At 68.8% G+C, this 57,671-nt stretch carries 49 protein-coding genes, 1 tRNA gene and 1 pseudogene (2 of these 51 only partly in view); 35 read left to right on the top strand and 16 right to left on the bottom strand.

What is annotated here, in order from left to right; all coding sequences use genetic code 11:
• A protein-coding gene (locus BM362_RS14205; RefSeq protein ID WP_093573369.1) for a S8 family serine peptidase crosses the window boundary here: on the top strand, positions 1-221 show its 3' end. The gene continues 1,495 nt to the left of window position 1, outside the view; the window shows 221 of its 1,716 coding nt (coding positions 1,496-1,716); the start codon falls outside the window, past its left edge; it ends in the stop codon at positions 219-221.
• 41 nt (positions 222-262) lie between these two features.
• On the opposite strand, the pseudogene BM362_RS48880 reads toward BM362_RS14205, so the two are convergent.
• From BM362_RS48880 to BM362_RS14190, 3 genes and pseudogenes are all read right to left on the bottom strand, one after another.
• Positions 263-615, bottom strand: a pseudogene (locus BM362_RS48880) (alpha/beta hydrolase).
• An 809-nt stretch (positions 616-1,424) separates the two neighbouring features.
• Positions 1,425-2,144: an ABC transporter permease gene (locus BM362_RS14195; protein WP_067575655.1), complete on the bottom strand. Its 720-nt coding sequence runs from the start codon at positions 2,142-2,144 to the stop codon at positions 1,425-1,427.
• Between the two features lie 14 nt (positions 2,145-2,158).
• On the bottom strand, positions 2,159-3,043 hold the full coding sequence (locus BM362_RS14190; RefSeq protein ID WP_067575656.1) for an ABC transporter ATP-binding protein: 885 nt from the start codon (positions 3,041-3,043) through the stop codon (positions 2,159-2,161).
• Positions 3,044-3,178: 135 nt separating this feature from the next.
• Between BM362_RS14190 and BM362_RS14185 the strand changes: the two genes are divergently transcribed.
• Together BM362_RS14185 and BM362_RS14180 are read left to right on the top strand one after the other, a co-directional pair.
• Entirely contained in the window at positions 3,179-4,315 is a 1,137-nt protein-coding gene (locus tag BM362_RS14185; protein ID WP_093573368.1) for a sensor histidine kinase, read from the top strand.
• A complete protein-coding gene (locus BM362_RS14180) occupies positions 4,312-4,914 on the top strand; it encodes a response regulator transcription factor (RefSeq protein WP_067575658.1) in 603 nt (200 codons plus the stop codon). Before BM362_RS14185 ends, BM362_RS14180 begins: the two co-directional genes overlap by 4 nt.
• 40 nt (positions 4,915-4,954) lie before the next feature.
• On the opposite strand, the gene BM362_RS14175 is transcribed toward BM362_RS14180, so the two are convergent.
• Positions 4,955-6,445, bottom strand: a complete 1,491-nt coding sequence (locus BM362_RS14175) for a S10 family peptidase (RefSeq protein WP_067575659.1) — start codon at positions 6,443-6,445, stop codon at positions 4,955-4,957.
• Positions 6,446-6,492: 47 nt separating this feature from the next.
• Between BM362_RS14175 and BM362_RS14170 the strand changes: the two genes are divergently transcribed.
• The 3 genes from BM362_RS14170 (at position 6,493) to BM362_RS14160 (ending at position 8,743) form a co-directional block, all read left to right on the top strand.
• A complete protein-coding gene (locus tag BM362_RS14170) occupies positions 6,493-7,176 on the top strand; it encodes a uracil-DNA glycosylase (protein ID WP_093573367.1) in 684 nt (227 codons plus the stop codon).
• 84 nt (positions 7,177-7,260) lie between these two features.
• Positions 7,261-8,589 carry an NAD(P)/FAD-dependent oxidoreductase gene (locus tag BM362_RS14165; RefSeq protein WP_067575663.1) on the top strand — a complete coding sequence of 443 codons (1,329 nt, stop codon included), beginning with the start codon at positions 7,261-7,263 and terminating at the stop codon, positions 8,587-8,589.
• An 80-nt stretch (positions 8,590-8,669) separates the two neighbouring features.
• A tRNA-Leu gene (locus BM362_RS14160) sits at positions 8,670-8,743 on the top strand.
• 250 nt (positions 8,744-8,993) lie between these two features.
• On the opposite strand, the gene BM362_RS50515 is transcribed toward BM362_RS14160, so the two are convergent.
• The 4 genes from BM362_RS50515 to BM362_RS14140 form a co-directional block, all read right to left on the bottom strand.
• Positions 8,994-9,395: an LppA family lipoprotein gene (locus BM362_RS50515; protein ID WP_167545287.1), complete on the bottom strand. Its 402-nt coding sequence runs from the start codon at positions 9,393-9,395 to the stop codon at positions 8,994-8,996.
• Between the two features lie 973 nt (positions 9,396-10,368).
• Complete coding sequence (locus BM362_RS14150; protein WP_093573365.1) at positions 10,369-12,069, bottom strand: GMC oxidoreductase; 1,701 nt, start codon at positions 12,067-12,069, stop codon at positions 10,369-10,371.
• 17 nt (positions 12,070-12,086) lie between these two features.
• On the bottom strand, positions 12,087-13,046 hold the full coding sequence (locus tag BM362_RS14145; protein ID WP_093573364.1) for an FAD-dependent oxidoreductase: 960 nt from the start codon (positions 13,044-13,046) through the stop codon (positions 12,087-12,089).
• 149 nt (positions 13,047-13,195) lie between these two features.
• Entirely contained in the window at positions 13,196-14,437 is a 1,242-nt protein-coding gene (locus BM362_RS14140) for a PucR family transcriptional regulator (RefSeq protein WP_244287142.1), read from the bottom strand.
• A gap of 127 nt (positions 14,438-14,564) precedes the next feature.
• Between BM362_RS14140 and BM362_RS14135 the strand changes: the two genes are divergently transcribed.
• The 7 genes from BM362_RS14135 to BM362_RS14105 all read left to right on the top strand — a co-directional run bounded on the left by BM362_RS14135 (position 14,565) and on the right by BM362_RS14105 (position 20,376).
• On the top strand, positions 14,565-15,974 hold the full coding sequence (locus BM362_RS14135) for a fatty acid desaturase (protein ID WP_093573362.1): 1,410 nt from the start codon (positions 14,565-14,567) through the stop codon (positions 15,972-15,974).
• Positions 15,968-16,162, top strand: a complete 195-nt coding sequence (locus BM362_RS14130) for a ferredoxin (protein ID WP_067575696.1) — start codon at positions 15,968-15,970, stop codon at positions 16,160-16,162. Before BM362_RS14135 ends, BM362_RS14130 begins: the two co-directional genes overlap by 7 nt.
• A 6-nt stretch (positions 16,163-16,168) precedes the next feature.
• The gene (locus BM362_RS14125) at positions 16,169-16,711 is read left to right on the top strand and encodes an RNA polymerase sigma factor (protein WP_067575698.1); all 543 of its coding nucleotides are present in this window, start codon (positions 16,169-16,171) and stop codon (positions 16,709-16,711) included.
• Between the two features lie 6 nt (positions 16,712-16,717).
• Positions 16,718-16,915 (top strand): hypothetical protein, encoded by a 198-nt coding sequence (locus tag BM362_RS14120; RefSeq protein ID WP_067575700.1) that lies wholly within the window; start codon positions 16,718-16,720, stop codon positions 16,913-16,915.
• 113 nt (positions 16,916-17,028) lie between these two features.
• Positions 17,029-18,285: a carboxylesterase family protein gene (locus tag BM362_RS14115; protein WP_093573361.1), complete on the top strand. Its 1,257-nt coding sequence runs from the start codon at positions 17,029-17,031 to the stop codon at positions 18,283-18,285.
• A complete protein-coding gene (locus tag BM362_RS14110) occupies positions 18,282-19,511 on the top strand; it encodes an MFS transporter (RefSeq protein ID WP_067575702.1) in 1,230 nt (409 codons plus the stop codon). Before BM362_RS14115 ends, BM362_RS14110 begins: the two co-directional genes overlap by 4 nt.
• Positions 19,486-20,376 (top strand): MBL fold metallo-hydrolase, encoded by an 891-nt coding sequence (locus tag BM362_RS14105; RefSeq protein ID WP_067575703.1) that lies wholly within the window; start codon positions 19,486-19,488, stop codon positions 20,374-20,376. The genes BM362_RS14110 and BM362_RS14105 overlap by 26 nt, the downstream gene beginning before the upstream one ends.
• A 47-nt stretch (positions 20,377-20,423) precedes the next feature.
• Here the strand turns inward: BM362_RS14105 and BM362_RS14100 are convergent, their stop codons facing one another.
• The gene (locus tag BM362_RS14100) at positions 20,424-20,807 is read right to left on the bottom strand and encodes a VOC family protein (protein ID WP_067575704.1); all 384 of its coding nucleotides are present in this window, start codon (positions 20,805-20,807) and stop codon (positions 20,424-20,426) included.
• Positions 20,808-20,959: 152 nt separating this feature from the next.
• Between BM362_RS14100 and BM362_RS14095 the strand changes: the two genes are divergently transcribed.
• From BM362_RS14095 to BM362_RS14035, 13 genes are all read left to right on the top strand, one after another.
• A complete protein-coding gene (locus tag BM362_RS14095) occupies positions 20,960-22,435 on the top strand; it encodes an amidohydrolase family protein (RefSeq protein WP_093573360.1) in 1,476 nt (491 codons plus the stop codon).
• Positions 22,432-23,589, top strand: coding sequence for a M20 family metallopeptidase (locus BM362_RS14090; protein ID WP_244287141.1), 1,158 nt, complete (start codon positions 22,432-22,434; stop codon positions 23,587-23,589). Before BM362_RS14095 ends, BM362_RS14090 begins: the two co-directional genes overlap by 4 nt.
• A 47-nt stretch (positions 23,590-23,636) precedes the next feature.
• Entirely contained in the window at positions 23,637-24,503 is an 867-nt protein-coding gene (locus BM362_RS14085; protein WP_093573359.1) for a GNAT family N-acetyltransferase, read from the top strand.
• A complete protein-coding gene (menC, locus tag BM362_RS14080) occupies positions 24,500-25,606 on the top strand; it encodes an o-succinylbenzoate synthase (protein WP_093573358.1) in 1,107 nt (368 codons plus the stop codon). The genes BM362_RS14085 and menC overlap by 4 nt, the downstream gene beginning before the upstream one ends.
• 77 nt (positions 25,607-25,683) lie before the next feature.
• On the top strand, positions 25,684-27,339 hold the full coding sequence (locus BM362_RS14075) for a PucR family transcriptional regulator (protein ID WP_093573357.1): 1,656 nt from the start codon (positions 25,684-25,686) through the stop codon (positions 27,337-27,339).
• Between the two features lie 186 nt (positions 27,340-27,525).
• Positions 27,526-28,413, top strand: coding sequence for a serine hydrolase (locus tag BM362_RS14070; RefSeq protein ID WP_067575723.1), 888 nt, complete (start codon positions 27,526-27,528; stop codon positions 28,411-28,413).
• 119 nt (positions 28,414-28,532) lie between these two features.
• The gene (locus tag BM362_RS14065) at positions 28,533-29,918 is read left to right on the top strand and encodes a serine hydrolase (RefSeq protein ID WP_093573356.1); all 1,386 of its coding nucleotides are present in this window, start codon (positions 28,533-28,535) and stop codon (positions 29,916-29,918) included.
• Positions 29,915-30,808, top strand: a complete 894-nt coding sequence (locus BM362_RS14060) for a serine hydrolase (protein WP_093573355.1) — start codon at positions 29,915-29,917, stop codon at positions 30,806-30,808. The genes BM362_RS14065 and BM362_RS14060 overlap by 4 nt, the downstream gene beginning before the upstream one ends.
• Before the next feature lie 10 nt (positions 30,809-30,818).
• Positions 30,819-32,411, top strand: coding sequence for an ABC transporter substrate-binding protein (locus BM362_RS14055; RefSeq protein WP_093573354.1), 1,593 nt, complete (start codon positions 30,819-30,821; stop codon positions 32,409-32,411).
• A complete protein-coding gene (locus BM362_RS14050) occupies positions 32,411-33,391 on the top strand; it encodes an ABC transporter permease (protein ID WP_093573353.1) in 981 nt (326 codons plus the stop codon). The genes BM362_RS14055 and BM362_RS14050 overlap by 1 nt, the downstream gene beginning before the upstream one ends.
• A 1-nt stretch (position 33,392) precedes the next feature.
• On the top strand, positions 33,393-35,300 hold the full coding sequence (locus tag BM362_RS14045; protein ID WP_093573352.1) for a dipeptide/oligopeptide/nickel ABC transporter permease/ATP-binding protein: 1,908 nt from the start codon (positions 33,393-33,395) through the stop codon (positions 35,298-35,300).
• A 106-nt stretch (positions 35,301-35,406) separates the two neighbouring features.
• Entirely contained in the window at positions 35,407-36,369 is a 963-nt protein-coding gene (locus BM362_RS14040) for an ABC transporter ATP-binding protein (RefSeq protein WP_093573351.1), read from the top strand.
• Between the two features lie 106 nt (positions 36,370-36,475).
• Positions 36,476-39,784 (top strand): serine hydrolase, encoded by a 3,309-nt coding sequence (locus BM362_RS14035; protein ID WP_093573350.1) that lies wholly within the window; start codon positions 36,476-36,478, stop codon positions 39,782-39,784.
• A 43-nt stretch (positions 39,785-39,827) separates the two neighbouring features.
• Here the strand turns inward: BM362_RS14035 and BM362_RS14030 are convergent, their stop codons facing one another.
• From BM362_RS14030 to BM362_RS14020, 3 genes are all read right to left on the bottom strand, one after another.
• Positions 39,828-40,028: a hypothetical protein gene (locus BM362_RS14030; protein WP_067575740.1), complete on the bottom strand. Its 201-nt coding sequence runs from the start codon at positions 40,026-40,028 to the stop codon at positions 39,828-39,830.
• 123 nt (positions 40,029-40,151) lie between these two features.
• Entirely contained in the window at positions 40,152-40,787 is a 636-nt protein-coding gene (locus BM362_RS14025) for a response regulator transcription factor (protein ID WP_093573349.1), read from the bottom strand.
• Positions 40,775-41,974 (bottom strand): sensor histidine kinase, encoded by a 1,200-nt coding sequence (locus BM362_RS14020; RefSeq protein WP_167545286.1) that lies wholly within the window; start codon positions 41,972-41,974, stop codon positions 40,775-40,777. The genes BM362_RS14025 and BM362_RS14020 overlap by 13 nt, the downstream gene beginning before the upstream one ends.
• A 147-nt stretch (positions 41,975-42,121) precedes the next feature.
• On the opposite strand from BM362_RS14020, the gene BM362_RS14015 reads away from it, so the two are divergent.
• From BM362_RS14015 to BM362_RS14005, 3 genes are read left to right on the top strand one after another with little or no spacing between them, the layout of a single operon-like run.
• Complete coding sequence (locus tag BM362_RS14015; RefSeq protein WP_067575744.1) at positions 42,122-42,862, top strand: ABC transporter ATP-binding protein; 741 nt, start codon at positions 42,122-42,124, stop codon at positions 42,860-42,862.
• 5 nt (positions 42,863-42,867) lie between these two features.
• The gene (locus BM362_RS14010) at positions 42,868-45,438 is read left to right on the top strand and encodes an FtsX-like permease family protein (RefSeq protein ID WP_093573456.1); all 2,571 of its coding nucleotides are present in this window, start codon (positions 42,868-42,870) and stop codon (positions 45,436-45,438) included.
• Positions 45,439-45,450: 12 nt separating this feature from the next.
• Positions 45,451-47,016: an amidase gene (locus BM362_RS14005; protein ID WP_093573347.1), complete on the top strand. Its 1,566-nt coding sequence runs from the start codon at positions 45,451-45,453 to the stop codon at positions 47,014-47,016.
• Positions 47,017-47,020: 4 nt separating this feature from the next.
• Here BM362_RS14005 and BM362_RS14000 read toward each other — a convergent pair whose 3' ends face one another.
• A complete protein-coding gene (locus BM362_RS14000; protein WP_067575759.1) occupies positions 47,021-47,527 on the bottom strand; it encodes an SgcJ/EcaC family oxidoreductase in 507 nt (168 codons plus the stop codon).
• A gap of 96 nt (positions 47,528-47,623) precedes the next feature.
• On the opposite strand from BM362_RS14000, the gene BM362_RS13995 reads away from it, so the two are divergent.
• Positions 47,624-48,247: a TetR/AcrR family transcriptional regulator gene (locus BM362_RS13995; RefSeq protein ID WP_093573346.1), complete on the top strand. Its 624-nt coding sequence runs from the start codon at positions 47,624-47,626 to the stop codon at positions 48,245-48,247.
• A gap of 824 nt (positions 48,248-49,071) precedes the next feature.
• Positions 49,072-49,935 carry a S1 family peptidase gene (locus BM362_RS13990; protein WP_167545285.1) on the top strand — a complete coding sequence of 288 codons (864 nt, stop codon included), beginning with the start codon at positions 49,072-49,074 and terminating at the stop codon, positions 49,933-49,935.
• 40 nt (positions 49,936-49,975) lie between these two features.
• Here the strand turns inward: BM362_RS13990 and BM362_RS13985 are convergent, their stop codons facing one another.
• Positions 49,976-50,716: an IclR family transcriptional regulator gene (locus BM362_RS13985; RefSeq protein ID WP_067575763.1), complete on the bottom strand. Its 741-nt coding sequence runs from the start codon at positions 50,714-50,716 to the stop codon at positions 49,976-49,978.
• 120 nt (positions 50,717-50,836) lie between these two features.
• Between BM362_RS13985 and BM362_RS13980 the strand changes: the two genes are divergently transcribed.
• The gene (locus BM362_RS13980; RefSeq protein WP_093573345.1) at positions 50,837-52,114 is read left to right on the top strand and encodes an MFS transporter; all 1,278 of its coding nucleotides are present in this window, start codon (positions 50,837-50,839) and stop codon (positions 52,112-52,114) included.
• Positions 52,111-53,004: a 2-hydroxyacid dehydrogenase gene (locus BM362_RS13975; protein ID WP_093573344.1), complete on the top strand. Its 894-nt coding sequence runs from the start codon at positions 52,111-52,113 to the stop codon at positions 53,002-53,004. The genes BM362_RS13980 and BM362_RS13975 overlap by 4 nt, the downstream gene beginning before the upstream one ends.
• Here the strand turns inward: BM362_RS13975 and BM362_RS13970 are convergent.
• A complete protein-coding gene (locus BM362_RS13970) occupies positions 52,997-53,815 on the bottom strand; it encodes a TIGR02569 family protein (RefSeq protein WP_093573343.1) in 819 nt (272 codons plus the stop codon). The two genes, BM362_RS13975 and BM362_RS13970, sit on opposite strands and share 8 nt — an antisense overlap.
• Before the next feature lie 294 nt (positions 53,816-54,109).
• Between BM362_RS13970 and BM362_RS13965 the strand changes: the two genes are divergently transcribed.
• Positions 54,110-55,243, top strand: coding sequence for a thioester domain-containing protein (locus BM362_RS13965; RefSeq protein ID WP_232791462.1), 1,134 nt, complete (start codon positions 54,110-54,112; stop codon positions 55,241-55,243).
• 353 nt (positions 55,244-55,596) lie between these two features.
• On the opposite strand, the gene BM362_RS13960 is transcribed toward BM362_RS13965, so the two are convergent.
• Positions 55,597-57,066 carry an LCP family protein gene (locus BM362_RS13960; RefSeq protein ID WP_093573342.1) on the bottom strand — a complete coding sequence of 490 codons (1,470 nt, stop codon included), beginning with the start codon at positions 57,064-57,066 and terminating at the stop codon, positions 55,597-55,599.
• 209 nt (positions 57,067-57,275) lie between these two features.
• Here BM362_RS13960 and BM362_RS13955 point away from each other — a divergent pair, with 209 nt between their 5' ends.
• Positions 57,276-57,671 carry the start of a glycosyltransferase gene (locus BM362_RS13955; RefSeq protein ID WP_093573341.1) on the top strand. The gene runs 615 nt beyond the window's last position, so the window shows 396 of its 1,011 coding nt (coding positions 1-396); its start codon is at positions 57,276-57,278; the stop codon falls past the right edge of the window.

Raw genomic sequence — 57,671 nt, 5'->3', positions numbered from 1 at the left:
ATTCCGCCTCGATGGATCCGGACTCGGTGCAGCGGGTGCTGGAGGGCACGGCCGCGCCGATCGCGTGCCCGATGCCGCAGACGGTCGACTACCTGAAGGAGGGCCGGGACGCTTCGTTCACCGCGACCTGTGTGGGCGACGCGTCGTTCAACGGGTTCTACGGACATGGTTCGGTGGACGCCTATTCCGCGGTGACGCGGGGTTCGGCGTTCCTGCGCTGAACGAGCGGCGGTGGGGCGGGTGCTCCGCCCCACCGCCGGTTTCAGTACTGCCGCGGGGTGAGCGACCGCGTGGTGTTCGCTTCGGCACCGCAGAATTTGTCGGTGTCCGGACGCGTTCCGTTCACCAGGAAATCAGTGACGGCGTTGAAACCGCAGCTGTTCAGATAAGGGAAGCCGGCACCGTGCCCGCCCTGGTCCACAGTGACCATTCGCGCCCGGCCGCCGAACTGCGCGCGGGTTTCGAGCGCGCCGACAGCGGGGTGGCCGGGTCGCGCAGGTTCTGGACCAGCAGCAGGTTCGACGGTCCCTGGTCGCTGAACTGCACCGGGGTTTCGAGCGGCTGCTTGGCCCAGTGCGCACAGGGCCAGACGTTCGCCGCCGCACCGCCGAGCATCGGGTACTTGACCCGGTCGTGCGTGACGTTGCGCTGATAGGTCGAAATCGACCGCGGCCAGGCATTGTCCCCGCACAGCACCGAAATCATGGTGGATCGCTGGCTCTGCTCCGAACTCCTGGCTGCCGGTCGCAGCGAACCGGCCGGGGCAGCCTGGTCGTTGAGAAGAGTGTGCCGTGTGGTCAGATACGGCAGCGCCGAAGCGGATTTGAGGCCACGCACTGCAGCGCGATCCCCTTGGCGAACGCGGAGGCGTCGTCGACGTCAGCCTCGTTGTGCGCGTACTTCGGGACGCTCGGCGGTCACCGGACTGCTGTGGGCGACGCCGCGGGGTCGAAGCCGATCAGGTCGTAGCGGGCGAGCGCGCTTGTCGGGATGCCTGCCCGGACCAGGTCCAGCGGGAACGTCAGGCCGGGGCCCGCCCGGGTTGAACAGCGGCACTCCGCGCCGGGCGGCCGGATCGATGCTCCGCGGCCGCGAGATCTCGATGCTGATCTTCTTGCCGTCCGGCTGCCGGTAGTCGAGCGAAGCGCACCGCAGCTGCGACGTCGGCCGGGCAGGCTCCCCAGTGCACCGCGGGCTTCGGCGGGGCCGCGTACGCCGGGGCGGCGGTCACCGTCAACGCGGCGGCCGCCAAGGCGACGAGTAGTTGTTTTCGCACGGTCTTCCATCCTTTGCCGAGATCAATCGAACTCAGGAAAATGACCGGAAAGTGCACGAAATCAAGCTGTGTTCGCGGAAACCGCGGTTCGGGCACCGGTCGGGTGGCCGCCGACGTTACTCTGATCTCCTCGGTGCCGGAAGGGGTTTCAGCGGCGCGGTTCCCAGCGGAATAGTCGCGTCGCCAGCGTAACGCTGAGAATCAGCCACGCCGCGATCGGGCCGAGCAGGACCAGTGAGTCGGTTGCCGAAGTTCCGCCGTTCCAGGAATTCAATACGAGTTCGGTGGCCGCGCCGCCGGGCAGAAGGCGTTTCAGCAGGGACAGCTGTTCGGTTCCGGTGATTCCGATCCAACTTGCGATCGCGAGGACGGCGATCGTGATCGGCAGGGTGGTGACCTGGGCATGTTCCGGCGAGTTCGTGAGTCCGGCGGTGGCCAGGCCGAGCGCGACCATCATGGCGATGGTGGCGACGACCGCGACAACCAGCAGCAGCGGGTTCTTCGGTGCGCCGGTGACCGCGCCGAGCACGGCGAGGATGACGCCGACCTGGATCGTGGTGATCGCGGTGATCGGCAGGAGCAGGCCGACGAGAATGCCGGGGTCGCTCGCCGCGGTGGAGCGCAGGCGTTTGAGGAAGAGGTTCTGCCGCCGGGCGGCGAGGGTGGTGACAGTGGTGGTGTACAGGCCGATCGCGGTAATGAAGAAAAGCGTCAGTGCCGCGATATAGCCGAGACTTCCGAGCTGTGCGAAGGTTTCGTGACGGGAAATGAAGAAAGCGCTGAATGCGACTGGCAGGATCAGCGAGGTGACCAGTACCAGGCGATTTCGGAAGAGCTGGATCAGTTCGCCGCGGGCGATCGAGAGCATGGGAAAGCCTTTCATTACGCGTTGCTGATGGCGCGGAAGACGTCGTCGAGGCGGGTCGGCCCGGCTTCCAGTTCGGCCAGTTCCACGGCGTAGTCCGCTGCCCAGGTGAGCAGGGTGTGCAGGTCTTTCTGGAGGCCGAAGGTCTCGATGAGGAACCGGTCGTCCTCTTCGCGGGTCGCTTGCAGCGGCGGCGCCGGGGCGTGCGGCGGAAGTCCGAAGCGGATGGTCGCGGGCAGCGTCCGGGTCAGCTCGGCGACGGTGCCTTCCCGGTTGAGCGTGCCTTGGTGCATCAGACCGATGCGATCGGCGCGCTGCTGCGCTTCCTCCAGGTAGTGCGTGGTCAGGACGATGGTGGTGCCGTCCTCGCGGAGCCGGTCCACCGCGTCCCACAGCGCGTCGCGCGACTGGATGTCCAGACCAGTGGTCGGTTCGTCGAGGAAGACCAGGTCAGGGGTCCCGTACACGGCGGTCGCGAAGTCGAGCCGGCGTTTCTCGCCGCCGGACAGCTGCGACACCCTGGTGGTGGCTTTGCGGGTGAGGTCGGTGATGCCGAGCAGCCGCTCGACATCGTCGTCGCGCTGGGTCAGGTTGCCGATCAGCCGGATCGATTCGCGCACGGTCAGGTCCGGCGAGAAGCCGCTTTCCTGCAGCATGATCCCCATCCGGGGACGCACGGAAGCGCGGTCGCGCGGGTCCTTTCCGAACACCCGCACGGTGCCCGAGCTGGGTTTCCGGTGGCCCTCGACGGTCTCCAGCGTCGAGGTCTTCCCGGCGCCGTTGGTGCCGAGCAGCGCGTACAGTTCGCCGCGGGCGACCTGGAACGACAGATCGCGCACGGCCTGGAAGTCGCCGTAGGTGAGGTTCAAGCGGTCGACTTCGATGACTGGGGTCGTGGACATGCTCCGATTCCAGCTGGATCCGCTGGTCGGCAGTAGTGCGGCCACGTCAGCCGAAGACATGACGCTGCGTCACTGGTGGGCTCTCGGCGGCTGCGGCATGCTGGGATCGAATTCCCTGGCCGAAGCTGGAGCACCATGACCGAGATCAGCCCGCCGCGGTCCCGCCGGATGTCGTGGTCCGGCGACGCGGTCCAGGACCGGCTGCGGCGGCTCAACCTCATCACGGTGATGCCGCCGCTGCTGGTCGTCGGTGTACTGCTGATCGTCCTCGGCAGCCGGACCTGGTGGCACGTCGTCATCCAGGTGATCGGGCTGCTGGCCGCGACCGCCACCGCCGAACGCTGGACCGCGGGCGACTTCGTCCGGGTCGCCCGCCCCTGCCTGGTGCTCACCGCGTTCGTCTGGTTCGCCGGTGCGCTGAGCAACAGCCCCATGGCGTTCTACGGGCTGAGCATGGTCGGTTCGTTCCTCATCCCGCCGCTGCCGCGGCACCGGTTCGCCGCGCTGGTCGGCTTCGGCGTGCTGACCAGCGTGATCGGCGCGGCCAATTTGCTGCCGCACCACGACCATCTCGGCGCGCGCGTGGTGGCCTACGTGGTGACCCCCGCGATCGGCTCGGCGCTGTCGACCTTGCTGATGTTCGCCAGCCAACGGCTCTACGACCTCGTGGCGGAGCTGGAACAGTCCCGGGGGAAAGAGGCAGAGCTGGCGGTGGTCCGCGAACGGGTCCGGTTCGCCAGCGAACTGCACGACATCCAGGGGCACACGCTGCACGTGGTGAAGCTGAAGGTCGCGCTCGCGGAGAAGCTGCTGCACCGGGATCTCGACCGCGCGCAAGAGGAGTTGCGCGAGGTGCACACCCTGGTCGGCGAGACCATCGTGCAGACCAAGGAACTCGCTTACGCGCAGCGGCGGCTCAATCTGTCCGCGGAGCTGGAGAACGCGAAGAACCTGTTCGAGGCGGCGGGGATCCACGTGCGCGTCGAGCGGCTCGCGGAGGCCGGTTCCGGTGTGGACGAACTGCTCGGCCAAGTGCTGCGCGAGACCACTACGAACATCCTCCGGCACGCGCAAGCCCGGCAGGTGCGGATCACGTTGGCCGAAAGCGGGATCAGCATCGTCAACGACGGAGCCTCCGACGGTGCTCCAGAACTGAGCGGACTGTCCGCGTTGGGCGCGCGGCTGGCGGACCAGGGCGGAGAATTGACGGTGGAGCAGAAGGACGGCCGGTTCGTGACGGCCGCGGCGTTCCCGGAGAAGGTGTCGCGATGACGACGGTGGTGCTTGCCGACGACGAAGCCCTGCTCCGCAAGGCGATGGCCGCGTTGCTGCCGATGGAGGACGAGATCACCGTGCTCGCCGAGGCGGAAGACGGCGAGGCGGCGGTGCGGGCCACTGTGGAGCATCGGCCGGACGTGCTGGTGATCGACCTGGAGATGCCCAATGTGGACGGACTGGGCGCGGTCGCGCGGATCCGGCGGGAGCGTCCGGAGCAGGTGATCCTGATGCTGACCCGGCACGCGCGGCCGGGCGTGCTGCGCAAGGCGTTGAAACTCGGCGTGCAGGGGTTCGTCAGCAAATCGGCGGAACCGGCGCACATCGCGGCGGTGATCCGGACGCTGGACGAGGGCAAACGCTGGATCGACCCGGACGTCTCGGCGCTCGCGGTGGTCGACGACTGCCCGTTGACCGTCCGGGAAATCGACGTACTGCGGGCGACGCGGGAGGGGTATTCGGTCGCCGACATCGCGGCGCAGCTGCATCTGGCGGAGGGGACTGTGCGGAATTATCTGTCGAATGCGATGCAGAAGACGCAGACGCGGACGCGGCACGAGGCGGCGCGGTATGCGCGGGAGCACGACTGGTTGTGAGTGCCTATCGCGGTTCTCACCGCGATAGGCACTCACGAGGTCAGCGGTTGGACGCCTTGTTCACGAACTTGCCCAGGTCCTTCGACTGCTGCACCCGCGACGGTTCGTGCACGTACATCATGTGCCCGGCCGGGTAGTAAGCCGTGTCGATGTTCTCCCGCAGCTCCTCCGGGATCTTCAGCTGCGAGAGCACGTACTCGGACGCGTAGTACGCCGTCGCGCCGTCGTAATGCCCGAAGGCGACGTGGACTTGCAGGTGCGGGTTGGCTCGCATCGCCGCGCTCAAGGTGTCTACAACGGACACTGAACGGCCCTCGAACTCCTTGTAGGACCAGGCCTTGAACACGTCGGTGGAAAGGATCTCGTACGGAAGATCGTTCTCGTAGCCGAGTTCGGCGCGCACGTAGTGGTTGAAGCCCGCCGAGTAGGCGCCGATGATCCGCGACACCGAGGGGTCGTCGCTCATGTGCTCGACGCCGCCGTCCGGTTCCCACGTGGTGAACCGGCCGTCCATCCGGCCGACGGTCTTGGCCTGGTCGCGCAGCAGTTCGGTGAAGAACCGGATGTGCTCGATCCGCAGGTTCACTCGGTCCACATAGGACTCGCTGAGCCCGGTGAGCGACGCCAGCGTCTGCACCGCCTCGGTACGGTCCTGAGTAGACAGCCGCGCGCCGCGGGAAAGCGCCCACGGCAGTTCCTTCGAGGCGAAGTCCTCGGCGTCGGCGAGCACGTCGTCGAGCGGACGGTCGCCGTGGCGGCCGTGGTAGTGCGCGATCGCCGCGTACGTGGGCAGGAACAGCGAGTACGGCAGGTCGTTGCCCTCGTGGAAACGCAGCGTGCCGAGGTCCAAAACGGACGAGATGAGCATCAGGCCGTTGAGGTACAGGCCGTAGCGCTCCTGCAAGTGCCCGGCCAGCGCGGCCGCGCGCAGCGTGCCGTACGACTCGCCGGCGAGGAACTTCGGCGACAGCCAGCGCTGGTTGCGCGAAACCCACAGCCGGATGATCTCCGCGACCGATTCGACGTCGCCCTGGAAACCGGTGTACGGCTGGGATTCGCCGCCGTCGGTCACCCGCGAGTAGCCGGTCTGGACCGGGTCGATGAACACCAGGTCGCTGTGCGCGAGCAGGCTGTCCGGGTTGTCCTCGAGCCCGTACGGCGGCGGCACCGGGTCGTTGACGTCGCCGGACAGCACCCGGCGCGGTCCGAGCAGGCCCATGTGGAGCCAGATGCTGGAGGAACCGGGGCCGCCGTTGAAGGCGAAGGTGACCGGTCGGGTGCCGGGGTCGGCGTCGTCGAGGGTGTAGGCGGTGAGGAAAACCTCGGCCTTGGCCTGGTGACCCTCGAACTTTCCGTCCTTTTTGACCTCTTGGCGGAGCACGATCCGGCCGGTCTGGGCGGTGTAGGCGAGCTTGCGCCGCTTGACGGTGAGGGTGTGCTGCGTCGTGACGAGGTCGTCGACGGGCTCGGTCGCCTTCGTCTCCTCGTCCTTGGTCTTCTCGGCGGTCTCGTCCGCGGTGGTATCGGCCATGGCCCCAACCTAGCTCGTGAGCGGCGATCACGAGCTAGGTTGGCTGGATGCGCACGTTCGCCGCTCTCGACTCCGCTCTGGTCGAATGCCGCGCGTGCCCGCGGCTGGTCGACTGGCGCGAAAGCGTGGCCGGGACGAAGGCGGCGTTCGCGGGCGAGCGGTATTGGGCGCGGCCGGTCCCCGGTTTCGGCGCGGAGGACGCCGCGCTGGCCGTGGTCGGGCTCGCGCCGTCCGCGCACGGGGCCAACCGCACCGGCCGGATGTTCACCGGCGATCCGTCCGGCGACTTCCTTTTCCGCGTGCTGTACGAGGTCGGTCTCGCGTCGCAGCCGGTGTCGACGGCCATCGGCGACGGGCTCACGCTGCGCGGCACCCGGCTCGTCTCGCCGGTCCGTTGCGCGCCGCCGGAGAACCGGCCGACCCCCGCCGAACGGGACACCTGCCGGCACTGGCTGGCCGACGAACTGGACCTGCTGCGGCCGACCCTGCGTTCGATCGTCGTGCTCGGCGCGTTCGGCTGGCAGGCGCTGCTGCCGGTGCTGTCCGCCGCGGGCTGGCCGGTGCCGAAACCGCGTCCGGCCTTCGCGCACGGCGCCCGGATGCAGGCCGGCGACCTCGCGGTGTTCGGCTGCTACCACGTGTCACCGCGCAATGTCCAGACCGGTCGTGTGACACAGCCCATGGTGGTGACCGCGTTCACCGCCGCGGCCTCGGCGGCCGGGCTCATCTGAATCGTGACAACCAGCGTGGCGATGCTGGTCACAGCGGGGTGGGGTACCCGAGCGGAGCCGCTTTGGAGGTGCGACTATAGGTACATGGCTGCTGCGAAGTCGGAACCGACTCGGATCCTCGTCCTCGGTGGTGGATACGTCGGCCTGTACACCGCGTACGGGCTTCAGAAGATGCTGCGTGCCAACGAGGCCTCCGTGACCGTCGTTGACCCGCAGCCGCACATGACCTATGCCCCGTTCCTGCCCGAGGCGGCGGCCGGCGCGATCGAGCCGCGGCACGTGGTCGTGCCGCTGCGCCGCGTGCTGAAGCGCTGCCACGTGCTGACCGCGCGGGTCACGAAGATCGAGAACGAGCGCAAGGCCGTCACGGTCGAGGCGGCCGACGGTCACATCGAGACGCTGAACTACGACGTGCTCGTGGTCGCGCTCGGTGCCGTCGCGCGGATCCTGCCGATCCCCGGTCTCGCCGAGCAGGGCATCGCCTTCAAGACCATCGGCGAAGCGATCTACCTGCGCAACCACATCATGACCAAGCTGGACGAGGCCGCCAGCACGCTCGACCCCGAGCTGCGCAAGCGCCTGCTCACGTTCACCGTGGTCGGCGGCGGGTTCGCGGGCATCGAGGCGCTGGCCGAGCTTGAGGACATGACCCGCTTCGCGGTCGAGAACTACTACCCGAACATCAAGCCGGCGGACATCCGCTGGGTGATGGTCGAGGCGGCCGGGCGGATCCTGCCCGAGGTGCGCGAGACGCTCGGCGTGTACACGGTGCAGCAGCTGGAGAAGCGCGGCATCGAGGTCTACCTGTCGACCGCGGCGAAGTCGTTCGAAGACGGCCACGTCGTGCTCTCGGACGGCACCGAGTTCGACACCGACACGATCATCTGGACCGCGGGCGTGAAGGCCAACCCGGTCCTCGCCGGCTCGGACCTGCCGCTCGACAAGCGCGGCCGCGTCGAGGCGACCGCCGCGATGCAGGTCGTCGGCCACCCGGACGTCTGGACCGCGGGCGACAACGCGGCCATCCCGGACCTGTCGCGCACCGAACAGGACCCGACGGCGACCTGCCCGCCGAACGCCCAGCACGCGGTCCGCCAGGCCCGCCTGCTGGCGAAGAACATCATCAAGGTGATCCGCGGCGGACAGCCGAAGGACTATTTCCACAAGAACCTGGGCGCGGTCGCGAGCCTCGGCCTGCACAAGGGCGTGGCGGACGCACTGAACCTGAAGATCAAGGGCTTCCCAGCGTGGCTGTTCCACCGCGCCTACCACCTCAAGGCGATGCCGACGTGGAACCGCAAGATCCGCATCCTGTTCGACTGGATGCTGGGCGGGCTGTTCCGGCGGGAGGTCATCTCGCTGGGGCAGATCAACAACCCGAAGGAAGAGTTCAACCGGGCCAGCAAGGGCTGAACGTCTTTTTGGTCAAGCCGGGTCGCCTTGGGGCGGCCCGGCTTTGCCGTGTCCGGCGGTGGGTTCGCTAGGGTGGGTGGGCCCCCGTAGCCCAATCGGCAGAGGCAGTCGACTTAAAATCGACCCAGTGCGGGTTCGAACCCCGTCGGGGGCACCGTTATCGCCGAGGTGCCTCGACGTCCCTCTGGGGATGGGCATCGGAGTAGTCGCTGAGTGACCTTCTCCGTAAGAGCCGCGGCACAGCCTGGCTTGGCAATACGCCTGCTGACCTGCGCCACCGCGAGACCGGCACCGTTCCGGTCAACGGTATTCGTTGCGGTGAAGACGCGGCTTGCCGGCACTGTTTGACAAAAGCGGGTGGTGTCCTGCTCTTGTGACTTGGGAAAACCGGCGGTGGGTTCGGCTCACGCCTGGTCAGGTTTGGGACCGCCGTGGTGGTGCGCTTCGGCCGTCAGGCGGCACCCGGTCTCCGCTCGTAAAGTGGTGTATTTGCCGGTGCCGAAGTGCGGGCCACGGCGTGGCTGCCAGGTTGGTTGGTGAAGGACCTTGGGCGTGGGGTTGAAGCCGTAACCTGCGGCAAGCTGGTCGGCCAGAGCCTGGGCGCGGGGCCAGTCGCTGTCGGGCAGGTTGCCGGGCGAATCCCAGTGGGAGGCAGGGCGCAGCTCGCGACCGTCGGCGTCGAGACCGGGGTAGTCGTTGCCGCAGGTTTCTCCGCTGAGTTCGCCTCCTTGTTCCCAAGTGCGGCCGAATTCGGCGGTGGGCCGCTCACGGGGTAGGTAGCTTGAGCCTGATCGATGTCGGGGCATTTCTGCCCGCCGCCGGCCATGGCGAGCGCGAGGGCCAGTGCCGTGAGGCGGGCGGCGGTCGGTGCAGGGGTGTAAGAGGGTTTTACCGTCCTCCGGGCAGCTGGTATTCCAGGAGGGTGCGGTTAGGGGTGGCGACAACGGCGGCGATGTTGTGCCGGGCCGCAGGTGCCCCTCCACGCTGGAGTGCCCGGAGCGGTGGGTCGTCCGCCGGGAATGAGCGGTCGGTGGACATGCGGTGGACGCCGGGCATCTGGGCCGGGTCCGAACCCGCCGGAGGTGGCGACCGGATCGCTGCTCGTTCTTGAGCACGTAAAACGGTGGACCCGGCGAAAGAACGGTGCCCGCTTCGCAGCGCCGCCAGGGCGATGGCGCAGGTCGATTCCATGAACAAGATCCAAGGCCCACCAGTCCAGTGCCTCCCACGAGAGACTCTCGTCGGTCAGCCAGCGGCCGGCCCATCGGTCGACAGCGTCGCGGGTCATTCGTCCCGCGAGAAGCGCGACGAAATGCACCCCTTGCAGTTGCGCATCGAAACCTGTGAGGTGGCAGATTGCACGCCATACCCGCAGTTCTCGTTCGGCGGCAGTACAACATTGCCCGGGTTCACACCCGCGCAGAACGGTGCGATCGGGAACCGGGTCAAGGACCGTGCCGCAGGCGGGTTGAGCAGCGGCAGATCCAGGGCCGGGTGGAACGAGATCGCGGCGACGGTTCCTGAATCGCAGCGGCCTCACTGCACGGGGTTGTGGGGGACGAGGGCTGGCGTGGCTTGGAGGTGCGATCTCGGTGGTGAGTCTGCTGTGCCGGACCTTGGTGCGGGTCGGAGCCAGGGGGCGCTGGGGACGAGGCCCGCGCAAGTGCTGATCTTCCCCTGTTCCAAAGCAAGAATCGTCTGCGTCCGCCACCGCGTTGGAAATGCTTCCTGGCGCGTACTGGAATCCGGCAGGAGGACGCGGCGGTTCTCTCCGTGCGATCAGGGAATGAGTGCGCCGTGAGCACCGGCCGGGACCGCGGGATTCCGCGGCGGCACCGGGTCGACGCGTTCGTACGGTGCGCCCAGCGGGGGACGCCGGTCCTCTTCGCCGTGGTTGGGCCAGAGGGCCATCGCGCGTTCGGCTTGCGCGGTGATCGTCAGGGACGGGTTGACGCCCAGGTTCGCGGAGATCGCCGAGCCGTCGACGACGTGCAGGCCGGGGTGGCCGTGGACGCGGTGGTAGGGGTCCAGGACACCATTGGCCGGATCGTCGGAAATGGCGCAGCCGCCGATAAAGTGGGCGGTCATCGGGATGTTCAGGATCTCGCCGGTGGTGCCGCCGGCGATGCCGTCGATTTTCTCCGCGACGCGGCGGGCGGCGTCGTTTCCGGCGGGGATCCAGGTGGGGTTCGGTTCGCCGTGGCCGGGGGAGGACGTCAGTTTGCGGCGTCCGGTTCGGGTGCGTTTGCTCGAAACCGTGATGGAATTGTCGAGGGTTTGCATCACCAGCAGGATGATGGTGCGTTCGGACCAGCGGCGCGGCGAGAACCAGGTGAGGTTGCGCGGGTTCCTGGCGAATGCGCCGAGCCAGGTCAGCCAGCGCGGGACGGGCTTGCCGCCGTCGGTGAGCGCGGTTTGCAGCAGCGACATCGCATTGCTGCCCTTGCCGTAGCGGCACGGTTCGAGGTGCGTGTGCGCGTCCGGGTGGATGGACGAGGTGATCGCGACGCCGTGGGTGAAGTCGACGTCCTTGCGTTTCGATTTCGCGCCGAGGATGGATTCCGAGTTCGTCCGGGTCAATCGGCCTAGGCTGGCGGAAATCCGGGGCAGTGCGCCGGTTTCGCGGGCTTGGTGGAGCAGTTTTTGCGTGTTGTAGGTGCCTGCGCTGAAGATGACGTCGCGAGCGAAAAAGGTGCGCAGGTTTTTGCGGCGGCGAGGCGACTTTCCAGTGCGGACCGCGGTGACGAGGTAGCCGTCGTCCGCTGGGCGCACGTCGAGCACTGTGGTCATCGGGATGACGTTCGCGCCGCGTTGTTCGGCCAGGTAGAGGTAATTGCGGTCCAGCGTGTTTTTGGCGCCGACGCGGCAGCCGGTCATGCAGGATCCGCATTCGGTGCAGGTTCGGCGGGCTGGTCCGGCACCGCCGAAGAACGGGTCTGGCACGACGGTTCCGGCGGGAGTGTCCTGGTCGCCGAAGAAAACACCGACGGGGGTGAGCCGGAAGGAGGAGCCGACGCCCAGGTCTTCGGCGACCTCGTGCAGCACCTCGTCAGCTTTGGTGACAGTGGGGTTCTGGGTGACGCCGAGCATCCGGCGGGCCTGGTCGTAGTGCGGTTTCAGTTCGGTTTGCCAGTCGGTGACGTGCGCCCACTGCGGGTCTTCGAAAAACGGCGCGGGCGGTTCGTAGAGGGTGTTGGCGTAGTTGAGGGAACCGCCGCCCACGCCCGCGCCGCCGAGGATGACGACGTCGCGGAGCAGGTGGATGCGCTGGATTCCGTAGCAGCCAAGCCGTGGTGCCCACAGGAAATTCCGGACGTCCCAAGAGGTTTTGGGCAGTGTGTCCTCGGTACGACGGGGTCCGGCTTCCAGCACGGTGACGCGGTAGCCCTTTTCGGACAGCCGGAGTGCGCTCACGGAACCGCCGAAACCGGAGCCGATCACGAGGACGTCGGTCTCTTCGCGGGTGGTGGTGTCGTTCATCGTTGTCCTCGCAGGCGTCAGCACGCGGTGGCGAGCTTGAGTGCGTCCTGCCAGGCGGCGTGACGCGTGATCTGGTTGCGGTACTTCATGATCCGTCCCGGCTGGTTCAGTGCCAGCGCGCCGGCCAGCCGGTCGCCCGCGCGGTAGAGGGCGAGCCAGGATTCGTCGCCGGGGCAGCCGAGCAGGGTGACGTCGTCGGTCACGACGCCGACCAGCTGGATCCGGTTGCCGTACCAGTCGGACCAGAAGTACGGCACTGTCGAGAATGGACTCGCGACCGGACCGACCGCGTTGCGCGCCGCGGCTTCGGCCTGCGCGGTGGCGGAGGTCCAGTTTCCCAGTCGCATCGTGGCATCGAACAGCGGGTTGTGCCAGCGTGCCGCGTCTTCGGCGGCGCAGATGCCTGGTGCGGCACAGAGCACACCGTCTTCCAGCGTGAGGCCGCTGCCGGCGAGCCAGTCGAGGGCTGGGCGCGCGCCGATGCCGACGATCACGAGGTCGGCATCGAGGACGCTGCCATCGGACAACCTGACTTTGGTTGAATCAACAGCCTGAACTGTTGTGCCACAACGGAGGTCGACATCATTGCGGCGATGAAGGCCCGCGAGTGCGGAAGCGATTTCCGCGCCGATGAAGCCGCCGCCGATGATGATGGCTCGCTCGGCCGTGGGGATGCGGTCGCGGATCGCTCGGGCGTCGTCCAGGGTGCGGAGGGTGTGTCCGCCGAACGGTAAGGATACGGGGGCGGAGCCGGTGGCGATGATCAGCGACGAAAGAGCGCCAGTGTCGGTCAGCGTAGGCGGCGCGTAGTCCGGATCGGCCAGGAACGCCTTCGACAGCGGCGGCCGGTCATAGGGCAGATGCGGCTCGGCGCCGACGAGCGTGACCGGGCCGTCGTATCCGGTCCGGCGCGCGGCGGTGGCGGCGCGCAGTCCGGCCAGCGCCGCGCCGACGACTACCAGTCCTGCCTCGCGCATGTCCTCGCCCTCCGGGATCTGGGGACGCCGCCGGACAGAGAGGATGGGCACCGCCCGGCGACGTTCCCCGAAGTCTTCTCGCCGAGGTCGGGCGCGGGCATCGGTCTGCGGACCGGGAGGTCGGGACCCGACTGGTCCCGCGGCACAAATCAGTCGACCGGCCGGAGCACCGCCGGACCGAGCAGCCGGCACGCCAGCAGCGCGACCTCGACGTCGATCCGTCCCTCCGACAGCGGACGGCCGCGTTCCTGCTCGGCCTTGCGGAGCCGGTACTGGATGGTGTTCTTGTGCAGGTGGAGCTCCTGCGCGGCGACCATCAGGCTGCTCCCGCTGGACAGGTACGCCCAGACCGTCTCGCGCATCCGGTGGTGCCCCTCGTCGTCGTCGGCCAGCGCGCCGAGCACCGACTGGACCCAGCCCGCGACCGCCGACGGATCCGCCGCGACCAGCGCCAAAGGTCCGAGCTGCGCCGCCGCGGTGACCGGCCGCGGTTGCGTCCGCTCGGTCATCTGCGCCACGGCCTCGGCCTGCCGGGCCTGCTGGTGGGTGGTGCGGAACCCGGCGAGGCCGCTCGCCGGGTCGCCCAACGCGACGCGCACCGGATCGGGTGAGCCGGCGAGCGCGGCGGACACCGCGTCGAGATCGAGCGTCGAGGCTGGGAACCAGGCCCACACGGTCGAGGCGTCCGGGGCCACGACCAGCGGAGTGGTGCCGAGCGCGTTCGCGAGCAGCGCCGCGTGCCGTTCCAGGGTGGTCAGCCGAGCGCTTTCGTCCAGTTCAGGGCCGCACCACAGCACCGCGCCGATGTGCCGTTCCGACAGCGCGTAGCCGAGGGTTTTCTCGACGTCGGCGGTGTCGACGGGCTTGCCGGACAGCGCGGCCTGCACCTTCGCGAGCCGGGCCGCGTTGCGGTGGCGCAGCCAGGTGTCGCGTTCCAGCTGGTAGGCCTCGACGACCTCTTCGGAGATCTTGTCGATGTAGGTGAAGGCGACCTGCGACAGCTCGGTGGCGGCGACCGCGACGTCCGCGGCCTCCACCTGCTCGGCGGCGATTCGCGCGATCATCTCCTGCTGGAAGGCCGCCTGGCCGAGACGATACGCGCGCAGCATCGCGGTGATCGGCACCCGCCGCTGGGCCAGCCGTCGCGCGAACTCCAGCGCGACCGGCGGTGCCCCGACGTCCACCGGCTCGGTCGCGCCGCCCAGCACGCCCAGCGCGGCGACCAGGTTCTCCCGGACTGTGCTGTCCAGCAGTTCCGCGGCCTGCGCGTCGGGTGCGAGCGCGGGCAGTTCGGCGGAGATCTCCTCCACGATCCGCGCGCAGAGCAGCGCGAGCTCGGCCAGGACCGAGTCCGCGACCTTGGCCAGCGTGGCGGCAGTCGTCGACGTCACAGGCAGCACCGTACGCCCGGTTCGTGCCCGAGACCCAACGCAGCCGAGCGTTTCGGTTTCGCGCACAGTGTCCCGCCGCCCGCGAATTCCTACCTTCAGGAAAACGACAGACCGCGTGGAGGCCGCTATGAAGAAGTACCGCCTCGCCGGAGCGAACGGCGAGACCGCCTGGCACGACCGGAAGCGGCACCTGTGGCTGCTCGGGCTGGTCGTGCCGCTGCTGCCCTTCGCCGCGATCGGGCTGCACGCCGCGACCGGATCCGACGCCGTGCTGTGGCTCGGACCGCTCGTCGTGCTCGTCCTCGTGCCGCTGATCGACCTCGTCGCGGGCTACGACCACACCAATCCGCCGGACGAGGTGATGGAGGCGCTGGAGGAGGACCGCTACTACCGCTGGATCACCTACCTGTTCCTGCCGCTGCAATACGCCGGTTTCGTGGCGGGCGCGTGGATGCTCGCCCGCGGCGATCTGTCCGTCGGCGGCAAAATCGGCCTCGCGATCACACTGGGCACGGTCGCGGGCATCGGGATCAACACCGCGCACGAACTCGGCCACAAACGGGAAAGCACCGAGCGCTGGGCCGCGAAAATCGCGCTGGCGCAGTGTTTCTACGGCCATTTCTACATCGAGCACAATCGCGGGCACCACGTCCGCGTCGCGACTCCGGAGGACCCGGCATCGAGCCGGTTGGGCGAGAGCTTCTACCGGTTCTGGCCGCGCACGGTCTTCGGTTCGCTGCGCAGCGCCTGGGGCGTCGAGCGGAAACGCTATGCCCGCAAGCAGAGTCACCCGTTCCACCTCGGCAATGACGTGCTCAACGCGTGGCTGATGAGCGTGGTGCTGTGGGGTGTGCTGATCGCCTGGCTGGGCGTCGGGATCCTGCCGTATCTGGTGATTCAGGCGGTGTTCGGGTTCTCGCTGCTGGAAATCGTGAATTACATGGAGCACTACGGGATGCTGCGCAAGCAGGTCACCAATGGTGCCAAGATCCGGTACGAGCGGGTTACTCCGGCGCATTCCTGGAACTCCAACAATGTCGCGACGAATGTGCTGCTGTACCACCTGCAACGGCACAGCGATCACCACGCGAACCCGACGCGCCGGTTCCAGACCTTGCGTGACTTCAAGGAAAGCCCGGTTCTGCCGACCGGCTACACCGGGATGATGGTCGTCGCGCTGGTCCCGGCGTGGTTCCGCAAGGTGATGGATCCGCGGGTCTACCGGCATTTCGACGGCGACCTCCGGCAGGCGAACGTGCAGCCGGGCAAACTCCCGTCGCTGTTGAAGAAGTACCCGGTCGTCGTCGCTGCCGCAGACGAACCCGCCGAGGACACCCGGACGAAACTAGCCGACGACGTGGACGCGGCGCGCTGCCCTGGCTGCGGTTACGTCTACCGCGTCGCGGAGGGCAACGAACTGGAGGGCTTCGCCGCCGGGACCGCGTGGTCGGAGATCCCGGACGACTGGACGTGCCCCGATTGCGGTGTGCGCGACAAGGTCGACTTCGTGCCCGTGGTGCGGGAGGCGGCGTGTTGAAGATCGTCGCGGAGCACGGCAAATGCGAGGGCCTCGGGATGTGCGAGGCGATGGCCGACCAGTTCTTCGAGGTCGGGGACGACGGAGTGGTGCAGGTCCTCGACGAGACTCCGCCCGAGGCGGATCGGCAGTTCGTCGACGCGGCGGTGCGCGCGTGCCCGGTCGCGGCGTTGCGGCTGCAGGATTGAGGCCAGGTGGAGACGGAGCTGCTGGGGCGGGCGCGGTCTGGCGACCAGGCCGCGTTCGCCGTCATCTACCAGGAACACGCGCCGCCGGTCTTTCGCTACCTGCGGATGCGGGTGCCGACGGCGACGGTCGCCGAAGACCTGACGAGCGAGGCGTTCCTGCGCGCGTGGCGGAAACTGCCGGACTTCCGCCCGGACGTCGGCTCGTTCACCGGCTGGCTGTACACGATCGCCGACAACCTGCTGCGCGACCACCGCAAGTCGGCCCGCTACCGGCGTGAACTCCTCGACGGGAAAGACCACGACGGTCCGGACATCCGCGGCGGAGCCGACCGGCTCGCACTGGCCCGCATCGAGGCGGCGGCGCTGCGGCGGTGCCTGACCGGCCTCAGCGAACCGCAGCGCGAGTGCCTGCGGCTCCGGTTTTTCGCCGGGCTGTCCGTCGCCGAGGTCGCCGAAACGATGAACAAGAACCCCAACAGCATCCGGGCGCTGCAGCACCGTGCGGTGCGCACGCTCGCGACGCTGCTGGCCGAGACCGAGAAGGCGTGAGCTGGGATGCACGGATTCCTGGAGATTTTCAAGATCATGGGACCATTGCTGGTGCTGATGCTGTGCCCGATCTGGCTTCCGCTGCTGGGAATGCTGATCGGGAAGCTTTCGGACGTCTTTTCCGGCGGTGGCAAGCGGGTCGAGCCCGCGCATCGGATGGTGCGCGCGGAACCGGCCGAGGCGGGGAGCCGCGTTTCGCGGTGAGGTATAGCCGGGCAAGCATGTCTCGGGCGGCAAAGAGCATTGGTCAGGCATTCCGGACTTTCTTAGCCTGACTGCGGGTCGAAGGTGCCGGACCCGCTCAAAGGAGAGCCGCGATGACCGAATGCCAGCCTGTCACTGCCCAGCCGCCGTCCGGTCCGGTCACCGGCGTTCACAGCGACGACGGCCTGCTGCGGTTCCGTGGCGTGCGATACGGCGCCGCCGAGCGGTTCCAGCCGCCGCGACCGGCCACGCCGCGTTCCGAGGCGGTGCTGCCCGGGCCGATCTGCCCGCAGCTCGGTTCGCGCCTGGAAGCCGCGATGGGGCCGCCGCGGAATGAACCGCCCCAGTCCGAGGACTGCCTCAACCTTGCCGTCGTGACGCCCGCGCTGACCGGCGCACGCCCGGTGCTGGTGTGGCTGCACGGCGGCGGTTTCCTGAGCGGAGGCGGCACACTTGCCTGGTACGACGGCGGACGGCTCGCCGCGGACGGCGACGTGGTTGTCGTGTCGGTCAACTACCGGCTGGGGGCGTTCGGTTACCTGGTCTGCGACGGCGTCAGCGAGGGCAATCTCGGCCTGGCGGACCAGGTGCTCGCGCTCGAATGGGTGCGGGACAACATCGCGGCCTTCGGCGGCGACCCGGGCAACGTCACCGTCTTCGGGCAGTCGGCGGGCGCGCTTTCGACGCTCGCCTTGGTGTCCAAGCCGGACAGTCGTCCGCTCATCCGGCGGGCGATCGTCCAGAGTTCTCCGGACCCTGGGATTATCCAGAAACGTGATGCGGCCCTTGAACTCGGCCGGTATTTCGTCGACGCGGCCGGCGGAGATCCGGCCACCGCTTCGGTGGACCAGCTGCTGGCCGCGCAGTTGCGCACTCTCCGATGGCACGCCGCGAAGGACCCGACGTCGACCCGGCCGCCTTTCGGGATCGTCGATCTGGATGTGCGACTGACCGATCCGTTGCCGGACTTGATGATCGGATACACCACACGGGAGTGCGCGGCGTTCGCGATCGGGCTGCCGGACGACGGGATCCGGCAAGCGATCGTTGACCAGACCGAGCCGCTTTTCGGTCGCCCGGCGCGTGAGCTGGCACAGCAGTACGGCGCGTACTCCTACGAGTTCGACTGGGCTCCGGAACACGGCGGCCACGGCGCGATCCACTGTCTCGAACTGCCGTTCCTGTTAGGCACCCGGGAATCCTGGCGCGGGAGCCCGATGCTGGGCGAAACAAGCTGGGCTGACGTCGAACGCCTTGGTGCCCAGATGCGCTTGTGGTGGACCGGATTCGCCCGCTCGGGCTCGCCGGGCTGGGGCGGCGACAGCGTCCGGATCGGGAATCCTTCTCACGCACTGGAGAACACGCCATGAGCAAACCCGGAATCCACTGGCCAGTTGTCCTGCTCTGCTTCCTCGCTGTCCTGCTGGACGGCTTCGACACTGCCGCACTGTCGTTCACGATCCCGACACTGTCGCAGGAATGGGGTTCCGCTCCCGCCGCCTTCACTCTGCCGTTGGTGCTGACCAACATCGGGGTTGTCCTGGGGTATCTGGCCGCGGGTTACATCGGTGCCCGCATGAAGGCTCGGTCGGTGGTGCTCACGGGTGTCCTGATCTTCGCGGGCGCGACCGTGCTGACCGCCGCGATCCTGCACCTGAAGTCCATGCCGGTCTTCGCCACGACCCGCCTGATCACCGGGCTGGGCCTCGGACTGGTGCTGCCTGCCGGGGTCGCGCTGGCGACGAAACACAGCGCGGAGGGTCGTCGGGAGCTGGTTTCCGTGGCCGTGACCCTCGGGCTTGCTTCCGGGAGCAGCCTCGGCGGGTTCTTCGGCGGGAAGCTGCTGCACGGCGTCGGGTCCGCCGGGGTTTTCTACGTCGCTGGGCTGGCTCCGTTGGCGCTGGCCGCGGTCATGGCCGTGGTGCTGCCCACGCGCGAGCCCTCGGTGGAGAGCAACGCGAAGCAGGAGGCCAAGGTGAGCAGGCTGTTCGGTCCGGGGTTGCGCCTGCCGACGTCGCTCATCTGGGCGTTCTCGTTCCTCATCTTCATCACCGCGTACGTGCTGATCTCCTGGGTGCCGACGCTGCTCACCGGATACGGTTTCGCTGCGGGTACGGCTCCGCTGGGACTCGCGTTCCTCACCCTCGGCGGGATCGCGGGCGGCCTGGTGCTCATCCCGCTGGCCGCGCGGATCGGAATCGCCCGGGCGCTGATCCTGATGCCCGCCATCGGGGCCGTGTGCATGGTCCTCGTCGCGACCGTGCCGGTCGGCGAGACCCTGCTGTTCGTGCTGCTGGCCGGTGCCGGTTTCGGGGTCACGGCCGGGCAGATCGGCCAGTTGACCCTCGCGGTCTCGATCTATCCCGCACACACTCGCACCACCGGCGTCGGCTGGGCCGCGGCGCTGGGGCGGATCGGGTCGATCGTCGGGCCGGGTGTCGCGGGTCTCTTGCTCGCGCTGGCGTTGTCGGCACAGACGATCGTCCTGGCGACCGCCGTTCCAGTGCTGGTCGCCATCGCTTGCGCGGTGGGGTTGAGCCGGGTGCGGCCGAAGGCGAGGAGGGAGCGCGATGGCGCACTGGTTCGATCTCGGTGACGTCGCGGTCGTTCCCCTCATCGAGGACGACCGGCTGCTGATCGAGCCCGGGGAGTTCTTCCCCGGACTCGAACCGGACCTGGCCGGCTGGTACGCCCAGGAACCGTGGTTCGACCGGGCGGCGGGGAAACTCGTCTTCGTCATCCAGTCGTTCCTCGTCTGTTCGGCGGACGAGGTGCTGGTGGTCGACGCGTGCGTCGGGGCCGGGAAGGACCGGCGGCGCGCGGAGTTCGACCAGCTGCCGGACCGGTGGATGCAGCAGTTCCTCGCGACCGGGCTGCGGGAGGTTGACGCTGTCGTGTTCACGCACCTGCACACCGATCACGTTGGTGCCGTGACTGTGCAGCGGGAACCGGTCTTCCCGGAGGTCCCGCACTTCGTGGTCGAGGAGGAGTTCCGGTACTGGTCGAGCGCGGCCGGCGGGGCGGCGATGCGCCGGACTGGCGACTACCTGGCCGACAGCGTCCTGCCGATCGAGCAGGCTGGACAGCTGAGCTTCGTTGCTCCGGACGCGGTGGTGGGCAAGCACGCGGAACTTGTTCCGGCAGCCGGGCATACGCCAGGGAACGTGTGCGTGCGGGTCCGCGGCAGCGCCGGGAGCGTGCTGCTCGCCGGGGACACGATGCACCACGGGGTGCAGCTCCGGCATCCGGAGCTGAGCACGAGGTACTGCGTCGCACCGGAGCAGGCGGCGGAGGTGCGGAGCCGCATTCTTGCGGAGGCGGGCGACTCCGTCTTGCTGCCGACGCATTTCCCCGCGCCCTCGGCGGGCCGGGTGCGGCGCGGCCGGACCGGGTACGGCTTCGAGTTCGCCAGCGACCTGCTCCGGACCGGGCCGTTTCGGTACGGGGAGTGGCTGGCATAGCGCTGGGGGTCGTGAGTGTTCCTACCGGTTCTCACCGGAATGAACACTCACGACACCGCATCGACCCGGCGGCGGAGCAGGCAGAACACGTTCCCCTCCGGGTCCGCGAGCACCTGCCACGACTCCTCCCCGGTCTGCCCGACGTCGGCGGGCCGCGCCCCGGCCGCGAGCAGGCGTTCCAGTTCGGCGTCCTGGTCCCGGTCGGTCGGGTTCACGTCCAGGTGCAGCGGCAGTTTCGCCGGTTTCGGGTCGGTGCCGCGGCTGAGGATCAACGTCGGCTGCGGGCCGCCGAAACCGGCTTCGGGCGGGCCGATTTCGAGGTCGTCGCCGTCCCAGCCTAGTTCGACGTAGCCGAGGACTTCGCACCAGAAATCACCCATCCGTTGCGGGTCGGCGCAGTCGAGGACGAGTTCGGTGATCCGGCAGGCCATGGGCGCGAGCTTAGGGCCGTCGCGCACCCCGGGCCCAGCGAATTCCGGTTTGTGCGCGCGGATAGATCTGCCGCCCCGGATTCGTCCGCGCGCACGAACGTACTGCCCGGCAAACCTCCTAGGGTCGCCAGCAGCGAGGCGAGGAGGCAAGCATGCGGACACTGCTGCGTGGCGGTCGCGTCATCGACCCGGCTACGGGCTTCGACGGCACAGCTGACGTGCTGGTATCCGACGGCGAGGTGATCGCGGTCGGACCGGGACTGCCGAGTGCGGACGACCAGGTCGAGATCGACGTCGCCGGGTACATCGTCGGACCGGGGTTCATCGATCTGCACAGCCACGTGCACACGATCGCGGGACAGCGGCTGCAAGCCATGGACGGCGTCACCACGGCGCTCGACCTGGAGGCCGGGCTGATGCCGGTCGAACGGGCCTACGCCGAGGCCGCCGCGGCGGGGCGTCCGCTGCACTACGGCTTCTCGGCCTCGTGGGGTTCCGCGCGGGCGAAGGTGCTCGCGGGCATCGAACCGGACGCGAACATCAACACCGGGCTCTCCGTGCTCGGCAATCCGGCCTGGCAGCGGTCGTCGTCGAAGACCGAGCTGGCCGCCTGGCTGTCCCTGGTGGAGGGTGAGCTGGCGGCGGGCGCGCTCGGCGTCGGGGTGCTGCTCGGGTACGCGCCGGCCAGCGATCCGGCCGAGTTCCTGGCCTTGGCGAAGCTGGCGAAACAGGCCGAAGCACCGACGTACACGCACGTCCGCGAGCTGGTCGAGGTCGACCCGGGCACGCCAGCCGACGGGTCGGAGGAGATCGCGATCGTCGCGGCCGAGACTGGTGCGGCGATGCACCACTGCCACGTCAACAGCACTTCCGGACGGCACATCGACCGCGTGCTCGGCGCGCTGGAGTCAGGCCGCTCCGCGGGGTCGCGGGTGACGGTCGAGGCCTATCCCTACGGCGCGGGCAGCACCGCGGTCGGCGCGGCTTTCATCTCGCCGGAGCGGCTGAAGATGAAGGGCCTCAACCCGTCGCGGGTGATCCTGCTGGAGACCGGCGAGCGGATCGCGGACGAGGGCCGGTTGCTGCAGGTTCGCGCCGAGACGCCGGGTGCGCCGTGCATTCTGGAGTTTCTCGACGAGGAGGACCCGGTCGACCGCGCTTTGCTGCACCAGGCGCTGGCTTTCCCGGACTCGATCGTCGCAAGCGACGCCATGCCGGTCTACTGGCAGAACGGGGCCAACGAATCCACCGAGTGGCCGCTGCCGCCCGGTGGCGCGACGCATCCGCGCACGGCGGGGACGTTCTCGAAGTCGCTGCGGCTGATGGTGCGCGAGGCCGGGGTTTGGACCTGGTTGGAGGCGTTCCGGCGCTGCTCCTACCTCCCGGCACGGGTACTCGACGAGGTCGCGCCCGGTGCGCGGAGCAAGGGCCGGTTGAACGTCGGCGCCGACGCGGACATCGTCGTCCTCGATCCGGCCACGATCACCGACGCCGCAACGTATTTCGACGCGACCCGGCCCGCGGTCGGCGTCCGGCACCTGTTCGTCGCGGGCACTGCGGTGGTGCGCGACGGGCAGTTGCTCACCGACGCCTTCCCCGGCCAGCCGCTGCGAGGTGAGCCGCGATGACCGAGTTCAATGTGGACGCTTTGCTCGCCGACATCGAAACTTTGGTGCGTTGCGAATCCCCATCGGCCGACCTTGCCGCGGTGGCGCACAGCGCGGACGTGCTGACCGGTGTCGGCGAGGCGTTGCTTGGCGTGGAGCCGGAACGGATTATCCTGGATGGACGGACACATCTGCGCTGGCGGTTCGGCGACAGTCCGCCGCGGGTATTGCTGCTTGGTCATCATGACACGGTCTGGCCGATGGGATCGCTGGAGACGCATCCGTTTTCCTTGCAGGACGGTGTCTTGCGCGGTCCGGGCTGCTTCGACATGAAGACCGGCGTCGTAATGGCACTGCATGTCGCGGCTTCGCTGGCCGACCGAAGTGGACTGTCCATTTTGGTCACTGGGGACGAGGAACTGGGTTCGCCGTCGTCGCGCGGGCTGATCGAGGAAGAGGCGCGGGGCTGCGCGGCGGCGTTCGTGCTGGAGGCTTCGGCGGACGGCGGCGCGATCAAAACCCGGCGCAAAGGCGTTTCCCACTACCGGATCGAGGTGACCGGACGCGCCTCGCACGCCGGGCTCGAACCGGAAAAGGGGATCAACGCCGGGGTCGAGATCGCGCACCAGGTGCTCGCGGTCGCCGCGCTCGCCAGTCCGGAGCGCGGGACCAGTGTCGTGCCGACGGTGCTTTCGGCTGGTACCACGGTGAATACCGTGCCTGCCGCAGCCGCGGTTGAGGTCGACGTGCGCGTGTGGGACGAGGAAGAACAGCTTCGCGTCGACCGCGAGGTACGCGCGTTGCAACCGGTGCTGGAAGACGCACAGGTCCGGGTCACCGGCGGGATCAACCGGCCGCCGCTGGACGCGGTTTCCTCGGCCGCGTTGTTCGGGCTGGCGAAGGAATTGGCCGCGGAACTGGGATTGCCGGAATTGACCGAGGCCGCCGTCGGCGGGGCTTCGGACGGCAACTACACCGCGGGCCTGGGCGTACCGACGCTCGACGGTCTCGGTGCGGTCGGCGGCGGCGCGCACGCCGATCACGAACATGTCCTGGTCGAGGAATTGCCGCGGCGGACGGCGTTGCTGGCCGCGCTGGTGGAGAACGTGCTGACCAAGGGAAGTCCGTCGGTTCCGACGAATCCGGACGGCGATTCTGGTCGAGCACGACGGTGACTCTCCGGGGGAAGCCGGGAAAGGATCATCCCGTGACGAATCTTGCGATGAACACGGAAAGACCCGTCGCGGACGAGGCGGTCGCGCTCGCCCGGGCGGCCGCCGGCGCCTCGGGGGCCGAAGTCCGGGAAATCACCGAGATCGCGGAAATGACGGCGGTCGGAGTCCTGTTCGAGACGATCTGGCGGTCCGCGCCGGGAACCCGGCCGGTGACCACGGAGCTGCTGCGCGCGCTGTCGTCGGCAGGGAATTACGTGGCAGGCGCGTTCGCCGGCGGAGAACTGCTCGGTGCGTGTGTCGGCTTTTTCGGAAATCCCGGAAAAGGCAGTCTGCACAGTCACATCGCCGGGGTGTCCAAGGCCGGCGCGGGTCGTGGAATCGGATACGCGCTGAAATTGCATCAGCGCGGCTGGGCGCTGGCGCAGGACGTCTCGACGATCAAATGGACCTTCGATCCGCTGGTGCGCCGCAACGGCTATTTCAACCTCGGCAAACTCGGCGCGCTCCCGGTGCGTTACCTGCCAGATTTCTACGGGCCGATGGCGGACGGCATCAACGGTTCGGGCGACACCGACCGGCTGATGGTGTCCTGGGACCTGGCCAGTCCGACCGTGCGGGCCGCCGCGTTCGGCGAGCCGATTCGCACGGACGCGAAGGTTTTGCTCGACCAGGGCGCGGCAGTGGCCCTTGAAGTAGCCGCGGACGGCGGTCCGGCCGCCGGCGAAGCGGACGCGCCGGTGGTGCTCGTCGCGGTCCCGCCGGACATCGAAGGCCTGCGCGCCACCCATCCCGGCAAGGCGGACGCGTGGCGGGCCGCGCTGCGCGAATCGCTCGGCGGGCTGATGGCCGCGGGCGGCCGGGTGACCGGCTTCGACCGAGCCGGCTTCTACGTGATCTCCAAGGAGGAGCAGTGAAACTCAGCGGTGTGGAACTGCGCCGGGTGCAGATGCCGCTCGTCGCCCCGTTCCGGACTTCGTTCGGCACCCAGTCCGTCCGCGAGCTGTTGCTGCTGCGCGCGGTCACGCCGGCCGGCGAGGGCTGGGGCGAATGCGTGACGATGGCCGGGCCGCTGTACTCGTCGGAGTACAACGACGGCGCGGAACACGTGCTGCGGCACCACTTGATTCCGGCGCTGCTGGCCGCGCAGGACGTCACCGCGGCGAAGGTGACGCCGCTGCTGGCGAAGTTCAAGGGCCACCGGATGGCCAAGGGCGCGCTGGAGATGGCTGTTCTCGACGCCGAACTGCGCGCGCACGAGCGGTCGTTCGCCGCCGAACTCGGCTCGGTGCGTGATTCCGTGCCGTGCGGTGTTTCCGTCGGGATCATGGACACCATTCCGCAGCTGCTCGACGTCGTGGGCGGGTATCTCGACGAGGGCTACGTGCGGATCAAGCTGAAGATCGAACCCGGCTGGGACGTCGAGCCGGTGCGTGCGGTGCGCGAACGCTTCGGCGACGACGTGCTGCTGCAGGTCGACGCGAACACCGCCTACACCCTCGGCGACGCGCCGCAGCTGGCCCGCCTCGACCCGTTCGGCCTGCTGCTGATCGAGCAGCCGCTGGAGGAGGAGGACGTGCTCGGCCACGCCGAACTCGCTCGCCGGATCCAGACGCCGATCTGCCTCGACGAGTCGATCGTGTCGGCGCGCGCGGCGGCGGACGCGATCAAACTGGGCGCGGTCCAGATCGTGAATATCAAACCCGGCCGCGTCGGCGGTTACCTGGAAGCACGGCGGGTGCACGACGTGTGCGCGGCCCACGGGATCCCGGTGTGGTGCGGCGGGATGATCGAGACCGGCCTCGGCCGGGCGGCGAACGTCGCGCTGGCCTCGCTGCCGAACTTCACCCTGCCCGGCGACACCTCGGCCTCGGACCGGTTCTATCGGACCGACATCACCGAGCCCTTCGTGCTGTCCGGCGGGCACCTGCCGGTGCCGACCGGACCGGGCCTCGGCGTGGCACCGATTCCGGAGCTGCTGGACGAGGTGACCACGGCAAAGGTGTGGATTGGTTTGTAGCCCGCTACGAATTCCGGAGGTAGATTTGGTCGGATCGGACCAGCCGGTCCGCGCGAGGCCGGATCTACCTTCGGGGGGTGCTGACACCGGTGCCGAGCAAGCCGCACACGAGTCTGGGACGCGTCCTCGAAGCGCTCGGGGACGTGCTCCTCGAACCGGTCGCCGTCGGCCGCGACACGCGGCGGCAGCTCGGCGGGGTGGTGATCCACGATCCGCACGACGACGCGGAGTTCCCGGCGCAGGCGGTGGTCCTCGGTGTCGGGGTCCGCGAATCCGACGAGATCGTGCAGCTGGTGCACGCCGTCGCCGCGCGCGGGGCGACCGCGCTGGTCGTGCGGTCGCCGGTCGCCGTGTCGAGGGAACTCGTGCGCGCGGCCACTTCCTCCGGGGTCGCGCTGCTCGGGCTCGCCAGCGGCGCGTCGTGGGCGCAGCTGGCCGCGATGCTCCGCACGTTGCTCTCCGAGGGCGACGTCGGCGACGTTTCTCCGCAGACGCTCGGCGGGATGCCCTCCGGCGATCTTTTCGCGCTCGCCAACGCCATCGCCGCGCTGCTCGACGCTCCGGTCACCATCGAGGACCGCAACTCGCGCGTGCTCGCGTTCTCCGGCCGTCAGGACGAGGCCGACCCCTCGCGCGTCGAGACGATCCTCGGCCGTCAGGTGCCCGAACGGTTCACTCGGGAGCTGGAGCAGGACGGCGTTTTCGAGCGGCTCTACCGCGACCAGGGCCCGGTTTACGTCTATCCGGGGCACGGCTACGACAAGAAGATCGTCATGATTCGTGCCGCGCTCGCGGTCCGGGCGGGTGACGAAGTGCTCGGGTCGATTTGGGCCGCTGTGGACAAAGAGCTAAGCGAAGAACGTACTGCGGCTTTGCTCGACGCCTCGAAAATCGTGGCGCTGCATATGCTTCGGCTGCGCGCGGGGGCCGACGTCGAACGCCGGTTGCGCGCCGATCTGGTCAGCACCGCGCTCGAAGGCGGTTCCGGCGCGCAGGAAGCCATCGCGCGCCTCGGGCTGCTGGGGCAGCCGACGATCGTGCTCGCCATGGGATTGATCGAGGCACCCGACGACGACCTCCGGCTGGTCGCGGAACGCCAGCGGGTCGCCGACGCGTTCGCCATGCACCTGAGCGCCGTTCAACCCCGGTCGGCGGTCGCGCTGGTCGGCGACGTCGCGTACGGCATCGTCCCGATGCCCGGGAACCACGGCGATTGCCGCGAACGCTCGGTGCGCGTCGCGTCGACGTTCCTGGAACGCACCGGCCGCCGGGTGGCCGCGGTGATCGGCATCGGCCCGCTGGCCCTGGACGGATCCGGCCTGCGCGCCTCTCGCGACGGGGCCGACCGTGCGTTACGCGTGTTGCTCACCAACGGCGGCTCGAAGCGGGTGATCACCGCGGAGGACGCGCACATCGAGGCGTTGATGCTGGAACTGGCCGACCTTTCCACGGCGCGTGGCGATGTCGCGACCGGGCCGATCGCGCGGCTTCTGGAGTACGACAGGAAGCATCAGTCCCAGTTGGTGCACACGTTGCGGTGCTGGCTTGATTCGTTCGGCGACATCAGCGCGGCTTCGGCCGCGGCGTATGTGCATCCGAGTACGTTCCGGTACCGGTTGCGCAGGCTGGCCGAGGTCGGCGGGATCGACCTCGACGATCCGGGGGACCGGTTCGCGGCGATGGTCCAGTTGCACCTGCTGCCGCGCGTGGAGCGGGCCGAGGAGCGATCGTGAGTGGCAATCCCGGTTAGAGCCGGCATTGCCCGCCGCTCTCCTCCCTTACCGGGAACCCCCGCCGCAACCTTCCTGCGAACTCACCAACCCCGCCCCTCTCGCACCCGCCACCATGGGAACCCGGCGGCCCCGCACCCCACGCATTCCCGCCTGCCGCCGGGATAGTCCACTGTAGACAGGAGGGTCATGGCCACCGCATCCGAAACGATCGTCCGCCGCGCCGAGGAGGTCGGCGTCGAGGTCCGGCTGCACGCCGCCGAGATCGACGGCACCCGCGGCCTCGGCATCGGCGAGGACGTCGCGGTCGTCCCCGCTTCGGTGTTCAAGGTCCCGATCGCGCTGGAGCTGGCCCGCCAGGCCGCCGAAGGCGCGCTCGATCTCGGTGCCCGCATCACCGTCAAACCCGGACACCCGACGCCGAGCCCGTACGGCCTCGCCACCTTCCGCCACGAAGTCCAGATGTCCTGGCACGATTTGGCGATTCTGATGATCGGAATCAGTGACAACGTCGCCACCGACCTGATTCTCGCCGAGGTCGGCAAAGCCGCGGTAAATGACACGTTGCGGCGGCTCGGATTCACCCGAACCGTCGTGCCGCAGGACTGCGGCGAACTGCTCGCCACGATCGGCGAAGACCTCGGCGTCTCCTACGAGGACGACGAACGCGCGCTCGCCGAACTCACCTACGAACAGGTTTCCGGATTGCGCGCGCTGCAACCGGAGAAATCCTGCCGCACCACCGCCGCCGAAATGACCCGGCTGCTGGGCCTGATCTGGCGCGACGAGGCGGCCGCCCCGGAGGCGTGCGCGGACGTCCGGCGCTGGATGGAACTGCAGGTCTGGCCGCATCGCCTGCGTTCCGGGTTCCCGGACGATCGCGTCCGCACCAGTGGCAAAACCGGCACGTTGCCCGCCGTGCGCAACGAGGTCGGCGTGGTCGAGTACCCGGACGGCGGCCGGTACTCGGTCGCCGTGTTCACCCGCGCCGGGGATTCCCGCTCCCGGGTGCCCGAGCGCGACACGTTCATCGGTTTCGCCGCGGCCACGGCGGTGGAGTCGCTGCGCACGGCCTGATTCGTCGGAGCGGAGGAACTTTCCCCGCGCTCTCCTCGGTCCGGACGAACAAGTGACGTCCGCCACCGACCTAGCATTTCCGAAACGCCGGTCCACCATCCCCCGGACAGAAGGTGCACATGTCGAAAATTTCCGAAATCGAGACCTGGCTTCAGGAGAATTTCGCCGCTCTGCTCGCCAAGCATCAGGTTCCCGGAGCCGCGATCGCGGTGCTCGCCGACGGCGAGGTGATCGACCACGCGGCGGGCGTGGTGAACAAGGGCACCGGCGTGGAGTCCACTGTGGACTCGGTGTACCAGATCGGGTCGATCACCAAGGTGTGGACGACGACGCTGGCCATGCAGCTGGTCGACGAGGGCAAACTGGACCTCGACCGGCCGGTGCGCGACTACCTGCCGGAGTTCGTGCTCGGCGACGACAAGGCCGCGGCGGAGATCACCGTCCGGCAGCTGAGCTGTCACACCGCCGGTTTCGAGGGCGACATCTTCACCGACACCGGCCCCGGGGACGACTGCGTGGCGAAGCTCGTCGCGACGCTGTCCGACGTGCCGCAGCTCTTCCCGCCCGGCGAGCGGTTCTCCTACAACAACGCCGGCTACTGCGTGCTCGGCCGTGTCATCGAGGTGCTGCGCGGCAGGTGCTGGGACGACTGCGTGCGCGACCACCTCTTCGCGCCGCTCGGCCTGACCCACGCGGCGTCCGGTCCCTACGATGCGATCCGCTACCGCGCCGCGATCGGCCACGTCTCCCCGAAGCCGGGCGAGGACCCGGTGCCCGCGCCGGTCTGGGCGCTCACCCGCTCGAACTCGCCCGCCGGTTCGACGCTCGCGATGCGTCCGCGCGACCTGCTGACGTTCGTCCGGATGCAGCTGAACGACGGCAAGGCCGACGACGGCACCCAGGTGGTCCTGCCGGAGTCGCTGCTCGCGATGCGCGAACCGCAGGTGGACGTGCCCCGCCTCGGCATGGCCGAGCACTGGGGTCTCGGCTGGATGCTTTTCGACTGGGACGGCGGCAAGGTGATCGGCCACGACGGCGGCACCATCGGCCAGTCGGCCTTCCTGCGCGTGGTTCCGGAGAAGGGCGTGGCGGTCGCGCTGCTGACCAACGGCGGTCAGCCGATGCACGTGTACCAGGAGATCTTCGCGAAGCTGCTGGACGAACTCGCGGGCGTCACTGTTCCGGAGCGGCCCGAGCCGAATCCCGCCGCCGCTCCGGCCGACTTTTCCCGGTACGTGGGCGAGTACACGTCGATGGTCGCCGACACCGTCGTCACCGAGGAGGACGGCAGGCTCTGGATGCAACGCAGCCCGAAGGGAATCTTCGCCGAGATCGGTGCGCCTTCGGGGAAAGAAGAGCTGTTTCCGTCCAAGGGCGACACGTTCGTCGCCAAGACTGAACAGCTGCCGGGTGTCTACATGGCACACGCGTTCGTCGGCGACGACGGCCACGGCCGCGCACAGTTCCTCCACACCGGACGCGCGGACCGACGGGTCTCCCCGTGAGCGGGATCCGCGCGCGGATCGAGGCCGTCTTCGCCGACGCTGGCGCGGAGGGGTTCCTGCACGCCCGGGAAATCGGCGTGCCCGGCCCTGAGGTGTCGGCAGGCGGAGACGCCCCGGTCGTCCTCGCCTCGGTGTTCAAGATTCCGGTGGCGCTCGCCTATGCCCGCGAGGTCGCCGCCGGACGGCTGGACGACACCGAACGGACCAAGGTGACCGCGCGGTACCGGATCGGCGGCATCGGCACCGCGGGTTGCGCCGACGACGTCGAGATGAGCTGGCGCGACCTCGCGCACTTCATGCTCACGATGAGCGACAACGCCGCGACCGACGTGCTGTACCACCGGCTCGGCCAGGAAAAGGTGGACCGGGTGCTGGCCGATCTCGAGCTCGCCCGCACCCGGCTGATCGGCTGCTGCGAGGACCTGTTCGCCTCCGTCGTCGCGGATCTCGGCGGTGCCCCGGACGCCGATCTCGAAGCGTTGTTCGCCGAAGCCACTCCGGAGCAGATGGACAAGCTGTCGGTCCGGGACCCGGAACGCACCACGTCGTCCACGCCGCGCGAGATTACCGAATTGCTCGACGCGATCTGGACTGACCGCGCGGGCGAACCGCAAGCGTGCGAACGGGTCCGCACGATCATGGCCCAGCAGATCTGGCCGCACCGGCTGTCGTCGGGCTTCCCGCCCGGCGTCGCGGTGGCGGCGAAAACCGGGACGCTGCCCGGAATCCGCAACGAAGCAGGCGTGGTGACCTTGGGGGACGGCCGCCGGTTCGCGGTCGCGGTGTTCACTCGCGCGCAGTCTCTCGAAGACCGCCTTCCCGCGGTCGACGCGTCCATCGGCGCCGCCGCCCGGCTGGCGCTCGACCACCTCCAGAGCGTGACCCCGTAGGAGAAATCCCATGAAAACTGCCCGGCTCACCGCCGCGATGGCGGGCGTGGTGGCCTTGACCGTGAGCGCGTGCGGGGGATCAGCGCAATCCGGGACGGACCGGACCGCGAACCAGAAACTGGTCGACGGCAAGACCTTCACCTATGCCATCCCGACCGATCCGGGAACGCTCGACCCGGCGATCACCGTGCTGTCGGTCGCCCGCAACCTCGACCAGTTCCTCTACGACGCGCTGATCAACCTCGACGCGAAGGGCCAGCCGGAGGCGGCGCTCGCCGAGAAATGGGAAGCCACCACGACCACGGCGTCCTTCACCCTGCGCAAGGGCGTCACCTGCTCCGACGGCAGCCCGCTGACCGCGGCCGACGTGGCGGCGAACATCAACTTCGTCGGCGACCCGGCGAACAAGTCCCCGCTCGCCGGCGTCACGGTGAAGAGCGGCACGAAGGCGGTCGCCAACGCGGACAAGGTCACCATCACCAGCGGGGCGCCGGACGCGTTCCTGCTTCGCAACATCGCGGGTCTGCCGATCGTCTGCGCCAAGGGGCTGGCCGATCGGAAGACGCTCGCCAAGGGCGAGAACGGCACCGGCATGTTCACCATGTCCGAGATCGTGCCGAACGACCACTACACGCTGACCCGGCGCAAGGACTACCGGTGGGGTCCGGGCCAGTTCGACCCGAAGCAGCGGGGATTGCCGGAGAAGGTCACCATCCGGGTCATCCCGAACATGACCACGACGTCGAACCTGCTGCTGTCCGGCGAGGTCAATGCCGCCTCGGTGATCGGGCAGGACCAGCAGCGGCTCAAGGCACAGCGGCTGTACCACGCCGACATCGTTTCCCCGTTCGGCGAGCTGTTCTTCAACCAGGCGCCCGGCCGGTTCGGCGCGGACCAGGCGATGCGCCGCGCGCTGACCCAGGCGATCGACCTCCCGCAGGTCGCGAAGGTGCTGACCCGCGACGGCAGTGCGCCGGTCAAGGGGATGGTCACCATCGAACCGCGGCCGTGCGAGGGTGATTCGGCCACCGGGAAGATCCCTGGTTTCGACGTCGCCGCGGCCAAGGCCGCGCTCGATCAGGCGGGCTGGAAACCGGGGCCGGACGGCATCCGGGTCAAGGACGGGAAGCGGCTCGCGCTGACCGCGATCTACGGGACGCAGGCCGGTCCGACGATGCCCCCGGGTGCGGAGCTGATGCAGCAGGGCTGGAAGAGCGTCGGCGTTGACGTCACGCTGAAGGGGGTCGACAGCCCGGGTCTGAGCCAGTCGTTGTTCGCCACCGGCGAGTGGGACATCTCGATGGCTCCGCTCGGCCTCACCCTGCCGAGCCAGCTGGTGCCGTTCATGTCCGGCGGGGAACCGCCGCAGGGCACGAACTTCGCGCACATCAAGAACTCGCAGTACGACGCGCTGGTCGCCAAGGCGGCCACGCAGGCCGGGCAGGCGGGCTGTGCGGACTGGATGGCCGCGGAATCGGCGCTGTACGAGCGGCAGGACGTCGTGCAGTTCGCGAACTCGGTGGTCCCGACCTACGGCAGCAACGCGAAGTTCGACATCGTCAACGGCTACATCAAGCCGGCCACGATCCGGATGTACGCCTGATGGCCGGCGCGATCGCCGTCGCGGGCCCGAAGGTCAGTCCCTGGCTGACCTTCGGCGCCCGCCGCCTCGGGCGGTTCGTGGTGTCGCTGTGGGTGCTCGTGAGCATGGCGTTCCTGATGATTCAGCTCATCCCGGGCGATCCGGTGCGTTCGGCGCTCGGCCTGACCGCGCCGATCGAGCTGGTCAACGCCCGGCGTGCCGCGCTCGGGCTGGACCATCCGCTGTGGCAGCAGTACCTCGACTACTTCGGCGGGCTGTTCCGCGGTGATTTCGGCACGTCGATGCTGACCGGGCAGCCGGTCGGCGACGTCATCGCCGACCGGCTCCCGGCGACACTGCAGCTGGCGTTGCCCGCGTTCGTGGTGGTCATCGGACTGGCGATTCCGCTGGGCCTGACGTTCGCCGTGCTGACCCGCGGCGGCCGGCGCCGCGGTGCCGAACTGGGCTTCACCTCGACCACCGTGCTGTTCGCCGCGATTCCGGAGTTCCTGGTCGCGGTGGCGCTGGTGGCGTTCTTCGCGGTGCAGCTCGGCTGGTTCCCGGTGGCTGGACACGACGGCGCGGGTTCGCTGGTGCTGCCGATCATCGCGCTGGCGCTTGGTCCGACCTCGACGCTGTCCCGGATCGTCCGGGTGGAGACGCTTTCCGTGCTGGGCAACGACTTCGTCCGCACCGCGCGGGCGAAACGACTGCCCGCCCGGCTGGTCTACCTGCGCCACGCGCTGCCGAACGCGCTGACCGCGACGCTGACGCTCGGCGGGCTGATGCTCACCAGCCTCGTCGCGGGCACCGTGCTGGTGGAGAACGTGTTCGCCTGGCCCGGCCTCGGGTCCACGATCTCACAGTCCATTCTGCAGAAGGATTACCCGCTGGTGCAGGGGATTGTGCTCGTGTACGGCATCGGCGTGCTGCTGGTGAATCTCATCGTGGACCTGCTGCTCGCGGTCCTCGATCCGCGTTCGACGATCCGGGAGAACTGAGATGGCGAAACGGCGCGGACAACAATGGCTGGCCGCCGTGCGCACCCCGCTCGGCGCGTTCGCCGCGGTTCTGCTCGTGGCGGTGCTCGCGGTCGCGGTGCTGGGCCCGATCCTGTGGCAGGACGCGGCTTCGGCGATCGACACGAACGCGATCAGCCAGGGTCCCTCGGGCGGCCATCTGGTCGGCACGGACGAACTGGGTCGCGACATTTTCTACCGCGTGCTCGTGGCGACCCGGCTTTCGGTGTTGCTGGCCCTGATCGCCGCGGCGCTCGGCGTCGCGACCGGTCTCGTGCTCGGCATGCTGCCCGCGGTGCTGCCGCGTCCGCTCGGCAGACTGCTGACGGCGGCGGTGAACATCGCGGTCGCGTTCCCCGGCCTGCTGCTGGTGTTGTTCTTCGCGGTGATTTTCGGCGTGGGCACCCAAGGCGCGGTGATGGCGATCGGGTTCGCGCTGGCCCCGCAGTTCGCGCGGCTGACCCAGACGTTGTCGGCTTCGGTGGCCGGGCGGGACTTCGTATCCGCCGCCAGGGTCGCCGGAGTGGGCCGGATCCGGTTGCTGTTCCGGCACATCCTGCCGAACATCGGCGAGCCGCTGGCGGTCAACGCCACCATCGGCGCCGGTGGTTCGCTGCTGGCGTTCTCCGGGTTGTCGTTCCTCGGGATCGGTGTACAGGCCCCGGATTACGACTGGGGGCGGCTGCTCAACGAGGGCCTCAACGGCATTTACGTCAACCCGGCGGCGGCGCTCGCGCCCGGCGTCGCGGTGGTGATCGCCGGGCTCGCGTTCAACCTGTTCGGCGAGACTGTCGCCGGAGTGATCGGCGTGCGGACCCGGCTGCCGCGGCTCACTCCCCGGGTGCGGCGTAAGTCCGAAGTGGACTCAGTTGCCGCGGATGACGCCGTGTTGGTGGTCGAGAACCTGGAAGTCGCGTTCCCGCGGCCGACGGGCTGGACGGTTCCGGTGCGCGGCGTGAGTTTCACGGTGCGGTCGGGCGAGGCGATCGGGGTCGTCGGCGAATCCGGTTCGGGCAAGAGCTTGACCGGGCTCGCGGTGTCGCGGCTGATCGAATCGCCCGGTTCGGTGACCGCGGACCGGTTGGACTTCGCCGGAACCCCGGTGCTCACCACGCCGGAACGCGCAGTGCGGACGCTGCTCGGGACGTCGCTGGCGATGGTGTTCCAGGACCCGATGACCTCGTTCAACCCGACTCGCCGGATCGGCCGCCAGCTCGCCGAGGTTTCCGAGCAGCACCACGGACTTTCGCGGGCCAAGGCGTTCGAGCGGGCCGTCGACCGGCTGCGCGCGGTACGGATTCCGGCGGCGGAACGGCGGGCGAAGCAGTACCCGCACGAGTTTTCCGGCGGCATGCGGCAGCGCGCGATGATCGGCATGGGCCTGATGGGTGACCCTCGGCTGATCATCGCCGACGAACCGACGACCGCGCTGGACGTGACCGTGCAACGGCAGCTGTTGCGGTTGCTGGCCCAAACCCGCGCCGAACGGGACACCGCGATCATCCTGATCAGCCACGACATCGCGGTCGTTTCCCAGACGTGCGAACGGATTCTGGTGATGTACGCCGGACGGATCGTGGAGGATCTGCCCGCCGCCGGAGCGGACATCGCGCCGCGGCATCCGTACACGCGGGCGCTGCTGGCCACGACGCTCGACCTGGAGACGGACCCGGACGCGCCGCTCGCGGTGATCCCCGGCCGCCCGCCGGAACCGGACCAGATGCCCGCCGGCTGCGCGTTCGCGAGCCGGTGCCCGGTGGCGACCGATCGATGCCGCGAGGAGGACCCGGAGCTGACCGTGCTCGCGCCGGAACACCGGGTGGCGTGCTGGCATCCGGATGCGGCACTGCCGGAAGAAGCGGGGCTCGTCGTGGCGGGAGGGGCGGAATGAGCGAGGCTTGCCGCCGCTGGCCAAGGTACGTGAGGGAATCAGAGTCCCTGAGGGTTCCCCTCACGTACCGCCGAGCGGGGCACAGGCCGGATGAGGGAGGGGCGGAATGAGCGAGCTGGTTTTCGATTCGGTCAGCGTCCGGTACGGCGGACGGCGCGGGCTCACCGCGGTGGACGGCGTTTCGCTGACCGTCCCGGCGGGCAAGGTGGTCGGCCTCGTCGGCGAGTCGGGCTCAGGCAAGTCGACGCTGGCGAAGGCGGCCGTCGGGTTGTCGCCGGTGAGCGCCGGACGGGTGCTGCTCGGCGGCGTCGACGTGCGGAAGCTGCCGCGTCGACGGCCGCTGCAGATGGTGTTCCAGGATCCGTATTCCTCGCTGAACCCGCGAATGACCATCGGCGAGTCGGTCGCCGAAGCCATGCCGCGCGGGACGAACCGCTCCGCCGAGGTCGCCCGCCTGCTTGAGCTGGTCAATCTCGATCCCGAACGGGCCGCGCATCTCCCGGGCCAGCTGTCCGGCGGGCAGCGGCAACGTGTCGCGCTCGCCAGGGCGCTCGCGGGCCGTCCCGAAGCGCTGATCGCCGACGAGATCACCTCCGCGCTCGACGTTTCGGTGCAGGGCGCGGTGCTCAACCTCGTGCGCTCGGTGCAGCGACAGCTCGGCCTGTCGATGCTGTTCATCTCGCACAACCTCGCCGTGATCCGGTATCTCAGCGATTTCGTCGCGGTGATGTACCTCGGCCGCGTCGTCGAAGCCGGACCGGCCGGGCAGGTGCTCACCGATCCGCAGCATCCCTACACCCGCGACCTGCTCGACGCCGCTCCCTCGGCGCACAAGTCGCTGTTCGACCAGGAACCCGGCGCGACCGCGGACGCGGAACCGCCGGATCCGCACCATCCGCCCGCCGGATGCCGGTACCACCCGCGCTGCCCGGTCGGCCCGCTCGTGCGCAGCGACCGCGAGATCTGCCTCCGGGCCGATCCGGCCGAGGACACCGCGCCCCGCAGGCACGCCGCGGCCTGTCACTTCCTCATCCGACCACAAGAAGGCCGGCCCCCGCTCGGCACATAACCGTTGCCACAAAGCCATTAGGCCGTGGCTGCGGTCGGATGAGCAACGATCAGCACAGTAGCGAACCCGAGGGCCACGAGCCCGCGATCTCTCAAGGAGCCAGCGTATGACCCGCCGTCTCGGCATCGATGACCTGTACGACCTCGCCGCGCCAAGCCAGCCCGCGCTTTCGCCGGACGGCAGCCGGATCGCCTACGTGGTCCGGACCGCGGACCGGGAGGAGGACCGGAACGTCGACGCGCTGTGGACGGTCGGCGCCTCCTCCGGCGAAGCCCGCCAGCTCACGCGCGGAAACGCGGACGCGGCGCCGAAATGGGCTCCGGACGGTTCCCGGCTCGCGTTCCTGCGCGCCCAGGACGGCCCGCCGCAGGTCTGGGTTCTCCCGGCGGACGGCGGCGAGGCCGAGCAGCTCACCAAGCTCCCGCTCGGTGCGGGCGCACCGGTGTGGAGCCCGGACGGCAGCAAGATCGCGTTCTCCGCGCCGATCGACCTCGCCGCGGTTGCCGAAGCACCGCCGGCGAACACGCCGATCGTCGCCGAGCGGCTGGACTACAAATCCGACGGCCCCGGGCTGCTGAAGACGCTTCGCAGCCACGTGCACGTCCTCGACGTCGCCACCGGCGAAGTCCAGCAGCGCACCTTCGGCGACTGGCACGCGGGCCAGCCCGCCTGGTCGCCCGAGGGCAAGCACGTCGCGTTCACCGCGGCCTTGGACGCCGACGCCGACCTCACCTTCCGCTCCGCCGCCTACGTCCTCGACGTCACCGAGCGGAACGCCGAACCCCGGCTGGCCGGCACCGATGAGGGCATGGCGGGCACGGTCGGCTGGACGAAGGACGGCAAGGCACTGCTGGTGGTCGGCCGCACCGACACCACCACCGGGCACCTCGGTCTGCTTCGCGTTCCGCTCGACGGTGGCGAGACGGTCAACCTGGCCGCCAGCCTCGACCGCAACGTGATGCCTGGCGGCCCCGGCTACCCGGGTGCGCTGCCGCAGCCGAACGAGGCGGGCGATGTCGTGCTGTTCGCGATCCGCGACCGCGGCTGCACTCATCTGTACGAAGTGGACCTTGCCGGTGGCGAGCCTCGTGCGGTGCTGACGGGCGACGGCAACGTGGTGTCCGGAGTGGACTTAGTTGGCAATCAGGCCGCGATTGTGTTGGCTACTAATGAATCCTTCGGCGAGATCGCCGTACTCGACCGCACCACGGGCAAAGTCGACGTGCGTACGAAGCACGGCGAAGCAGTGTCCGAAGTGGAACTGTTCCCCCGCGAATCGCGCGAATTCACCATCAGCGACGGCACGGTCGTTCAGGGCTGGCTCATCCGCGACACCGAACGCACCGGTGCGCAGCCGTTGCTGATCGACATCCACGGCGGCCCGCACAACTCCTGGAACGGCGCCGCGGACTCGATTCACCTGTACCACCAAACCCTTGCCGCGCGCGGCTGGGCAGTGCTGCTGATCAACCCGCGTGCCAGCGACGGCTACGGCGAAGCGTTCTACACTGCGACGGTCGGCGCGTGGGGCCAAGCGGACGCACCGGACTTCCTCGAACCGATCGACCAGCTCGTCGCCGAAGGTCTCGCGGACCCGGACCGCCTCGCCGTCACCGGATACAGCTACGGCGGCTTCATGACCTGCTACCTGACCAGCCGCGACGACCGCTTCGCCGCTGCCGTGGCCGGTGGCGTGGTCAGCGACCTGACCAGCCTGGCCGGCACGTCCGACGGCGGACATTTCATGGCTGTCAACGAATTCGCCGGACTCTCGTGGAGCCAGTACGAGAACTCCTCTCCGCACGCGCAGGTCGAGAACGTCCGTACCCCGACGCTGATCCTGCACGGCGGCGAAGACGTCCGCTGCCCGGTCGGCCAGGCTGAGCAATGGTTCACCGCGCTGCGCGAGCGCGACGTGCCGTCCCGGCTCGTGCTGTACCCGGGCGGCGCGCATCTGTTCGTTTTGGACGGTCCGCCGTCGCACCGCGTCGACTTCAACCGGCGCGTGGTCGACTGGGTCGAGCAGTACGCCGGTTCGCGGGTGCCGATCGAGGCCGCGCACTGGAGCCGTCGCCTGGCGGAACTGGCGCGCAAGCACGACGTTCCCGGTGCGTCGCTGGGAATCCTGCGCGTCGACACCGGCGAGGAGGTGTTCGCGACCCACGGCGTGCTGAACAAGAGGACAGAGGTCGAGGTCACCGAGGATTCGCTGTTCCAGATCGGCTCGATCTCCAAGGTGTGGACGTCGACCGTGGTGCTGCAGCTCGTCGACGAGGGCCTGCTCGACCTCGACGCGCCGATCGTCGACGTGCTGCCCGAACTGCGCCTGTCCGATCCGGAGGTGACCAAGCGGGTCACCATGCGGCATCTGCTGACGCACACCAGCGGCATCGACGGCGACATCTTCACCGACACCGGCCGCGGCGACGACTGCATCGAGAAGTTCGTCGATCTGCTGGAGGAGGCCGCGCAGAACCATCCTCTCGGCGCGACTTTCTCCTACTGCAACTCGGGTTTCGTCCTCATGGGCCGGGTGATCGAGAAGCTCACCGGGAAGACCTGGGACGCCGCGATGCGGGACAAGCTCTACACCCCGCTCGGCCTCACGCACACCGTCACGCTGCCGGAGGAGGCGCTGCTGTTCCGCGCCGCCGTCGGTCACGTCGCGCCGGATGACCAGGACCCGGCTCCGGCTCCGGTCTGGCAGTTGCCCCGCTCGGCCGGACCGGCAGGCCTGATCACCGCCCGCACGAAGGACGTCCTCGCCTTCGCCCGCCTGCACCTCACCGGCGGCCTGACCGAGGACGGCACGCGGATCCTGTCGGCGGAGTCGGCCGCGGCCATGGCGGAAAAGCAGGCGGATGTCCCGGACAAGCACACCCTCGGCGATTCGTGGGGCCTCGGCTGGATCCGCGACGACTGGGGTGGTCGGCGCGTCATCGGCCACGACGGCAACACGATCGGCCAGTCGGCGTTCCTGCGCCTGTTGCCGGACGCGGGCCTCGCGGTCACGCTGCTGACGAACGGCGGCCACGCTCGGGACCTGTACACCGAGCTGTACCGGGAAATCTTCGCCGAACTCGCTGACGTCGCCATGCCGCGTCCGCTCGAACCCCCGGCCACGCCGGTCACCGTGGACGTGAGCCGGCACCTCGGCGTGTACGAACGGGCTGGCGCGCACGTCGAGGTGGTGGAGCGCGAGGGCGGTTTGCGCGTCGTGTACACGACGACCGGACCGCTGGCGGAGCTGATGCCGGACAAGGTCCAGGAGTTCGACCTGGTGGCGGTCTCGGACACGCTGTTCGTGCTCCGCATGCCGGGCGGGCAGTTCTGGACGCCGGTGCTGTTCTACACGTTGCCGACCGGGGAGCCGTACCTGCACTTCGGCGCGCGGGCGACGCCCAAGGTGTCCTGAGGACTGCGGGGCCGGGCGTTCGCTGCCCAGCCCCGCAGCCGGGTCAGTCCTTGCGCCGGGCCAGAAAGCGCACCAGCAGCAACACCAGGCACGCCACCGCTATCCCACCGCCGAGGTAGCGGTATGTGGCGTCCAACCCGGCGAACTGGCCGATCGAATTGGCGGCGGCACCGGCGAGAAAAACCAGCCACAGCAAGGTAGTCACCACGGGGCCGCCCGCGGTGCGGCTTCGGGAAGTTTCCATGCCGGGAACACTATGCAGCGGCGGAGGGGGCGGACAGGCTGTGGACACCCAAGTTGACGGTGGTGCCTGCGCTACCTAGAGGGTCTCGTGAGTGCTGATCACGGTGAGAACCGTGATCAGCACTCACGAGCGCAGATAAGCCAGCACCGCCAGCACCCGCCGATGCCCGTTGTCCTCCGGCAGCCCCAGCTTCGCGAAGATGTTGCGGATGTGTTTGAGCACCGTCCCGTCGCTGACCACCAGCAGCTCCGCGATCGTGGCGTTGTTGTAGCCCTCCGCCATCAACCCGAGCACCTCGCGTTCGCGCGCGGTCAGTGCGTCGAGGGGGTCGCGACGGTGCGCCAGCAGCTGGGCCACCACCTCCGGGTCCATCGCCGTGCCGCCCTCGACCACTCGATGCAGTGAGTCAAGGAACGTGGCGACCTTGCCCACGCGTTCTTTGAGCAGGTACCCGACCGCGCCCTTGCCGTCCGCGAGCAGCTCCGCCGCGTAGCGGGTCTCCACGTGTGCGGAGAGCACCAGCACCGGCAGCCCGGGGTGCAGCTGCCGCGCCTGCACGGCCGCTCGCAGGCCCTCGTCGGTGTGCGTCGGAGGCAGCCGGACGTCGGTGATCACCGCGTCCGGCCGGTCCGTGCGGACGAACGCGAGAAAGTCGTCGGTGTGGTCGAAAGCCGCGGCGACCTCGATGCCCGAGGTGTCCAGCAGCAGCACCAAACCTTCTCGCAGCAGGGCGTCGTCCTCGACGATCACGACCCGCATGGCAACTCCACTTCCAGAACAGTCGGTCCACCGGGCGGACTCGTGAGCGTGACCGTCCCGTCGAAAGCTTCGGCGCGTTTCCGGATCCCGGCCAGTCCGCTGCCCTGGGATTCGTCCGCGCCGCCGCGGCCGTCGTCGCGGATTTCGATCCGCACGGTGTCGACGGTGCCCCCGAGCGTAATCGACGCGTGTTCCGCGCCGGAATGCTTGGTCACGTTCGCCAGCGTTTCCGCGACGATGAAGTACACCGCCGCCTCGACCGCGGCCGGGCGGCGCGCGGAACTGCGAACGTCCACAGTGCACGGAACCGCGCATCGGTCGGCGAGGGCGGTGATCGCGCCGTCGAGGCCGCGGTCGGTCAGCAGCGGCGGGTGGATGCTCCGCACGACCGTGCGCAGTTCGGCGAGCGCTTCGGTCGCCGCGTCCTGTGCTTTGCCGAGCAATTCCCTTGCCTTGCCCGGATTTCCCTCGAAAAGCTGGTCCGCGATCCCGAGCTGCAGCACGACCGCGGACAGCCGCGCCTGCGTCCCGTCGTGCAGATCGCGTTCGAGACGGCGGAGTTCGGCCCCGTGCGCCTCCAGCGCGGCGGCGCGGGTCGCGGTCAGCTCGACGACCCGGTCCGTCAGCGAAGCACCGGGCCGCGGGCCGAGAAGCGCCCGCGTCGCAAGGGCCTGCCAGCGAGCCAGCGGTGCGGCCCAAAAGGTGAGCGCGATCATGACGATCCCGCTGAACACACAGAGCGCGGCCAGCGGCCACGAGTTCACCACGAACGCCAGCGAACTGGGGATCCCGCCGGGCACCAGCCACCAGAACACCCCGGTGAGAATCTGCCGCAGTCCGCCGAGCGGCAGGCTGAACGCGAGCACCCCGACGATGAAGCCGACCACCGCGTGCACCGCGAGCCACGCGAGATCCCGCAAGCTCGCTGGGTCACGAATGGGCGAAACGTTGGCGTAGGGCTCCTCGATCGGCTCGCCGAGCCTGCGCCCGGCCCGGCGGCGTTCGAACCGCAGCGGGTAGCGGAGCAGTTTGAGCGCCACCGGAAGCGCTGGGATCCCGACGCCGATCAGGCACGTCGCGAGCACGATGGCTATCGCGAAAAAGAGCAGCATGGCAAGGAACGAGGTCGCGGCCCCGACCAGCAAGTAGCGGAGTCCGGACCACCACGAGCGCAGCCACCTTTTCACCCGCACAGTGTCCCATTAGGACCTCCCTACCGGGCGTGGTGGTGCCTGCGCTACCCCCAAGACTCTCGCGCTCGGGATCGTTTCCGTGCTCCCGCCGCCATAGTTTCGCAAGGACAGAAATCCGCTGGTCCGAGGAGCGACACGAAGATGAACACAGGCGGAACACCCGCCCTGAGGCTGGAAGCGGTGCGCAAGATCTACGGCTCCGGCGACGGCGCGGTCACCGCGCTGGACGGGGTGTCGGTCGGGATCCAGCGAGGCTCGTTCACCGCGGTCATGGGGCCGTCCGGGTCGGGCAAGAGCACTTTCCTGCACTGCGCGGCCGGGCTCGACCGGCCGAGTTCGGGAAAGGTGCTGCTCGGCGAAACCGAACTCGGCGGACTCCGGGAGCGAGCGCTCACCGAATTGCGCCGGACCCGGATCGGGTTCGTTTTCCAGGCCTACAATCTGCTGCCGTCGCTGAATGTGCTGCAGAACATCACCCTGCCGATGCGCCTGGCAGGCAAGAAGCCGGACGCCCGCTGGCTGCGCGAGATCGTCGACGGCGTCGGCATCGCGAAGCGGCTGGAGCACCGCCCGGCGGAACTGTCCGGCGGCCAGCAGCAGCGCGTCGCGATCGCCCGCGCGCTGATCACCCGGCCCGAGGTCGTGCTCGCCGACGAACCGACTGGTGCGCTCGACACCCGCACCGCGCGTCAGGTGCTCGACCTGTTGCGCACCGTGGTCGACCAGATGGGCCAGACCGTGCTGATGGTCACCCACGACCCGGTCGCCGCGTCCGCCGCGCACGGAGTGCTGTTCCTCGCCGACGGCAAGCTCGCCGGCCACCTCCCGCAGCCGACCCCGGAGCGGGTCGCGCAGCGGCTGACCCACCTCGGGGAGTGGTGACCGACATGTGGTCGTTGGCCTGGCAGACGACGAGGGCCCGGCTGAGCGGGTTCGTCGGTGCGTTCATCGCGATTCTCTGCGGCACCGCGCTCGTCGCGGGCTGCGGCATTCTCCTGGAGTCCGGCCTGCGCGCCGGAGTCCCGACCCAGCGCTACGCCGACGCGGCCGTGGTGGTCGGCGGACCGCAGACCACGAAACCGCCTGGATCGGATTTCGGCGAGTCCGAGCAGGTCACCGAACAGACCACGGTGCCGGAGACACTGATCGACCGGATCGCGGCAGTGCCCGGCGTGCGCCAGGCAGTGCCGGAGCAGGACTTCCCGGCGAACGTCGTGACCTCCAGCGGCAAGGTGCTCACCGGCCCGAACGGAACTCCGTCGCGCGGACACAACTGGGACGCGGCCGTGCTGGCCCCGTTCTCCCTCCGGGAAGGGCACGCTCCGGAAGCGGCGAACGAGGTGGTTCTCGACGCGGAACTGGCTGCCCGCGGCGGAGTTTCGGTCGGCAGCACAGTGCGGGTTTCGACCCGTTCCACGCCGATGGAGTTCCGGGTCACCGGCATCGCCGCGCCCCAGTCCGGCAACGGGTTGACCCGGCAGTCGGCGTTGTTCTTCTCCGCCGCGCGCGCCGCTGATCTTTCCGGGAAGCCGGGGCAGGTCCACGCGATCGGCGTGCTCGCCGCTGCTGGAGCATCGACGGGCGATCTGGAAGACCGCGTCAGCGAGGCGGTCAAGGGCGAACCGGTCACGGTGACCGCGGGGATGGAACGCAGCACGGTCGAATTCCTCGACGTGAGTCAAACCCGGGTGCTGCTGTTCGCGCTCGCGGGTTCGTTCGGGGGGTTCGCGATCCTGGTCGCGGTGTTCGTCGTCTCAAGCACGCTCGCACTGGTGATCAACCAGCGACGGCGCGAATTCGCGCTGCTGCGGGCGATCGCCGCCACCCCGAAGCAGATCCGCAAGCTGATCGGCGCCGAAACCATGCTGGTCGCGAGTCTCGCCGGAGTGCTTGGCGCGGGTCTGGGCGTGGCCGTCGGCTACGGATTGCGCAACTCCTTCGCCGCGGTCGGCGTGATCCCGGCGGACTTCGGCCTCGCGATCGGCCCGCTTCCGCTCGTCGTCGCGTTCCTGCTCGGCCTGGGCGCGGCACGGCTGGCCGCGTGGTCGGCAGCACGGCGTCCGTCGTCGATCCGTCCGATCGAAGCGCTCGGCGAGGCGGCCGTGGAACGCCGCGAACTCGGCCGGACCCGGCTTCTCATCGGCTGGCTGCTGGTGGTGCTCGGCTTCGGCGGCTCGACTGTCCCGATGTACGTGACCGGCCCGGGCGCGCTCGCGGCCTCCTCGATGTCCGCGCTGGTGGTCGTGATCGGGCTCTCGTTGCTCGGGCCGAAGGTGATCGCCTTCGCGACCCGGATCATCGGCCCGGTGTACTCCGGCGTCTCGCGGATCAGCGGCTACCTGGCCGCGGCGAACAACCAGGCCAACGCCCGGCGGCTCGCGTCGGCGGTGACCCCGGTGCTGCTGGCGGTCGCGTTCGCGCTCTCGATGTTCTACAGCCAGACGTCGTCCGCCGCCGCCACCCAGGAGCAGGCGGTCCGGTCGACGACCGCGGACCATGTCCTGACGAGCACGACCGGCGCGCTGTCGCCGGAAGTCGCCGCGGCGGCGCGGGCGATCCCCGGAGTCGCGGCGGCTACCTCGGTGATCCGCACCGACGTCGTCACCACGGTCAAGGAGGACCGGCGGCTGCGCGTCATGAAGTATCCGGCGCAGGGCCTGAACGGCGACCAGGTGCGCGGCGTGCTCGACCTCGGTGTCGTGTCCGGGAACCTGGCCGACCTGCGCGGCGACACTGTCGCGATGAGCAAGGGCGAAGCCGATTGGTACGACAAGAAAATCGGCGACGAGGTCGGCTTCTGGTTCGGCGACGGCCGTCCCGCGAAGGTGAAACTGGTCGCGGTCTACACGCACAACCAGGCGTTCGGCGAGTACGTGCTGCCCGCCGATCTCGCCCGCGAGCACACCGGGGACCGGATGGACAGTTCCGTTCTGGTGCGCCAGGACCCGAACGCGGATCCGGCCGCGGTGACCGCCGCGTTGCGCGAGCTCAGCGCCCGTTACCCAGGCCTCACCGTAACGCCCGGCTCCACAGTTTCGGCGTTGGAAAGCGCTTCGGCACAGCAGCAGTTCTACCTGAACCTCGTCGCGGTCGGCGTAATCCTCGGCTACGTGGTGATTTCGGTGGCCAACACTCTGGTGATGACCACCGCGCAGCGTTCGCGGGAATTCGCCTTGCTGCGGCTGATCGGCACCACGCGAGGCCAGGTCGTGCGAATGATGCGCCTGGAAGCGTTGACGACCGCGGGCATCGCGGCACTGCTCGGCACCGTGGTGGCAGCAATTCCGTTGGCAATTCTCAATCTCGCCCTGCGAGACACCCCGCTGCCGTCCGGAACGCCCGCGGTGTTCGGCGGAATCATCGCCGGAGCTTTCTTGCTCAGCCTGGTTTCGCTCGGTCTGTCCACTCGGGTCACCTTGCGCGCCAAGCCCATTGACGCCATCGGCCTCCGCGAATAAGAAGGAAGAACAATGCGCACTTCGCTGAAACGGATTTCGGTGGCGGTTCTCACCGCGACGGGCTTGCTCCTGCCCGCCGCGGCGGACGCCGCGCCGTCTCGTTTCCTCGACCAAACCACGATTCCCGATTTGCAGCGCGCCATGGACCACTGGCAACTGACGTCGGAGCAACTCACTCGCGGATACCTGCGCCGGATCGAAGAGCTGAACCCCACACTGCACGCCGTCGTGCAAACCAATCCGGACGCGCTGGCGGCGGCGAGGGAAAGCGATTCTCGCCGCCGGACCCACGCCTCCCGCAGTGCCCTGGAAGGAATTCCAGTGCTGCTGAAGGAAAACATCGACACCGCGGACCGGCAGACCACCACCGCGGGATCCACCGCGATGCTCGGTTCGCGGCCAGCGAAAGACGCGTTCCTGGTCCAGCGCTTGCGCGCCGCCGGTGCTGTCGTGCTCGGCAAAGCGAACCTGTCGGAATGGTCGAACTTCCGCTCGATCGGGCAGATCCCAGGCTGGAGCGGCGTCGCAGGCCAGACCCGCAATCCCTACGCACTGGACCGCAGCCCGTGCGGTTCCTCAAGCGGATCGGCAGTCGCCGCGGCGGCTGGTCTCGCGACGGTCGCCATCGGCACCGAGACCGACGGCTCGATCGTGTGCCCAGCAGCCGCGACCTCGACCGTTGGCGTGAAAACCAGCCTCGGTGTCGTGAGCCGCGCCGGCGTCGTGCCGGTCACCGCCCAGCACGACACCCCCGGCCCGATCGCACGCAACGTCACCGACGCCGCACTCACCCTCTCCGTGCTAGCCGGTGCCGACCCAGCCGACCCCGCCTCGGCGGCCGCCGCTTCAGCGATTCCGAATGACCTGCGGTTGGACCGAAATGCGTTGCGCGGCAAGCGTATCGGCGTCTGGCGAAAGGGGCACGCCGGCATCGATCAACAAGCCGACCGCGTCTTCGAGTCCACAGTGCACACTCTGCGTTCGCTCGGCGCGACGGTCGTCGACGGGGCAGAGGTCGAGGACGTCTCCTGGTCGGTCAAACCGGATCTCTTCCCCGCGTTGCTGACCGAGTTCAACCACGACCTGAACGCCTACCTCGCCGCGACCCCCGGCAATCACCCGCGGAACCTGTCCGAGCTGATCGCCTGCAACGACCAGCACCGCGACGTCGAAATGCCGCTGTTCGGCCAAAGCTTGCTGATCGACGCGAACAAGGCCGGCAGCAACCTGAACGACCAGGCATACCGCCGCCACCGCTCCGCCGCGACCGGCATCGCGCAACGGTCGATCGACGACGTACTGGCGTCGAAAGGTCTCGACGCGATCGTCACCCTGAGCGGCTTGCCCGCCTCGCCGCTGGACCGCCCAGGCGACCCGAGGTTCTTGAGCAGCACCCGCAACACGTCCGTCGCCGGTTATCCGAACATCACCGTGCCAGCCGGCTTCGCGGGACCGCTGCCCGTCGGAATCTCTTTTCTGGGCACGAAATACCGCGACGCGCAGCTGCTCAGCTTCGCCTACGCGTACGAGCAGGCGGCACATGCGCGGCAGGCACCTCGGTACCTGCCCGCTGCTTAGCCGGTCAGCTGCCCGGCGGCGTCCACGGACCCGCCGGGAGCCCGACCTGGCGGAGGACGTCGGCGAGGTTGTAGTAGTCGGTGACCTGCTGGATCCGCTCGCCCCGGAGGTCGATCAGCGTGCTGGCCGGCACACGGAACGACTTGCCGGTGGCGGGCCGGGTCTTGTCGAACGCTCCGGTGTCGGTGCCGGAGAATGTCCAGCGCACCGCGACGCGATCGCCGGAGCGGAACGCGTCCCGCACGTCCACGTGCGCGTCGCGGATGCTTCTCTCGGTGATGTTGACCCAGTTCTCGACCCCTTGACGCCCGCTCATCGCGACCTGGAACGCGTTGTCCCGGTAGGTGCCGTCGTTGGTGAACAGCGAGGCCATCTCGGCGGCGTCGCCGGCGTTCCAGGCCTCCGCCCACGCCTTGACGACGTGCGGAATCCGAGAGCTGGCCTGCGCGGTGCTGACCGCACTGCCCGCGACCAGCGCAGCCGCGATTCCGCTCACAACGATCTTCTTCATGGCCTTTCCTCCTCAAGTTCGACTTACAGCTGTAACCATATGGTCATAACCTAACATGTGTAAACCCATATCGCTAACGGTTGTAAGCTTGCGGGCGTGAACGCAGCAGAAGGACGCTCCCGGAACCGCCGCGGCGAAGGCTCCCGGTTGCGGGAGGAGATCGTGCGAGCAGCGGCCGAGATCCTCGACGAAGGCGGCAGCGAAGACGCGGTCACCCTGCGCGCGGTCGCCCGGCGGATCGGCATCGCGGCCCCGTCGATCTACCGGCACTTCACCGATCGCGACCAGATCCTGCTGGCCGTGGTGCGGGAAGCGTTCGCCGAACTGAAGGAGCGGATCGAGGCGGAACTGGCCGAGATGGACAAGCCGGACGCGCGGCTGCGCTCGGTGTGCACGACGTACCTCGACTTCGCCCTCGAACGCCCGAAGCGCTACCGCATCCTGTTCGGCGGCGTATGGAACGCCGCGCGGGCGGCGGAGAACCCGGAAATGACCCCGGCGGCGGAGCAGATCGGACAGGACGTCTTCGCCCTGCTGGCACAAGCGGTCCAGGACTGCGCGGACGCTGGCCTCTCACGCAGCACCTCCGCGTTCTCCGACGCGACTGCGCTGTGGGCCGGACTCCACGGCCTGGCCGAACTCCGCCCGGCGGCCCCGATGTTCCCCTGGCCGGACGGGGTTTTGGCGGTGCTGGTGGACCGGCTCGCGTTGCTGGACTGAGCCTCTGCCGTGGCGAGCTGGTGCCCCAATGCCGCTTTGGGTGTGTGGGATGCACCGGACACCGCTTTGGGTGCGTGGGATGCACCCAAAAGCCGGATTGGGGTTTCCCGGTAGCTGTGGTGCGCGGCCTCGCTGCGGTGATGCGCAGCACCGCAGCGAGGCTTTCTCCGCTCCCGCTCCCGCTCCCGCTCCCGCTCCCGCTCCCGCTCCCGCTCCCGCTGGCGTCTGTGAGGGGAACCCTGCGGGAATCAGATTCCCTGACGGTGGCCCTCACAGGCGTTCACGACGGGCAGGCCGAGGGCAGCTTCTCGCCCGCCTCGCGGCTGCGCCCGCAGGGGCTGCCGCGGCGGACTGGCGCGCGGTGGCGAGGTCCGTGTAGGGCTCCTTGAAGGAATCAGATTCCTTCAAGGAGCCCTACACAGACCTCCGCGGAGAGAGGACCCGCCGCCGCGCCTCGTGGGTTGGTGCTTCGCGGCACCTGGCGACCACTGCCGCGAACCCCACCGCACGCTGCGCAACCGAGAAGCCCGCATTGAGGCCGCCTGAACCAAACCCCGCGCTCGCAGGTGTCCCGCTGATCGGGAGCAACTCCCACAATCCGGTCCCAGCGGCCAAACGGTCCAACCTCCAGGCAAAACACCGCCGCGTCGTTAGCATTCCGTGACCAAACCCGGACCCGGCGTATCGAGTGGGTCAGTTTCTACCCGGGTCACCGGATTAATCGGGCACACTCACTCATTCGGGTTAACAACTTCGCTATCTTGGACCCCGTGGTGCACGTAAAGTCACGCTCCGCTCAGCGGGCGAGCCTTCGGCTGGGTGCCGTGGCGGCTGCCACGGTCCTGGGGGCCGGGCTCGCCGGGGCTTACGTCGGCCTGCACCGGACGGCGGAGGCCGAGACTGCCAAGCCGGTGTCGAACGTCGCTGTCGCGCGCAGTGCCGGCGGCAACGCGGGCAACGCCAGCAGCACGGTCAGCGGCGGCGCGGGCAACACCGGCAAGTCCTCCGCGCAGCCGCCCGGGCTGCCCGATCACCCGACCCCGTTCAGCGTCAAACTGTCCTCAAAGGACATTCCGGAGAAGGGCGGCGGCGTGCGCACCGGCGGGTGCAGCGGTTCGCTGATCGCCCCGCAATGGATCGTCACCGCCGGCCACTGTTTTCACGACCTCGACGGCACGCGCGTCAGCGGCAAGCCCGGCTACACGATGACCGCCGCGATCGGGAAGCTCACCGATTCCGATCCGCGCGGGCACGTGCTGACGGTCGTGGACACGCGCCAGTCCGCGGTCAACGACCTCGCGCTGGCCAAACTGTCCGAGCCGGTCACCGACATCGAACCGCTCGCGCTGCCGGACGGTCCGCCCGATCCCGGCCAGCACACGACGTTCGTCGGCTGGGGTTCGCTGTCCTCGAAGGTCGTCGTGCAGGCCGACCACATCAAACGCGGCGACTTCCAGGTCGACCAGGTGCGCAAGAACGAGATCACCCTCGAACCGCTGAAGAAGCGCACCGTCGAGAACAGCCCATGCCCGGACGACTCGGGCTCGCCGTTCTTCGTGCCGGTCAAGGGCAAGAACACGCTGATCGCGGTCGAGAACTTCGGCCCCGACTGTCCGCAGCCCGGCATCGAAACCGCGGCGCGCGTGGACCAGCTCGTCTCGTGGATCCGGGGCGAGATCGGGTCGTGAGTGGCGATCCCGGTTAGCACCGGGATAAACACGCACGACCTCACCGGGGCAACAACGCCGCCAATTCCCGTGCGGCAGCACGCAAAGCGGGCACGAACTCCGCTAGCTGAGCAACCGTCAGCCGATAAGCCGGTGCGGCGGTGGACAACGCGGCGATCGCAGTTCCGTCCGGGGTCCGGATCGGAACGCCGACCGCGCGGATGCCTTCCTCGTGCTCCTCGTCGGCGATCGCGAAACCGCGTTCGCGCACCGCCGCGATCTCCGCCGCGAAAGCCTCTCGCCCGGTGATCGTGCGCGGGCCCAGCGCGGGCAGCTCAAGCGAAGCGACGAGCTCTTCCCGGTTCGCCGCGAACGCGACCAGGCATTTGCCCATCGAAGTGCAGTGCAACGGCCCGCGCGCGCCCGGTTCGCCCCGGATCTGCAGCCGCTGCGACCCCTGCACCGAGTGCACGTAAACCTGGTTGTGCCCGTCCAGCACGGCCAGCAGTGTCGGTTCGCCGGTCTCCGCGGACAGCTTCTGCATCACCGGCAGCGCGACGCCGGCGAACCCGCGCGCCTGCGACACCGACTGGCCAAGCTCGAACAGTCGCAGCCCCAGCGAATACCGCTTCGACACCGGGTCATTGCGCGCGAATCCCTCGCTCTGCAAGGAACTGAGCAGCCGATGCGTGGTGCTCACCGGATACCCGGCGGCGCGCGCGAGTTCGGACAGCGACACGCCCTCGGGGTAGCCGCCGAGCAGGGACAGCACCCGCAAAGCCTTGCCCACCATGTCCGCCATCGGACCCCCTTGACGTCCCGGGCGCGGCAACGCACACTGCCTCTCACCGTATTGCGGAATAGCTTTCCATATTACGGAAAGCTCGTCAAGGACTTGGGTCAGCGGCGACAGGAGTACCGGATGAACACCGTCGAGCAGGCGGGCGCGCTCGGGAGGCAGCGCTGGCTGCGGCTGATCCCGATCGTCTTCGTCACCTACAGCCTCGCCTACCTCGACCGGTCGAACTTCTCGATCGCGACTGCGGGCGGCATGGCCGAGGAACTGCACCTCACGAGCACGACGTCCGGCCTGATCGCCGCGTCCTTCTTCCTCGGCTACTTCCTGCTGCAGGTCCCGGGCGTGCTCTACGCCGACCGTCGCAGCGTGCGCAGCCTGATCTTCTGGTCGGTGCTCGCGTGGGGCGTTCTGGCGACCGCGCAGGGCCTGCTCAGTTCGGTGCCGGTGCTGATCGTGGTCCGGTTCCTGCTCGGCGCGGTGGAAGCGGCGGTGCTGCCCGCGCTCGTCGTGCTGCTCGCACGGTGGTTCACGAAGGCTGAACGCGGCCGTGCCAACGCTTTTCTGATCCTGGGCAATCCGGTCACGGTGATGTGGCTGTCGGCGGCGTCCGGTTATCTGATCGAGGCGACGTCCTGGCGCGGCATGTTCATCATCGAGGGAATTCCAGCGCTGATCTGGGCTTTCGTGTTCCGCGCGCAGGTCCGCGACCGGCCTGCCGACACTCCGTGGCTCGACCCGGCCGATCGCGACGCGGTCGAAAGCGCGATCGCCGCGGAACAGGCGCGGTTGCCGGAACCGGCTGAGCGTCCGGTGCGGGAAGTGTTGCGGTCCAAGGCGGTTCTGCTGCTGGCGGCGCAGTATCTGTTATGGAGCATCGGGGTGTACGGCTTCGTGTTCTGGCTGCCGTCGATCGTCAAGGCGGGTTCGTCGGCTGGAATCGGCGCGACCGGGTTGCTGTCGGCGATCCCGTACGCGTTCGCCGTGGTGGCGATGCTGATCAACTCGCGCGGCTCGGACCGGTCCGGGGCGCGGCGGCGGTTCGTGTGGCCGTGGCTGCTCGCCGGCGCGGTCGCGTTCTACGGTTCGTACCTCTTGGGCAAGCAGCACTTCTGGTGGGCGTTCGTGCTGCTGGCGATCGCCGCGGTGGCCTTGTACGCGCCGTACGGTCCGTTCTTCGCGATGATTTCCGAACTCCTGCCGCAGCGGACCGCCGGGGTGGCGGTAGCCGTGGTCAACGCCGCCGGCGCGCTCGGCGGGTTCCTCGGGACCTACCTGGTCGGCTGGCTCGAATCCGCCACCGGCAGCACGGCTGCCGCGTTCCTGATGCTGGCGGGGACAATGGCCGCAGCCGCGGTGCTGGTGCTCGCGGTTCCGGTGAAGACGAAGGAAAGGCGAGCATGACCGCGCGTGTACTGGTGCCCTGGTCCGACATTTCCGTTCCGGCCGAACTGAACGCGGTCGGGTGGGACGGCCGCGGCGCCCCGCCGGACGGCCTCGACGACGTCGAGTTCTACGTCCTGCCCTACGACCAAGGCCCGGCGGCGGCGAAGCTCATCCCGGAACTGCCGTCACTGCGCGCGGTCCAGACGCTTTCCGCCGGCTACGACAATCTGCTGCCGCTCGTCCCGTCCGGGGTGCAGCTGGCGAACGGCCGGGGCCTGCACGATCTCAGTGTCGCCGAGCACGCGCTCGCGCTCATCCTTGCCGCGCAACGGTATTTCCCGCGTTGGTTCGCGCAGCAGCAGGCCGGTTCGTGGAACCGGGTGCACACGCGCTCGCTCGCCGACTGCCGCGTCCTGCTGGTCGGCTACGGCTCGATCGGCCGCGCCATCGAGCGGTACCTGGAGGCTGGCGAGGCCGAGGTGGTCCGGGTCGCCAGCACCGCTCGCTCCGGCGTGCACGGCATCGCCGAACTGCCGGAGCTCCTGCCGACCGCGGACATCGTGGTGCTGGTCCTGCCCGACACCCCGCAGACGCGCGGTCTCTTCGGCACCGCGGAACTGGCCCTGCTGCCGGACACGGCGCTGGTGGTGAACGTCGGCCGCGGCACCGCCGTGGACACCGGCGCGCTCACCGCCGAGGTCTCCGCCGGTCGCCTGCGCGCCGCGCTCGACGTCGTCGACCCGGAGCCGCTGCCCGCCGACCATCCCCTGTGGACCCTTGACGGAGCGATCATCACCCCGCACATCGCCGGCGGCTCGGACTCGTTCTACCCGCGCGCGAAGCGGCTGGCCGAACGGCAGCTCGCGCACTACGCGAAGGGCGAGCCGCTGGAGAACCTGGTCAACTGAGCACGGCCGCGATGGCGGGCTGGTAGGCGGTGACCTGGCCGGGCGTCCAGTGCCCGGCCAGGTCGTGCGTGACGATCCGGTAGACGAGCGCGCGGATCAGCAGCTGCCGCCATTCCGGCAGCTGCGCCCAGCGGCCGATCAGGCCGGGGGTCGCGTCGTACCAGCACAACGCGTCGGCGACCGCCACCGCGGCGGCCCAAGCCGGGGGACGCCAGTAGACCGCCCAGTCGATCACTGCGGGCGGCTGTCCCGGCGCGAACAGGACGTTGCCGGGAAGATCGCCGTGCACCGCCTGCGCGGCCGACTCGACCGGACGGCGCGCATCGAGCAACGGGCGGAGGAGGCTGTGCGCGGTCTCCGAGCCTTCGGGCGGCAGTTCCGCCCAGGCGATCCGGTCTCCGATGGCCCACGGATCGATACGGAAATCGAGGAAGCCCGGACGCGGCAGCCGGGCGATCGCCTGATGGAACGCGATCCCGGCCCGGATCACGTCGTCGGGCCGGGAAGTGTCCGGGCGGCCGGTGACCAGCCGGCTCGCCTCCCAGCCGAGCGACGGCTGTCCGGCGGATGTCCCGTTCCCGGCAATCCATTCCCCGTCGCGAGCCCGCAGCGGACGCGCGATCCGGAACTCCGCCGACTCCGCCACCTCGGCGAGCGCTGCCGCCCGCCACCGCGTTTCCGGAGCGAACTCCACCGGTTTCAGCACGATGTCCCCGGCGCGCCAGGTGCCGCCTTTCCCGCCTTCCAGCCGGACCGGGACCTCGGCACAGCCGAACGCGGCCAGTACGTCCGCCGGAGGTTGCTTGTGCACCGTTCCGTGCCCTTTCTCTCGGGTTTCCGCAGCTCCTTGCATATTTACCCAGAGCAACGCAAGGGGAAGAACGACTCCGACTGGTGGTACTAAAGCGCCTTCAGGGGACCACTCACGGTGCGCATGTGAGCCCTGTGTATGCTTCGCCATCGCTTGACTGGGTGGATTCTTCACCCGAATTGGTGGCCGTCGTGGTCGGGGAGATGTGGTCTCACGCGGTCCGTCGTTCGTGTTCGGGACTGGATGGGAGAAAGCATGCACGGCAGGTCAATTCTGGTCCGGGGAGGGGCTGCGGTGGCGTCCGCGGCAGCGGCGCTCATGATCGCCGCGCCGGTCGCCCTCGCGGACGACAACGCCCCCTCGGCGCGCAGCGGCGCGGCCTCGGGCACCTTGGAACGCGGCGGTGCGTCGGGCTTCGACGTCAACATCGCCGGCAAGGGCAAGGTCCAGACGACGCTGTTCAACCTGAAGCTGTCCGACGGCGCCGTCTCGAAGATGTACTGCGTGCAGATCGAGGTCAATGCGCGGTTCGGCGAGACCATGGTCGAACACGGCTGGAACGACTACCCCGACGCGAAGTCGCCGTTCCGCAAGAACAACAAGAACATCAACTGGGTGCTGCACCACAGCTACCCGTCCGAGGACGTCGCGTCCCTCGAGAAGACGCTGACCGACAAGGGTGCCAAGCTCCACGACGGTCTGTCCACGAAGGAAGCGCTGACCGCGACCCAGGCCGCGGTGTGGCACTACAGCGACGCGAAGGACCTCGACGAGAAGAACCCGCTGGGCAACGGCTCCGCGGACGAGGCGGCCGACGTTCTCGCGCTGTACAACTACCTGACCGGTGACGCCAACACCGGCGTCGAGGAGACGAAGCCGGCGCTGAGCATCACTCCGGCCAAGGCGACCGGCGAAGCGGGCACGAAGATCGGCCCGTTTACCGTCGCGACCACCGGCAGCGTCACCGACTTCACGAGCAAGCTCCCCGAGGGCGTGAAGGTCGTCGGCGAGAACGGCGAGGAGATCAAGTCCTCGGCGATCAAGAACGGCACGAAGCTGTTCCTGGACGTCCCGAAGGACGCGAAGCCCGGCACTGCCGAACTCGCGATCAAGGCCGCGGGCGACGTCAACACCGGTCGTCTGTTCGTGGCCAAGAACTACGACGACAACCCGGCGCAGTCGCTGATCGTGGCGCAGTCGCAGAAGAGCGGCGTCCAGGCCGCCGCGACCGGCACCTGGACCGAAACGGGCCCGGTCACCACCGCGCCCGCGACGACCGCCCCCGCGGCCGGCGGCAACAACTCGGGCCAGACCCCGCTGGCGAACACCGGCGTGAACGCCGCCCTGCCCATCGGCATCGGCGCAGCCCTGGTGATCGCGGGCGGCGCGATGATCCTGGTGGTTCGCCGCCGTCGCAGCAACGCCTGATCTAACGCATACCCTGCTTCAGCAACGGGCCGGTCCTCTGCGGACCGGCCCGTTTTGCGTCCCCGCCCCGCCCTCCGCTAGGTACGTGAGGGCCACCCCGCACGACCAGTAACGGGTCCGTGCCGGGCCCTTCACGGACAGCTGGCCCCCCACGGGAAACCGCAGCCGGTGCACCCAGTGAACGGTGCACCCACACCGCCCCCGCACCCCGATACGAAGCCAAAATGCGGTCTTGAGGATGCTTGTCAAGGCATCTTTCCCGCCTTGACAAGCACCCTCAAACCGTCAGCACAATCAAGCTTCGGGGTGCCCCACCGCACGACCGACCCGCGATGTGCGAAGCACGAGCCGGGTCAGTTCACACAAGTAACCCCATCAGCAGTAATCTCCGGCACACTCCCGGTGCCCTCAGCATTCCCAGCAGGAGGCTCCATCACCGCCGGAGCCGAAGCCGGATGCACCCCGGAATCATCCGAATACTTCTGCCCCAAATAAACCCGGAAATGATCCTTGTCCAAAGAACTGTCCGAAGCCACCGCAACCCCGCCCAGTTTCGTGGCAATAGCCTCAGCCTGGCTACGCTGCCCCCGACCGTAATAAACAGTAGAAGTCCGCCGAGTGGCACTGTTCGCCACGGATCCCCGCTGGTACCCGGCAGCAGCAAGCTTGTCCGCCACCCGATTGGCCAACCCGTCCGCCCCGGACGAGTTGCGCACATCCACCACATAGGACGCCAGCGCGGGATCCCCGGCAGCCGAAGACGGCGGCGCGGAAGTCGCGGCCCCGGTCTGTTCCCGTACGAACTTCTGCACCTGCTGAGGATCCACCTGCACCGCATCGCCGTCATTGGGCGTCTTCAACGTAATACTGACCACCGGCACGGTAACGAAGTTGATGCTCCCGGCACTCATCCCGTGCAGCTGCTGCGCAAACCCGAGCAAATCCCAGTTGGTATCAACAACGACAGCCTTCTTGACCGACCCGATCAACGCATCCAACTTGCCTGGGTCGGTAAGCGTCCCAGCGGAAAGAATAGTCTTGGCCATACTGGCCATGAAAACTTGCTGCCGCTTGATCCGATCCAGGTCCCCATTAGGCAACCCATGCCGCTGCCGAACAAACTGCAACGCCTGTGCCCCGGCAACATTCTGCGGTCCGGCCGCAAAATTCGCCCCAGAGTAGGAATCCCGAACCGGAGCCTTAAGGCAAACCGGAACCCCGCCAACGGCCTGGCTAACGTAGTAGAACCCAGCCAGATTAACCGCGGCGTAATGCGTAATGGTCAACCCCGTCAGCTGTTGAACGGTCTCAATCGCCGTCTTGGCCCCAGCCTGAGCCGAGTCTGTCTCCAGTGGGGCCCCGGACTCCCCCTGAGCCTTCAGCTCGTTCTTCCGGGCAGTCTGCCCATAGGTGTAAGCCGAGTTGATCTTGTGCTTCCCGAACTTCCCGGCAAGCTGGACATACGAGTCACGCGGGATCGAGATGGCCGTGGCGTTTCCGCCGCCTGCCGGGATGTGCACGACGATCATCGTGTCCGTCGTGTCGCCGCCGTCCTCGGCACCGCCCGCGTGCAGTTGGTCGAGCACATCCTCGGGCAGCGGATTGCCCTCCGCGTCGGTGCGCGTGTCGAGGCCGACCATCAGGATGTTCTGCTCGTCCATCGGCGAGTTCGAACCGGAGCCGATCACATCGGACCTGGTCAGGCCGTCGGTGATCTGGTTCAGCTTCGACCACGCGAACGCGGTGCCGCCGAGGACCAGCAGCGAAACTACGGCCAGGAGCACCTGGGCGACGCGGAGCGCGCTGGAAGTCTTGCGACGCATCGGGGTTCCTCTTCCTGCCACATCCGGTGGTCGAAAGACCCACGGTAGCGGGCGTCTCACCTGGACGGGTTACCGCTTCCCCCAAATTGCGGAGAGGGTGCCCGGAATGCCGGACCGAGGGTGCATCTCCGCGGGCGGCCCGGCCTCGACTCTGATTCTACAGCGATGTAGTTTTACTACAAACATGTAGAGGTAGAAAGAGGTGCCCGATGGCCCGCGTGGTGATCGTGTCCGCCCGGATCGGAGCGGGACACGACGGTGCCGCCAGGGAGCTGGACCGGTGGTTTTCCGGCCGCGGCGCGCACGTCGTCAGAGCCGATTTCCTGGATCTGCTGCCGGGAAGACTCGGCGAGCTGCTCTGCGGCGCCTACCGCCAGCAGCTGAACACGGTCCCGCGCAGCTGGGACTGGCTGCTCAGCGCATTGGGCGCCCCCGCGCTGGCTGGTGCCGCCCGCCGGTTCGCCGGCCTCGCCACGCCCCGGCTGCGCGAACTGCTGGGGGAGGACACTGATGTCGTCGTGTCGACCTATCCGCTCGCCACGCTCGCGGTCGCCCGGCTGCGGCGGTCGCACGAACTGACCGCGCCGCTGGTCGTCTACCTCACC

This window comes from Amycolatopsis rubida (genome assembly GCF_900115345.1).
Lineage (GTDB): Bacteria > Actinomycetota > Actinomycetes > Mycobacteriales > Pseudonocardiaceae > Amycolatopsis > Amycolatopsis rubida.
The sequence above is the reverse complement of the archived record's forward strand: the minus strand, read 5'-3'. Positions and strand labels throughout refer to the sequence as shown.

Bases quoted from the DNA above. Each gene is read 5' to 3' on its own strand.
- BM362_RS14190 (WP_067575656.1), bottom strand. From the start codon at position 3,043: ATGTCCACGACCCCAGTCATCGAAGTCGACCGCTTGAACCTCACCTAC.
- BM362_RS14050 (WP_093573353.1), top strand. From the start codon at position 32,411: ATGGCCGGCGCGATCGCCGTCGCGGGCCCGAAGGTCAGTCCCTGGCTG.
- BM362_RS14110 (WP_067575702.1), top strand. From the start codon at position 18,282: ATGAGCAAACCCGGAATCCACTGGCCAGTTGTCCTGCTCTGCTTCCTC.
- BM362_RS14025 (WP_093573349.1), bottom strand. From the start codon at position 40,787: ATGCGGGTCGTGATCGTCGAGGACGACGCCCTGCTGCGAGAAGGTTTG.
- BM362_RS14175 (WP_067575659.1), bottom strand. From the start codon at position 6,445: ATGGCCGATACCACCGCGGACGAGACCGCCGAGAAGACCAAGGACGAG.
- BM362_RS14145 (WP_093573364.1), bottom strand. From the start codon at position 13,046: ATGCGCGAGGCAGGACTGGTAGTCGTCGGCGCGGCGCTGGCCGGACTG.
- BM362_RS14040 (WP_093573351.1), top strand. From the start codon at position 35,407: ATGAGCGAGCTGGTTTTCGATTCGGTCAGCGTCCGGTACGGCGGACGG.
- BM362_RS14035 (WP_093573350.1), top strand. From the start codon at position 36,476: ATGACCCGCCGTCTCGGCATCGATGACCTGTACGACCTCGCCGCGCCA.
- BM362_RS14095 (WP_093573360.1), top strand. From the start codon at position 20,960: ATGCGGACACTGCTGCGTGGCGGTCGCGTCATCGACCCGGCTACGGGC.
- BM362_RS14085 (WP_093573359.1), top strand. From the start codon at position 23,637: ATGAACACGGAAAGACCCGTCGCGGACGAGGCGGTCGCGCTCGCCCGG.
- BM362_RS14180 (WP_067575658.1), top strand. From the start codon at position 4,312: ATGACGACGGTGGTGCTTGCCGACGACGAAGCCCTGCTCCGCAAGGCG.
- BM362_RS14115 (WP_093573361.1), top strand. From the start codon at position 17,029: ATGACCGAATGCCAGCCTGTCACTGCCCAGCCGCCGTCCGGTCCGGTC.
- BM362_RS13980 (WP_093573345.1), top strand. From the start codon at position 50,837: ATGAACACCGTCGAGCAGGCGGGCGCGCTCGGGAGGCAGCGCTGGCTG.
- BM362_RS14070 (WP_067575723.1), top strand. From the start codon at position 27,526: ATGGCCACCGCATCCGAAACGATCGTCCGCCGCGCCGAGGAGGTCGGC.
- BM362_RS14030 (WP_067575740.1), bottom strand. From the start codon at position 40,028: ATGGAAACTTCCCGAAGCCGCACCGCGGGCGGCCCCGTGGTGACTACC.
- BM362_RS14015 (WP_067575744.1), top strand. From the start codon at position 42,122: ATGAACACAGGCGGAACACCCGCCCTGAGGCTGGAAGCGGTGCGCAAG.
- BM362_RS14000 (WP_067575759.1), bottom strand. From the start codon at position 47,527: ATGAAGAAGATCGTTGTGAGCGGAATCGCGGCTGCGCTGGTCGCGGGC.
- BM362_RS14045 (WP_093573352.1), top strand. From the start codon at position 33,393: ATGGCGAAACGGCGCGGACAACAATGGCTGGCCGCCGTGCGCACCCCG.
- BM362_RS14100 (WP_067575704.1), bottom strand. From the start codon at position 20,807: ATGGCCTGCCGGATCACCGAACTCGTCCTCGACTGCGCCGACCCGCAA.
- BM362_RS14090 (WP_244287141.1), top strand. From the start codon at position 22,432: ATGACCGAGTTCAATGTGGACGCTTTGCTCGCCGACATCGAAACTTTG.
- BM362_RS13985 (WP_067575763.1), bottom strand. From the start codon at position 50,716: ATGGCGGACATGGTGGGCAAGGCTTTGCGGGTGCTGTCCCTGCTCGGC.
- BM362_RS14195 (WP_067575655.1), bottom strand. From the start codon at position 2,144: ATGCTCTCGATCGCCCGCGGCGAACTGATCCAGCTCTTCCGAAATCGC.
- BM362_RS14170 (WP_093573367.1), top strand. From the start codon at position 6,493: ATGCGCACGTTCGCCGCTCTCGACTCCGCTCTGGTCGAATGCCGCGCG.
- BM362_RS14105 (WP_067575703.1), top strand. From the start codon at position 19,486: ATGGCGCACTGGTTCGATCTCGGTGACGTCGCGGTCGTTCCCCTCATC.
- BM362_RS14135 (WP_093573362.1), top strand. From the start codon at position 14,565: ATGAAGAAGTACCGCCTCGCCGGAGCGAACGGCGAGACCGCCTGGCAC.
- BM362_RS14065 (WP_093573356.1), top strand. From the start codon at position 28,533: ATGTCGAAAATTTCCGAAATCGAGACCTGGCTTCAGGAGAATTTCGCC.
- BM362_RS14165 (WP_067575663.1), top strand. From the start codon at position 7,261: ATGGCTGCTGCGAAGTCGGAACCGACTCGGATCCTCGTCCTCGGTGGT.
- BM362_RS50515 (WP_167545287.1), bottom strand. From the start codon at position 9,395: ATGCCCCGACATCGATCAGGCTCAAGCTACCTACCCCGTGAGCGGCCC.
- BM362_RS13975 (WP_093573344.1), top strand. From the start codon at position 52,111: ATGACCGCGCGTGTACTGGTGCCCTGGTCCGACATTTCCGTTCCGGCC.
- BM362_RS14120 (WP_067575700.1), top strand. From the start codon at position 16,718: ATGCACGGATTCCTGGAGATTTTCAAGATCATGGGACCATTGCTGGTG.
- BM362_RS13960 (WP_093573342.1), bottom strand. From the start codon at position 57,066: ATGCGTCGCAAGACTTCCAGCGCGCTCCGCGTCGCCCAGGTGCTCCTG.
- BM362_RS14005 (WP_093573347.1), top strand. From the start codon at position 45,451: ATGCGCACTTCGCTGAAACGGATTTCGGTGGCGGTTCTCACCGCGACG.
- BM362_RS14010 (WP_093573456.1), top strand. From the start codon at position 42,868: ATGTGGTCGTTGGCCTGGCAGACGACGAGGGCCCGGCTGAGCGGGTTC.
- BM362_RS14150 (WP_093573365.1), bottom strand. From the start codon at position 12,069: ATGAACGACACCACCACCCGCGAAGAGACCGACGTCCTCGTGATCGGC.
- BM362_RS14055 (WP_093573354.1), top strand. From the start codon at position 30,819: ATGAAAACTGCCCGGCTCACCGCCGCGATGGCGGGCGTGGTGGCCTTG.
- BM362_RS14185 (WP_093573368.1), top strand. From the start codon at position 3,179: ATGACCGAGATCAGCCCGCCGCGGTCCCGCCGGATGTCGTGGTCCGGC.